Annotated in this window: 65 protein-coding genes (1 of these 65 running past the window's edge); 12 read left to right on the top strand and 53 right to left on the bottom strand. The window is 44.9% G+C overall.

Translation table 11 applies throughout. The features are described 5' to 3' along the window. Positions 1–431, bottom strand: partial view of a universal stress protein gene (locus tag ICN35_RS05180; RefSeq protein WP_215295537.1) — the 5' portion only. It extends 10 nt beyond the left edge of the window; 431 of the gene's 441 nt are visible here — the first part of the coding sequence; it begins with the start codon at positions 429–431; its stop codon lies beyond the left edge, outside the window. An 86-nt stretch (positions 432–517) separates the two neighbouring features. On the opposite strand from ICN35_RS05180, the gene ICN35_RS05175 reads away from it, so the two are divergent. Both ICN35_RS05175 and ICN35_RS05170 read left to right on the top strand, forming a co-directional pair. Next, the gene (locus tag ICN35_RS05175; protein ID WP_215295539.1) at positions 518–919 is read left to right on the top strand and encodes a DUF2177 family protein; all 402 of its coding nucleotides are present in this window, start codon (positions 518–520) and stop codon (positions 917–919) included. Positions 920–926: 7 nt separating this feature from the next. Continuing rightward, a complete protein-coding gene (locus ICN35_RS05170) occupies positions 927–2555 on the top strand; it encodes a SulP family inorganic anion transporter (RefSeq protein WP_216124872.1) in 1629 nt (542 codons plus the stop codon). Here the strand turns inward: ICN35_RS05170 and ICN35_RS05165 are convergent. After that, positions 2552–3271, bottom strand: coding sequence for a sulfite exporter TauE/SafE family protein (locus ICN35_RS05165; RefSeq protein ID WP_216124870.1), 720 nt, complete (start codon positions 3269–3271; stop codon positions 2552–2554). The two genes, ICN35_RS05170 and ICN35_RS05165, sit on opposite strands and share 4 nt — an antisense overlap. Positions 3272–3344: 73 nt before the next feature. On the opposite strand from ICN35_RS05165, the gene ICN35_RS05160 reads away from it, so the two are divergent. Beyond that, the gene (locus ICN35_RS05160; RefSeq protein ID WP_216124868.1) at positions 3345–4121 is read left to right on the top strand and encodes a helix-turn-helix domain-containing protein; all 777 of its coding nucleotides are present in this window, start codon (positions 3345–3347) and stop codon (positions 4119–4121) included. On the opposite strand, the gene ICN35_RS05155 is transcribed toward ICN35_RS05160, so the two are convergent. From ICN35_RS05155 to ICN35_RS05110, 10 genes are all read right to left on the bottom strand, one after another. After that, positions 4118–4378, bottom strand: coding sequence for a hypothetical protein (locus tag ICN35_RS05155; protein ID WP_216124866.1), 261 nt, complete (start codon positions 4376–4378; stop codon positions 4118–4120). The genes ICN35_RS05160 and ICN35_RS05155 overlap by 4 nt on opposite strands. After that, the gene (locus ICN35_RS05150) at positions 4375–4578 is read right to left on the bottom strand and encodes a FixH family protein (RefSeq protein ID WP_255535721.1); all 204 of its coding nucleotides are present in this window, start codon (positions 4576–4578) and stop codon (positions 4375–4377) included. The genes ICN35_RS05155 and ICN35_RS05150 overlap by 4 nt, the downstream gene beginning before the upstream one ends. A gap of 30 nt (positions 4579–4608) precedes the next feature. Then, positions 4609–6066, bottom strand: coding sequence for a cytochrome c oxidase accessory protein CcoG (ccoG, locus tag ICN35_RS05145; RefSeq protein ID WP_216124862.1), 1458 nt, complete (start codon positions 6064–6066; stop codon positions 4609–4611). A gap of 3 nt (positions 6067–6069) precedes the next feature. Continuing rightward, complete coding sequence (gene ccoP, locus ICN35_RS05140; protein WP_216124860.1) at positions 6070–6996, bottom strand: cytochrome-c oxidase, cbb3-type subunit III; 927 nt, start codon at positions 6994–6996, stop codon at positions 6070–6072. Further along, positions 6993–7160: a CcoQ/FixQ family Cbb3-type cytochrome c oxidase assembly chaperone gene (locus ICN35_RS05135; protein WP_216124859.1), complete on the bottom strand. Its 168-nt coding sequence runs from the start codon at positions 7158–7160 to the stop codon at positions 6993–6995. The genes ccoP and ICN35_RS05135 overlap by 4 nt, the downstream gene beginning before the upstream one ends. 20 nt (positions 7161–7180) lie before the next feature. Continuing rightward, complete coding sequence (gene ccoO, locus ICN35_RS05130) at positions 7181–7831, bottom strand: cytochrome-c oxidase, cbb3-type subunit II (protein ID WP_216124857.1); 651 nt, start codon at positions 7829–7831, stop codon at positions 7181–7183. Positions 7832–7841: 10 nt separating this feature from the next. Further along, positions 7842–9284, bottom strand: coding sequence for a cytochrome-c oxidase, cbb3-type subunit I (gene ccoN / locus ICN35_RS05125; protein ID WP_216124850.1), 1443 nt, complete (start codon positions 9282–9284; stop codon positions 7842–7844). Between the two features lie 167 nt (positions 9285–9451). After that, positions 9452–9631: a cbb3-type cytochrome oxidase assembly protein CcoS gene (ccoS, locus tag ICN35_RS05120; protein WP_216124847.1), complete on the bottom strand. Its 180-nt coding sequence runs from the start codon at positions 9629–9631 to the stop codon at positions 9452–9454. 9 nt (positions 9632–9640) lie between these two features. Further along, entirely contained in the window at positions 9641–12073 is a 2433-nt protein-coding gene (locus ICN35_RS05115) for a heavy metal translocating P-type ATPase (RefSeq protein ID WP_216124846.1), read from the bottom strand. A gap of 3 nt (positions 12074–12076) precedes the next feature. Beyond that, positions 12077–13273, bottom strand: a complete 1197-nt coding sequence (locus ICN35_RS05110) for a nitrate/nitrite transporter (protein ID WP_255535720.1) — start codon at positions 13271–13273, stop codon at positions 12077–12079. Between the two features lie 123 nt (positions 13274–13396). Between ICN35_RS05110 and ICN35_RS05105 the strand changes: the two genes are divergently transcribed. Continuing rightward, a complete protein-coding gene (locus ICN35_RS05105; RefSeq protein WP_216124844.1) occupies positions 13397–14368 on the top strand; it encodes a tripartite tricarboxylate transporter substrate binding protein in 972 nt (323 codons plus the stop codon). A gap of 1 nt (position 14369) precedes the next feature. Here ICN35_RS05105 and ICN35_RS05100 read toward each other — a convergent pair whose 3' ends face one another. From ICN35_RS05100 to ICN35_RS05020, 17 genes are all read right to left on the bottom strand, one after another. Further along, positions 14370–15125 carry a 2OG-Fe dioxygenase family protein gene (locus ICN35_RS05100; RefSeq protein ID WP_216124842.1) on the bottom strand — a complete coding sequence of 252 codons (756 nt, stop codon included), beginning with the start codon at positions 15123–15125 and terminating at the stop codon, positions 14370–14372. Positions 15126–15157: 32 nt separating this feature from the next. Further along, a complete protein-coding gene (locus ICN35_RS05095) occupies positions 15158–16126 on the bottom strand; it encodes a tripartite tricarboxylate transporter substrate binding protein (protein WP_216124840.1) in 969 nt (322 codons plus the stop codon). Between the two features lie 10 nt (positions 16127–16136). Then, positions 16137–17441 carry a TAXI family TRAP transporter solute-binding subunit gene (locus tag ICN35_RS05090; RefSeq protein WP_216124838.1) on the bottom strand — a complete coding sequence of 435 codons (1305 nt, stop codon included), beginning with the start codon at positions 17439–17441 and terminating at the stop codon, positions 16137–16139. A 47-nt stretch (positions 17442–17488) separates the two neighbouring features. After that, entirely contained in the window at positions 17489–18697 is a 1209-nt protein-coding gene (gene ccmI / locus ICN35_RS05085; RefSeq protein WP_255535737.1) for a c-type cytochrome biogenesis protein CcmI, read from the bottom strand. After that, positions 18672–19157: a cytochrome c-type biogenesis protein gene (locus tag ICN35_RS05080; RefSeq protein ID WP_216124836.1), complete on the bottom strand. Its 486-nt coding sequence runs from the start codon at positions 19155–19157 to the stop codon at positions 18672–18674. Before ICN35_RS05080 ends, ccmI begins: the two co-directional genes overlap by 26 nt. Beyond that, on the bottom strand, positions 19154–19684 hold the full coding sequence (locus ICN35_RS05075; protein ID WP_216124834.1) for a DsbE family thiol:disulfide interchange protein: 531 nt from the start codon (positions 19682–19684) through the stop codon (positions 19154–19156). Before ICN35_RS05075 ends, ICN35_RS05080 begins: the two co-directional genes overlap by 4 nt. Continuing rightward, positions 19681–21600, bottom strand: a complete 1920-nt coding sequence (locus tag ICN35_RS05070; RefSeq protein ID WP_216124832.1) for a heme lyase CcmF/NrfE family subunit — start codon at positions 21598–21600, stop codon at positions 19681–19683. The genes ICN35_RS05075 and ICN35_RS05070 overlap by 4 nt, the downstream gene beginning before the upstream one ends. Further along, positions 21597–22031 (bottom strand): cytochrome c maturation protein CcmE, encoded by a 435-nt coding sequence (ccmE, locus tag ICN35_RS05065; RefSeq protein WP_216124830.1) that lies wholly within the window; start codon positions 22029–22031, stop codon positions 21597–21599. The genes ICN35_RS05070 and ccmE overlap by 4 nt, the downstream gene beginning before the upstream one ends. Beyond that, positions 22028–22216, bottom strand: a complete 189-nt coding sequence (ccmD, locus tag ICN35_RS05060; RefSeq protein ID WP_215318637.1) for a heme exporter protein CcmD — start codon at positions 22214–22216, stop codon at positions 22028–22030. The genes ccmE and ccmD overlap by 4 nt, the downstream gene beginning before the upstream one ends. Continuing rightward, positions 22216–22986: a heme ABC transporter permease CcmC gene (gene ccmC / locus ICN35_RS05055; protein ID WP_216124828.1), complete on the bottom strand. Its 771-nt coding sequence runs from the start codon at positions 22984–22986 to the stop codon at positions 22216–22218. Before ccmC ends, ccmD begins: the two co-directional genes overlap by 1 nt. Then, on the bottom strand, positions 22983–23648 hold the full coding sequence (gene ccmB / locus ICN35_RS05050) for a heme exporter protein CcmB (RefSeq protein ID WP_216124826.1): 666 nt from the start codon (positions 23646–23648) through the stop codon (positions 22983–22985). Before ccmB ends, ccmC begins: the two co-directional genes overlap by 4 nt. Next, positions 23645–24334: a cytochrome c biogenesis heme-transporting ATPase CcmA gene (gene ccmA / locus ICN35_RS05045; RefSeq protein WP_255535717.1), complete on the bottom strand. Its 690-nt coding sequence runs from the start codon at positions 24332–24334 to the stop codon at positions 23645–23647. The genes ccmB and ccmA overlap by 4 nt, the downstream gene beginning before the upstream one ends. 118 nt (positions 24335–24452) lie before the next feature. Next, positions 24453–25382 carry a tripartite tricarboxylate transporter substrate binding protein gene (locus ICN35_RS05040; protein WP_255535716.1) on the bottom strand — a complete coding sequence of 310 codons (930 nt, stop codon included), beginning with the start codon at positions 25380–25382 and terminating at the stop codon, positions 24453–24455. Positions 25383–25434: 52 nt separating this feature from the next. Continuing rightward, positions 25435–26178 (bottom strand): transporter substrate-binding domain-containing protein, encoded by a 744-nt coding sequence (locus tag ICN35_RS05035; protein WP_216124824.1) that lies wholly within the window; start codon positions 26176–26178, stop codon positions 25435–25437. Positions 26179–26205: 27 nt separating this feature from the next. Then, complete coding sequence (locus tag ICN35_RS05030) at positions 26206–27063, bottom strand: metal-dependent hydrolase (RefSeq protein WP_216124822.1); 858 nt, start codon at positions 27061–27063, stop codon at positions 26206–26208. 198 nt (positions 27064–27261) lie between these two features. After that, positions 27262–28242, bottom strand: coding sequence for a zinc-binding dehydrogenase (locus ICN35_RS05025; RefSeq protein WP_216124820.1), 981 nt, complete (start codon positions 28240–28242; stop codon positions 27262–27264). 35 nt (positions 28243–28277) lie between these two features. Beyond that, positions 28278–28712 (bottom strand): DUF2452 domain-containing protein, encoded by a 435-nt coding sequence (locus tag ICN35_RS05020; protein WP_215318649.1) that lies wholly within the window; start codon positions 28710–28712, stop codon positions 28278–28280. A gap of 149 nt (positions 28713–28861) precedes the next feature. Between ICN35_RS05020 and ICN35_RS05015 the strand changes: the two genes are divergently transcribed. Both ICN35_RS05015 and ICN35_RS05010 read left to right on the top strand, forming a co-directional pair. Beyond that, entirely contained in the window at positions 28862–29236 is a 375-nt protein-coding gene (locus tag ICN35_RS05015) for a DUF2237 family protein (protein WP_216124818.1), read from the top strand. Between the two features lie 20 nt (positions 29237–29256). After that, the gene (locus ICN35_RS05010; protein ID WP_216124815.1) at positions 29257–30156 is read left to right on the top strand and encodes a histone deacetylase; all 900 of its coding nucleotides are present in this window, start codon (positions 29257–29259) and stop codon (positions 30154–30156) included. 26 nt (positions 30157–30182) lie between these two features. Here ICN35_RS05010 and ICN35_RS05005 read toward each other — a convergent pair whose 3' ends face one another. From ICN35_RS05005 to ICN35_RS11370, 3 genes are all read right to left on the bottom strand, one after another. After that, entirely contained in the window at positions 30183–30707 is a 525-nt protein-coding gene (locus ICN35_RS05005) for a phasin family protein (protein WP_216124812.1), read from the bottom strand. 110 nt (positions 30708–30817) lie between these two features. Next, positions 30818–31297, bottom strand: a complete 480-nt coding sequence (locus ICN35_RS05000; protein WP_255535715.1) for a hypothetical protein — start codon at positions 31295–31297, stop codon at positions 30818–30820. A 15-nt stretch (positions 31298–31312) separates the two neighbouring features. Continuing rightward, entirely contained in the window at positions 31313–31468 is a 156-nt protein-coding gene (locus tag ICN35_RS11370; RefSeq protein WP_255535714.1) for a hypothetical protein, read from the bottom strand. 219 nt (positions 31469–31687) lie between these two features. On the opposite strand from ICN35_RS11370, the gene ahpC reads away from it, so the two are divergent. Beyond that, positions 31688–32251, top strand: a complete 564-nt coding sequence (gene ahpC / locus ICN35_RS04995) for an alkyl hydroperoxide reductase subunit C (protein ID WP_215295565.1) — start codon at positions 31688–31690, stop codon at positions 32249–32251. 103 nt (positions 32252–32354) lie between these two features. Further along, a complete protein-coding gene (ahpF, locus tag ICN35_RS04990) occupies positions 32355–33935 on the top strand; it encodes an alkyl hydroperoxide reductase subunit F (RefSeq protein WP_216124810.1) in 1581 nt (526 codons plus the stop codon). Between the two features lie 90 nt (positions 33936–34025). Here ahpF and ICN35_RS04985 read toward each other — a convergent pair whose 3' ends face one another. The 4 genes from ICN35_RS04985 to ICN35_RS04970 form a co-directional block, all read right to left on the bottom strand. Beyond that, positions 34026–34514 (bottom strand): cupin domain-containing protein, encoded by a 489-nt coding sequence (locus ICN35_RS04985; RefSeq protein WP_216124809.1) that lies wholly within the window; start codon positions 34512–34514, stop codon positions 34026–34028. An 87-nt stretch (positions 34515–34601) separates the two neighbouring features. Beyond that, positions 34602–35150, bottom strand: a complete 549-nt coding sequence (locus ICN35_RS04980; protein ID WP_215295568.1) for a DUF3833 domain-containing protein — start codon at positions 35148–35150, stop codon at positions 34602–34604. Continuing rightward, complete coding sequence (locus ICN35_RS04975; RefSeq protein ID WP_216124807.1) at positions 35150–35704, bottom strand: chalcone isomerase family protein; 555 nt, start codon at positions 35702–35704, stop codon at positions 35150–35152. The genes ICN35_RS04980 and ICN35_RS04975 overlap by 1 nt, the downstream gene beginning before the upstream one ends. Beyond that, the gene (locus ICN35_RS04970) at positions 35701–36126 is read right to left on the bottom strand and encodes a thiol-disulfide oxidoreductase DCC family protein (RefSeq protein WP_216124805.1); all 426 of its coding nucleotides are present in this window, start codon (positions 36124–36126) and stop codon (positions 35701–35703) included. The genes ICN35_RS04975 and ICN35_RS04970 overlap by 4 nt, the downstream gene beginning before the upstream one ends. 19 nt (positions 36127–36145) lie before the next feature. Here ICN35_RS04970 and ICN35_RS04965 point away from each other — a divergent pair, with 19 nt between their 5' ends. Further along, a complete protein-coding gene (locus ICN35_RS04965) occupies positions 36146–36883 on the top strand; it encodes an SDR family NAD(P)-dependent oxidoreductase (protein WP_255535713.1) in 738 nt (245 codons plus the stop codon). Positions 36884–36942: 59 nt separating this feature from the next. On the opposite strand, the gene ICN35_RS04960 is transcribed toward ICN35_RS04965, so the two are convergent. From ICN35_RS04960 to ICN35_RS04950, 3 genes are read right to left on the bottom strand one after another with little or no spacing between them, the layout of a single operon-like run. Next, the gene (locus ICN35_RS04960) at positions 36943–37107 is read right to left on the bottom strand and encodes a DUF2256 domain-containing protein (protein ID WP_216124803.1); all 165 of its coding nucleotides are present in this window, start codon (positions 37105–37107) and stop codon (positions 36943–36945) included. Positions 37108–37115: 8 nt separating this feature from the next. Then, positions 37116–38651 (bottom strand): cryptochrome/photolyase family protein, encoded by a 1536-nt coding sequence (locus tag ICN35_RS04955; RefSeq protein WP_216124801.1) that lies wholly within the window; start codon positions 38649–38651, stop codon positions 37116–37118. Continuing rightward, positions 38648–38917 carry a TIGR03643 family protein gene (locus ICN35_RS04950; RefSeq protein ID WP_215318671.1) on the bottom strand — a complete coding sequence of 90 codons (270 nt, stop codon included), beginning with the start codon at positions 38915–38917 and terminating at the stop codon, positions 38648–38650. Before ICN35_RS04950 ends, ICN35_RS04955 begins: the two co-directional genes overlap by 4 nt. 58 nt (positions 38918–38975) lie before the next feature. On the opposite strand from ICN35_RS04950, the gene ICN35_RS04945 reads away from it, so the two are divergent. After that, positions 38976–39323, top strand: coding sequence for an HNH endonuclease (locus ICN35_RS04945; RefSeq protein ID WP_216124799.1), 348 nt, complete (start codon positions 38976–38978; stop codon positions 39321–39323). 17 nt (positions 39324–39340) lie between these two features. Here the strand turns inward: ICN35_RS04945 and ICN35_RS04940 are convergent, their stop codons facing one another. The 3 genes from ICN35_RS04940 to ICN35_RS04930 are packed head-to-tail and all read right to left on the bottom strand — an operon-like array spanning position 39341 to position 42710. Further along, the gene (locus ICN35_RS04940) at positions 39341–40618 is read right to left on the bottom strand and encodes an alpha-hydroxy acid oxidase (RefSeq protein WP_216124797.1); all 1278 of its coding nucleotides are present in this window, start codon (positions 40616–40618) and stop codon (positions 39341–39343) included. Between the two features lie 52 nt (positions 40619–40670). Beyond that, a complete protein-coding gene (locus ICN35_RS04935; RefSeq protein WP_216124794.1) occupies positions 40671–41741 on the bottom strand; it encodes an isocitrate/isopropylmalate dehydrogenase family protein in 1071 nt (356 codons plus the stop codon). A 3-nt stretch (positions 41742–41744) separates the two neighbouring features. Further along, positions 41745–42710, bottom strand: a complete 966-nt coding sequence (locus ICN35_RS04930; RefSeq protein ID WP_216124792.1) for a tripartite tricarboxylate transporter substrate binding protein — start codon at positions 42708–42710, stop codon at positions 41745–41747. 85 nt (positions 42711–42795) lie between these two features. On the opposite strand from ICN35_RS04930, the gene ICN35_RS04925 reads away from it, so the two are divergent. Beyond that, positions 42796–43800 (top strand): 2-hydroxyacid dehydrogenase, encoded by a 1005-nt coding sequence (locus tag ICN35_RS04925; protein ID WP_216124790.1) that lies wholly within the window; start codon positions 42796–42798, stop codon positions 43798–43800. A gap of 27 nt (positions 43801–43827) precedes the next feature. On the opposite strand, the gene ICN35_RS04920 is transcribed toward ICN35_RS04925, so the two are convergent. From ICN35_RS04920 to ICN35_RS04870, 11 genes are all read right to left on the bottom strand, one after another. Next, positions 43828–44586 (bottom strand): class II aldolase/adducin family protein, encoded by a 759-nt coding sequence (locus tag ICN35_RS04920; RefSeq protein ID WP_216124782.1) that lies wholly within the window; start codon positions 44584–44586, stop codon positions 43828–43830. A gap of 4 nt (positions 44587–44590) precedes the next feature. Further along, on the bottom strand, positions 44591–45571 hold the full coding sequence (locus ICN35_RS04915) for a tripartite tricarboxylate transporter substrate binding protein (RefSeq protein WP_216124781.1): 981 nt from the start codon (positions 45569–45571) through the stop codon (positions 44591–44593). A 30-nt stretch (positions 45572–45601) separates the two neighbouring features. Next, a complete protein-coding gene (locus ICN35_RS04910; protein WP_216124780.1) occupies positions 45602–46645 on the bottom strand; it encodes an alpha/beta hydrolase in 1044 nt (347 codons plus the stop codon). A 270-nt stretch (positions 46646–46915) separates the two neighbouring features. Further along, a complete protein-coding gene (locus ICN35_RS04905; protein WP_216124779.1) occupies positions 46916–47785 on the bottom strand; it encodes a tripartite tricarboxylate transporter substrate binding protein in 870 nt (289 codons plus the stop codon). 104 nt (positions 47786–47889) lie between these two features. After that, positions 47890–48780: a TauD/TfdA family dioxygenase gene (locus ICN35_RS04900; protein WP_216124778.1), complete on the bottom strand. Its 891-nt coding sequence runs from the start codon at positions 48778–48780 to the stop codon at positions 47890–47892. Positions 48781–48839: 59 nt separating this feature from the next. Continuing rightward, positions 48840–49997, bottom strand: a complete 1158-nt coding sequence (locus tag ICN35_RS04895) for a mandelate racemase/muconate lactonizing enzyme family protein (protein ID WP_255535712.1) — start codon at positions 49995–49997, stop codon at positions 48840–48842. Next, positions 49994–50965, bottom strand: coding sequence for an NAD(P)-dependent oxidoreductase (locus tag ICN35_RS04890; protein WP_216124777.1), 972 nt, complete (start codon positions 50963–50965; stop codon positions 49994–49996). The genes ICN35_RS04895 and ICN35_RS04890 overlap by 4 nt, the downstream gene beginning before the upstream one ends. Continuing rightward, entirely contained in the window at positions 50958–51869 is a 912-nt protein-coding gene (locus ICN35_RS04885) for a fumarylacetoacetate hydrolase family protein (RefSeq protein WP_255535711.1), read from the bottom strand. The genes ICN35_RS04890 and ICN35_RS04885 overlap by 8 nt, the downstream gene beginning before the upstream one ends. A gap of 9 nt (positions 51870–51878) precedes the next feature. Further along, on the bottom strand, positions 51879–53021 hold the full coding sequence (locus tag ICN35_RS04880) for a mandelate racemase/muconate lactonizing enzyme family protein (protein ID WP_216124776.1): 1143 nt from the start codon (positions 53019–53021) through the stop codon (positions 51879–51881). Positions 53022–53045: 24 nt separating this feature from the next. After that, positions 53046–54026, bottom strand: a complete 981-nt coding sequence (locus tag ICN35_RS04875) for a tripartite tricarboxylate transporter substrate binding protein (RefSeq protein ID WP_255535710.1) — start codon at positions 54024–54026, stop codon at positions 53046–53048. A 91-nt stretch (positions 54027–54117) separates the two neighbouring features. Beyond that, on the bottom strand, positions 54118–54798 hold the full coding sequence (locus ICN35_RS04870) for a GntR family transcriptional regulator (protein WP_216124767.1): 681 nt from the start codon (positions 54796–54798) through the stop codon (positions 54118–54120). 188 nt (positions 54799–54986) lie between these two features. Between ICN35_RS04870 and ICN35_RS04865 the strand changes: the two genes are divergently transcribed. Beyond that, a complete protein-coding gene (locus ICN35_RS04865) occupies positions 54987–56141 on the top strand; it encodes a beta-propeller fold lactonase family protein (RefSeq protein WP_216124765.1) in 1155 nt (384 codons plus the stop codon). Positions 56142–56471: the final 330 nt, after the last annotated feature.

Raw genomic sequence — 56471 nt, 5'->3', positions numbered from 1 at the left:
ACGAGCACAGGTAACTTAGAGTGCACAATGACTTCGTGGGTTTCGCTACCTAATAAAACACCTTTGATACCGGTGCGTTTATGAGAAGCCATCACAATCACATCTGCTTTTGCTTTTTTGGCGCCATCTAAAATACCTTCAGCAAGATTTGTATTAGAGATATGCAAGGACTTAGCCTTGATACTTGCGCCGAGGCTGGTAGCTGCCTTTTTGAAAACATCTTTTGCATAGGCTTCACAAACTTTTTGATGCTCTTTTGCAGAGACTCCGTAGCCCATCGAGCTGTCGGAATACACCAAAGGAGGTAATGGATCAGATACGTATACCAAGGTTACGGCAGCGCCATCTGCCTTAGCAAGTTCTGCAACCTTTTTTAAAGACTTTTTGCTGACCTCTGAACCGTCAACCGGTACTAATAAATGCTTAAACATATCTACCCCCTTAAATTGAACTAATAACGTTCTCTTTCTATGATAATACTTATTATTAATCTATAAAAGATCAAAGGGGAACTTAATTGCTCAAGTATCTAGGAATCTACTTTACTTTTTTAATCACCCTCCTTGCGGTGGATTTAACGTGGCTTTTAGGAATCGCAAAGAACCTCTATCGCGAGGAAATGGGCGATCTCATGGCTAGCGAACCCAAACTCATTGCCGGCTTAGCGTTTTACCTTCTCTATGCTTTAGGCGTCTGTATTTTTGTTATTGCACCTGCACTCTCAAAACAGTCTCTGATCTATGCACTGCAATATGGTGCCCTCTTTGGATTTTTTTGCTACATGACCTACGACCTGACAAATCTAGCGGTCATTCGAGACTTCCCTACCAAATTAGCATTCGTTGATATTGCCTGGGGATCTGTAGTAACAGGTCTCTCTGCAGGATTGGCGTATTGGGTAGGCGATCGACTGTCTTAAAACAAAGATGTTTTTTCATCCCAGAATTCTAGACTCATTTAAGGGCTATAACAGCACCTTATTAACCAAGGATGTTTTAGCAGGCTTAACAGTAGGTGTCGTAGCGCTGCCTTTGGCTATGGCTTTTGCGATTGCCAGCGGGCTTAAACCCGAAGCGGGAATTTTTACCGCCATTATTGCTGGCGGTCTCATTTCACTATTGGGAGGAAGTCGCGTTCAAATCGGTGGACCAGCCGGTGCATTCATTGTGGTTGTATACGGCATTGTTGAACGCTATGGCATCCCTAATTTATTGCTAGCTACAGCAATGTCTGGGGTGTTCCTTTTATTAATGGGAATATTCAGACTGGGTACTCTGGTGCGATTTATTCCGATTGCTGTCATCATTGGCTTTACAAATGGCATTGCCTGCTTAATCGGTCTATCGCAAATCAAAGATTTCTTTGGTTTAAAGATTGAGAAAATGCCTGCTCAATTTTTTCAGTCGATTCACGCTTTATACAACGCAGCAGATACGGTCAACCCCACTGCACTAAGTTTGGCCTGCGGAAGTCTAGCCATCATTATTGGCTGGAAAAAAATTCAGAAGCATTTAGGCTGGCTCTGCCATCTTCCAGGCACAGTCGTAGCAATGTTTCTAGCTACTCTCATTACCGCTCTCTTTAACTTGCCAGCCGATACGATTGGTAGTCGATTTGGTGGCATCCCTTCGAGTCTCCCCCATTTTGAATGGATCTCAATTGGTTGGGGCACAGCACAATTTATGGTGGTCCCTGCTTTAACACTAGCGCTACTCGGCGCTATTGAGTCTCTACTCTGTGCACGCATTGCCGACAGCTTAATACATGATCGTCACGAATCCAATCAAGAGCTGATGGCACAAGGTATTGCTAATTTAGTGACCCCATTTTTTGGCGGAATGCCCGCAACTGGCACTATTGCCCGGACTGTCACCAACATCGAAAGTGGTGGCAGATCACCGCTAGCAGGCGTTGTTCATGCGCTTACTTTATTGCTTGTGGTGCTGTTTGCTGCTCCTCTGGCAAAAAATATTCCTTTGGCTAGCTTGGCTGCAATCCTAATGTATGTCGCTTGGAATATGGGTGAATGGAAAAAGTTTGTGGACTTAAAACAATTCCGACTACCTTATCAACTCACTATTGTGAGTGTATTTTTGCTCACAGTGATTTTAGATCTTACTGTCGCAGTACAGGTAGGTCTACTCTTTGCCTTTATCACTTTTATCTATCGCATCTCAAGCCTATCACGTTGCGAGCTAGCGAATGCTAGCAACTTCAGTCAACTCGAAAATCAACAGGGTCGTATTGATGCCTATCGAATTTACGGTGCTATCTTTTTTGGAGCAGTCAAATTACTACAAAAGATTGAAGAAAAATTACCTTCTCAAGTTTTATTAATTGATCTGAAGAATGTAATCTATGTAGATACTTCTGGGATGGAAACTATTACTGAATTAGCGCATCTTTGCAAAATACGTAATATCAAACTGATCATCTGCGGTTTAGAGCATCAGCCTTATGAGATGGCACAGCGTAGTGGTTTCTTACAAACCTTGCCATTAGATTGTCTGTACCCAGATTTACTCTCAGGGATTGCTGCTGCAACACAGCACTAAGCGATACAGAAGCCGCCTTTCAGCAAGGCGTCAGGTAAAACCCAGGCACGATATAAACCAAATCCACCGGCAGTAAACAGCAGTAACACTGCTATGTAACGCACCCATACATAATGACCAAACTGGGTCAATACTGCCGAGAATTTAGAAATCAATAATAGATTGGGTAAGGTGCCAAAACCGAATGCCAGCATGATAGCCGCCCCAGTCAAAACATCGCCCGATAAAAAAGCTAAAGGCAGCACGCTATAAACTAAACCGCAAGGCACTAAACCCCAAAGCATGCCACTGAACCAACGAGATGGTCCACTAGCAAAACGACCCAAGTACTTAGCCCAGTAACTTGCGATCTGAGTGCTCAACCAGCGTCCACCAATCCGCCCCTCTGCCTTGCCAAAGCCTAGTAAACGAACGCCCATCAAAATCAGCAGCAAAGAAGTCAAAATAAAGAGCGATCTTTGGATTGGCAACAAACTCTGCTGCCAAACCACCACGCCGATCCAAGCCGCTAAGGCCCCTAGGAGACCATAAGTCGTGACACGTCCTAAATGCATGATGAGTTGGAGGTAAAAAAGCTCAGATTTAGTTCTTAAAGGGGTCTCTGAGGCTCTAGGACGTTCTATAGCAGTAGCAATGCCACCACACATCAAAGCGCAATGCCAGCCACTCACAAGAGCGCCCAAGAAAACGGCCAATATCAGCCCAGTGGTCAACATTTTGCTAGAAGAATAAAGAGATAAATTGGGTGTTCACTCTAGTAGAATAAACTGTCAGCATCATTATCCCAATATGAATTACAAGCCAACCGATACACCAAGCAGTAAATGCTCAGTCTGCGTGCTGGGTCAGTTTTGTCTTCCAGTTGGTCTGAGTAGTAGTGATGTATCAAAAGTAGATGCCTTAATTAAAGAGCGCGTGCATTTACAAAAAGGTGAAAGCCTCTACCGTCACGGCGACCCCTTAAGCTCAGTCTACAGCGTTCGCTTTGGTACCCTCAAAACAGAATACTGCCTTCAAGATGGCCGTCAACAGGTCATTGGTTTTCATCTTCCCGGCGAAATCTTGGGGCTCGATGGTATTGGCGAAGGTCACTATCAATCGGATGCGATTGCTTTAGAAGAAAGCGAAGTCTGCATCATCCGATATGATGCATTTGAAGATCTCGCACGCCAGATTCCGGTACTGCAAAATCAGTTTCATAAAATCATGAGTCGCGAGCTCACTCAAGATCAACGACATCTGCTTTCTTTGGGAACTATGCGCGCAGAAGAAAGATTGGCCGCTTTCTTACTCGGCCTCTCACAACGCTTAGCAGCACGCGGTTATCTCAATAATGAATTTGATTTAAGGATGAGTCGTGTAGAGATTGGTAGCTATCTCGGCATTCAAATTGAAACGGTAAGTCGCATGCTCTCACGCTTTGCTGAATTAGGTTTGGTCCAAATTAAGCAACGCCATATCAAATTGATTGACATGGATGGCTTATATGAACTGGCAGGCACCCCTAACCCTGATAGAACTATCTGCGTCAGTACCGACATCCCAGTTAAACACGCTGCAATCTAAATCAGGCCGCGATCGATCTCTTTGCTATCGGGGGACGCAATGCCCGGCAGAATATAGGCAGTTAAAGCGCTAGAAACGGCACAGAAGATCCAGATCGTAAAAAATCCAATGGTGTAAATACCTTCATCAGAGATTTCTGGGTGATACCCAAAAAATAAGAGCTCCTGTGGATGCACCACACTAAATAGCAGGCCTTCTGCCATAGCAGCCACCAAGAATGAAGGCCACAAGATCCAGATCAGTAAACGGTATTTCATTTTTTGACCTGCATCTCTTTGAGTTGCTCTACTTTTAAGCCCTGCTTCATGATGCCGTCACGCAAGGGCTGGTCAACATGCATAGTCAATGCTAACCAGATAGTAATGATGCAGCCAATCATAGCAACTGCTGGACCACTAATGAGTAGCCAAGGCCATAACTGCTTCCACCAAGGTTTGATAGTTTGCTGTTCAGTCATCTGCATCCTCTCCATCTTTTGGTCACTTACTTAACGGGGAATAATAAAAGTCGATTTCTCATCACGCTTTCTGGTGATCATTTCACTTCCAGAAAGTTCTTGAGCAATCACATCAAAATGAATAGGATAATTCCCGGGCTCATTAATACCAATTGCAGTGCTGACTTTAATTGGTATTAACAAGTTGCTCGCAGGGCCTACCTCAATATCAGAAATCACTTGGCCTTGAGAGTTCAAAACTTTCAACTCTTCTAAACCACTAGCTGTAACTTGAACCTGCATCTTATTTTCAGAAGCATTCATGATCTGAATACGATAAATATTCTCAATCCTTATGCCCTCAACCTCTCGCGCTAAGGCTCCTCGATCACGCATCACGTCGACGCGCAATGGGTTTCGAGTAGCCAAGGACACCAAGAAGGCAGACGCCAATAGGGTAATGAAGGCGGTATAAATTAATACTCGAGGACGCAAGATATAGCGAATGGCACTTTGATTGGATTTGCGATCCTCAACCGCACGTTCAGTGGTGTACCGAATCAAGCCTTTGGGATAATCTATTTTCTCCATCACCTGATCACAAGCATCAATACAGGCGCCACAACCAATACACATGTATTGCATACCATCGCGGATATCAATGCCCGTCGGACATACCTGCACGCAAATGCTGCAATCAACGCAATCACCCAAGCCTAACGAACTATGATCAGAAGACTTGCTGCGACTACCTCTTGGCTCGCCACGCACTTTGTCATAGGTCACCAAGAATGTATCCTTATCTACCATCACACTCTGGAAACGAGCATAAGGACACATGTACTTGCAAACTTGCTCACGCATAAATCCTGCATTACCCCAGGTAGCAAAACTATAAAAACAGAGCCAGAAGGTTTGCAATGGCCCCAGAGAAAGGTGAATGAGGGCTGAGCCTAAAGTCGTAATGGGCGTGAAATATCCAATAAAGGTGAAGCCCGTCCAAAAAGCAATTAACAACCAAAGGAAATGTTTACTGATCTTGAGACGCCATTTGCGAATACCCCATGGCCACTCTTCACCATCTAAACGAATCCGCGCAAAACGATCGCCCTCAACCTTACGCTCGATCCACATAAAAATTTCGGTATAGACCGTTTGCGGACAGGCATAACCACAAAATAATCGGCCCGCTACAGCGGTAAATAAAAACAAAGCTAAGGCAGACAGAATTAACAGAAGCGTGAGGTAAATCACATCTTGTGGCCAAAGCACGAGACCAAAGATATAAAACTTACGCTGAATTAAATCAAAGAGAACGGCTTGACGACCGTTCCAACTCACCCATGGCAAGCCATAAAACAATAGCTGGGTTGCAAATACGAGAATGAAGCGCCAGCGGGCAAAGAGTCCTGAAACTGAGCGCGGGTAAATCTTTCGCCGGACCTCGTAAAGAGATTCCTCAATTACTTCTATCGGAATAATCTTGCCGCCCGGCGAATAACTTGGCACTGCTTACTTAGCGGCTGCTGGCTGTTTATTGTTAGACAAGCCCCAAACATAGGCGGTTAACAACTGAATCTTCTCAGGACTTAACACCTTGTCTTGGGCAGGCATCATCGCCATGCGACCTTTGGTCACCGTCTCGATGATGGTTGCTTCAGAGCCACCATATAACCATGTTTTATCAGTCAAGTTAGGTGCGCCAAGAGCAATATTACCCTTGCCGTCTGCACCATGGCATGCAGTACAGTTGGACTTAAATACCTCTGCGCCACGAGCTACTTTCAGATCATCCACTGGCAAGCCAGATAGGCTGCGTATATAATTAGCAACATCAACAATTTGCTTGCTATCCAATTGCGGAAATGGAGGCATCACACCACCGCGACCATTAATAATCGTTGTCTTGATATTCTCCGGTGAACCGCCATAAAGCCAATCGCCATCCGTTAAGTTCGGAAAGCCTTTAGCGCCACCTGCATCAGAGCCATGGCATTGCGCGCATGAGTTCAAAAACAAACGTTGTCCCATTTCCCGTGCTTTTGGATCAGCAGCTACTTGCTCAATATCCATCTTTACGTATTGAGCGTAAACCGGCTTCAATTCATCGTTGGCGGTAGCCATGGATTTTATCAAAGCACCGTCAGTGCTGTAACCTAAGATGCCTGGATAAGACCCAAGTCCTGGGTAAAGAACTAAATAGACCAAAGCAAAGATACAAGAAATCAGGAACATCCACATCCACCAACGCGGCAATGGATTATTCAACTCACGAAGATCATCGTCCCATACATGACCAGTGTCAGCCACTTCACCGTCTGGCTTGAGTTTTACCTTGACTTTTAATTGGGAAAATAATAACCAGATGCACCAAACAATACCAACTAAAGTTACTAAGGCGATATAGACACTCCAACCGGCACCAAGAAAGTCACTCATGATTTATCCTTACTGAATTCATCGGGAAGATCGAACGGAAGTTCGGCGGACTCTTGATTGGCTGGCTGTCTTTTTGCAGACCAAGCCCACCAAATGATTCCTAAAAAAACTACCAAGCCAAGTACGGTAGAAATTGCTGAGAGATAAGGTGCGATATTTTGCATAGTTTTCTAGTTGCTAAGTGTTACTTAGCAACCACCTCGTCAACAATGATGTATCTACGGTTAACACCTAGACCTTGAAGGTATGCAACCAAGGCATCTAACTCCGTCTTACCTTCCAATTCTTTGGGTGCATTGGCAATTTCTTCATCTGTATAGGGAATACCTAAACGACGCATCGCAAGCATGTGAGATTGAATTGAGTCCGCATCAGCAGCATTCCTAGCCAAATAGGGGTATGCGGGCATATTTGATTCAGGAACGACGTCGCGTGGATTGTTCAAATGTATTTGATGCCATGCATCTGAATAGCGGCCCCCTACACGAGCCAAATCTGGACCAGTACGTTTGCTTCCCCAGAGAAATGGATGGTCATAAACAGACTCGCCAGCCAATGAGTAAGGGCCATAACGCTCTACTTCTGAACGTAGCGTACGAATCTGTTGTGAATGACAACCTAAGCAACCCTCGCGTTGATAGATATCGCGACCAGCCAAACGTAAAGCAGAGTAAGGCACTACACCAGGACTTGGCTCAGTTGTAGAGTGTTGGAAAAACAAAGGTACGATCTGCACCAAACCGGCAACCGAGATTGCCGCAATGGTAGCAATGATCAACCAACCAACATTACGCTCAAGTGTTTCGTGGGAGAAAAATCGACGTTGTTCTGACATGTTCTTTTCCTTAGTGAGCAGTAATGGACGCTTGTGGAATTGGAGCGTCTATGAATTTTTTATCAATCACTGTCTTATAGACGTTATAGGCCATGATCAGCATGCCGCCTAAGTAGCAGAGACCGCCAACCAAGCGAATAGCATAGAAAGGATAGGTAGCTTTTACAGACTCAACGAAGCTATATGTCAAGGTACCATCTGGCTCGAAGGCTCTCCACATCAAACCTTGCATTACCCCAGCAATCCACATGGCAGCGATATAAATTACTACACCGATGGTTGCTATCCAGAAATGCAATTCAATTAACTTGGTACTGTACATATCTCGTTGGCCCACTAAACGTGGTATGAGGTAGTACAAAGAACCGATCGTAATCATCGCAACCCAACCCAAGGCACCGGAGTGAACGTGCCCAATAGTCCAGTCTGTATAGTGAGATAGGCTATTCACAGTCTTGATAGACATCATGGAGCCTTCGAAAGTAGACATGCCATAGAAGGACAACGCTACAACCAAGAATTTCAGGATTGGATCGCGCCGCAATTTATGCCATGCGCCAGATAAAGTCATAATGCCGTTGATCATGCCACCCCATGATGGCGCCAATAAGATCAATGAAAAAACCATACCTAAGGACTGGGTCCAATCAGGCAATGAGGTATGTTGTAAATGGTGTGGCCCCGCCCACATATAGGTGAAGTTCAAAGCCCAAAAGTGAACAATTGATAAACGATAGGAATAGATTGGACGCTCAGCTTGCTTTGGAATGAAGTAGTACATCATGCCCAAGAAGCTAGTAGTTAAGAAGAAGCCCACCGCATTATGTCCATACCACCACTGAATCATGGCATCTTGTGCGCCAGCATATGCCGAGTAAGACTTAAAGAGGCTGGCCGGCATTTCGATATTATTCACAATATGCAAAACAGCAATGGTCAAAATATAGGCGCCGAAGAACCAGTTCGAAACGTAGATATGTTTAGTCTTACGCTTGATCACAGTACCGAAGAAAACAATCGCATAAGCAACCCAAACAACCGTAATCAATAAATCAATTGGCCACTCTAACTCTGCGTACTCTTTAGAAGTGGTAATTCCCAATGGCAAAGTAATGGCAGCAGAAACAATCACTGCTTGCCAACCCCAAAAAGTAAATGCCGCTAACTTGTCACAGAAGAGGCGTACCTGGCAGGTTCTTTGCACAATGTAGTAGGAGGTTGCAAACAGCGCCGAACCGCCAAAGGCAAAAATCACTGCATTGGTATGCAATGGACGCAAGCGACCATAGCTAAGCCAGGGAATATTAAAAGTGATTTCGGGCCAAATTAGCTGCGCTGCGAGAATAACCCCGACGAGCATGCCAACGATGCCCCAGAGTACGGTAACGATGGCAAATTGGCTGATAACCTTGTAATTGAAGGTATCTTGATTACCCCCCACGGTGAGTCCCATGGTTTCTCCTTTTTTGTGACCAAGCAACGACATAATCCAAATAGACTGGATTGATTATCAAATCAAGGCTTTAGGGAGGTTTTGATCTATATCAAAAAGGGTGGATCAAAATGAATACCCACATAGAAGATAAACCCTAGCATTAAGCTGGGTCTTTAGATATATGACTATTTGTGAGAGTGTTCGCTGACTTTTTGTATTGATGGAGCATCATCATCCATCAAAATGGACTCACCTGGACCATTCAGGTCATCGAACTGACCACTTTTCACGGACCAATGCAAAATCCATGCCAAAAGCCCGACTAAAAGCAGTGATAGCGGAATCAAGATAAAGAGACTTTCCATCTTTATAGTCTAAGCTTTTCGTAAGCGCCAAGCATTTAAAGTCACGGCAAGTGAGGAGAGTGACATACCGATACCGGCGATCCAAGGATTGACTAAACCCAACATTGCCGCGGGAATTGCCAGCAAGTTATAAACCAGCGCCCACCATAAATTTTCTTTAATAATGGCTTGCGTCTTGTCTGCCAACGTTAAAGTCTGCGCTAATGGCTCCAATGAAACTGCTGTCAGAATTGCATCTGCGCCTGCAACTGCTAGTGGAGCGCCAGCGCCTACTGCAATCGAGATAACAGCACGAGCCAGTAAAGGCGCATCATTAACGCCATCACCAATCGCCCAAACAAAACGTTTTGCTTTTTGTAAGCGTTCTATGTAGTCATACTTATCTTCAGGTGTGCAGCCACCTAAGTAACCTTCAATCCCCACATGATTCGCCCACCATGCAACGGTTACTGGATCATCGCCCGATACTAAATGCACAGCAATGTTTCGAGACCGCGCAGTTTGTAACAGGTTCTTTAAACCTGGTCTTGGCGTATCTAAGAACATAAAACTAGCAATGAGCCCCTGATCATCCGCGAGATGCACTTGACCATACTGACCCTCTTGAGTACTCTGTTGTATACCCAACCAAACAGCACTTCCTAGACGATAAAAGCCGGAGCTTAGGCCCTTACCAAGTTGATTAGTAACAGGATGATTTAATGTGGCAGGAGATAAATTTTCTAATTGTGCGGCGCGTAATAGGGAGAGCGCTAAAGGATGCCTTTGGCCAGCCTCCAAGGCTGCCGCAAGCGCTAATGCATCTTCACGGCGATAACCAGCGCGCAGATGAATGATCTCCCGAAGCTCCGGCTGACCCATCGTTAATGTGCCAGTTTTATCTAAGACGAGATCCGTTGCTTTGACTAATCCCTCTAAGACATGTCCACGCACAATCAGCAAGCCTAATTTTGTGACAGCACCTTGCGCAGCAGCCATTGCGGTTGGCACAGCAAGCGATAAAGCACAAGGGCAACTAGCAACCAATACTGAAACTAATACCGTCCATGCTTGGCTTGGATCAAAGTACCACCAAATAGCTGAAGATATAAATGCACTGAGCAATAGGAAGGCAACAAAATAGGTTGCCCACTTTTCTGCAAGACTCACCATGATCGGTTTAGCTAGTAGCGCTTGATCCAATAAAGAAGCAATGCCAGCAATCCGAGTGGATTGCCCTACTGCATCAATTCTCATGATGAGTGGGTTCATAATATTATGCGTACCCGCATAGACACGATCACCAACCTTCTTCTCAACGGGTTTTGATTCACCCGTAAGTAAAGATTCATCGAGCTCACTGGCGTTCTCAATCAAAATGCCATCCGCTGGCACTACCTCACCTGGTGATACACGCAATACCTCTCCGGGATTGCAATTGACGACTGGCACTACCCGCACTTCTTGAGACTCAGGATAATTCACAATACGTTCACAAGTGGCTGGTAACTGCTTTACCAAGGCCTCAGCTCCACCTTGTGCATCCTGCCTTGCTAATAACTCAACATAACGTGCAGCTAAGATAAATGCTACAAACATGGTGATGGAATCAAAGTAACTTTGGCCAGCACCTGTAATGAGATTGATCGTGCCGGCGATAAACGCTAGAGCCAGTGCCAGAGCAATCGGCACATCCATACCCAGCATATGTGTTTGCCGCACGGATTGAGCGCTGCGCCATGCAGCCTGAAAGATAGGTCCCGCTGAATACACTATCACCGGCACTGTCAGCGCCCAACTAGTCCAACCCAATAAAACTTCGAACTCTGGCGTGATGTCGGCACCTACATAGGTCGGCCAGGCATACATCATGACTTGCATCATGCCCAGCATTGCTACACCGAGACGTGTAAGTAGTTGTCGTTTTTCTTTTCTTGCTCTATCTAAAGAAAGCGAAGGCTCAAATGGCCAGGCCTCATAACCAATTCGTTCGATTTCAAAGAGTAATCTTGCTAAGCTTGTTTTATCTGGAGAAAAGTACACCATGACTTTTTGTGTCACATAATTAATTTGCACGTCTTTCACGCCGACAATGCGACGCAAATGTTGCTCGCATAACCAAACACAAGCTGCACAACGAATTTTCTCAAGGCGCAAGGTAGTTTCTAAATCACCTTCACCCCCATACGCTCTAGTAAAACGACCTAGCAAAGAGGGATCATCGTAAGGCTTGAGTTTTTCAGGGATGTCATTGCTTACTAGATAAGCTGCAGGCTTCTCACTCATCTGCGCACGACGCGTATAGAAGACTTCTAATCCTTCACCATGAATGGTTTGGGCAATCGCCATACATCCTGGGCAACAGAATTGGTGCTGCACGCCACCGAGTTCCGCCTCGATGAGTTCACTGGGCAGGATACTGCTTGCGCAGTGATAACAAATCGCTTTAATACTGTTTGTCATTACTCATGAACTTGGTTTATCTATCCAGCCATTGCGACGCTCATAAATTACAAAAAGAACTCCCCACATCACAACGGCAACATAAGCCCATACCCAAGCAATTTGAGAAGAACGCGAACCAGAAATATCCAACACAAAACCAAAAATGGCGGGGCCCATTAAGCCACCACCAAATCCCATGAGCGAATGCAATCCCATGGCAGCACCCTTAATATTTTCTTGAGCGCTAATGACTAAGCCGGCGGTTAAGGTAGCAGAGTCCGCCATGATAAAAATGGCATGCCCAATTGCTAAAGCCACAATTAACCACCAGGAGTGGCCTGTGGAGGAAGCAAGCGCAATACCCAGCACTGCACTTGTCAGCATCACAATACAAACCCACTTTTGACGCCCCACTCGCAGAGCAATCTCATTACCCAAAATCGAGGAAGGTACCCCAAAGAAATTGATGACTCCAGCTAGGGTAGTGGCAGCTAGAAAAAAGGATTCCCCAGATGCCGCTGTACAAAATGCAAAGAAAGCCACAAGCCAACTTCGAGAGGCAAATAATTCAAGGGAGTGAGCGGTGTAACCAAAGATAAATCCAGAGGCCTTTTTGTTTTGCAGCACTAACTTCCACTTATCCACTGGAAAGATGTCGCGCAAACGGATTTGGATAGGCCCTTTCCATTGCTCATGCGCAAGTGGCGGTATGAATATCAAGACAATCAGAAATGCAGTAAACGGCCCTAGAGCAATGATGCCAAATACATAGTGCCACCCTAGTGCACTCAATATCCAGCCAGAGCATAAATAAGAAAAGCCAGTACCAATTCCAAAGAAGGCCGTATAGAAAGCAATGTGACGTGTCAACTCACCAGACTGAATTCGGTCAGACAAAATTTTAAGGCCTGGCATATAGGTCCCCGCAAGACCTGCACCATTGATTGCCATAAAGAACATCGCTGTCCAAAAATTACTGGCAAAGAGACTCATTCCCAATAATCCAGAGGTCGCAGAAAGACCACCAACCAGATATACCTTACGAGCATCTATGCGATCGGTTAATGCTGTAGCCAGAGGTACGGCGAGCATATAACCAAAGAAGAAAGCACTAGCAATCAAGCCTGATTGGAGATTACTTAAATGCCATTCCTCTTGCAAAGGGGTGAGGACAACGGCATAACAGGCGAAACCCAATAAAGCACAGGTTTGCGCCATAAGCATAAGAGGGGTATAGCCAGCCGATCGAAAGCGCATAAAGTATCAGTAAAAACGTGAACCTATTCTACTCGCCCAAGCCCTCCAAGACCCGCTACACTAATGAAAGAAGATGGAGACAAGATGAAAAAAATACGGATTCTGAGCTGCTACATTGGTCTTATCCTTAGCTTTACCAGCACTCTAGTATTGGCTGATAACTACCCCTCAAAACCCATTAAGGCTATTGTTCCATTTGCACCCGGTAGTGCTACCGATCAAATTGGACGAGCATTCGCAGCCAAAATGGCCGAGTCTCTCGGTCAAGCTGTTGTCATCGAAAATCGCCCTGGCGCAAACGGCATGATTGGGGCAGACGTAGTGGCCAAATCTCCTGCCGATGGATATACCCTTTTATTTGGCACGAATAGCACTAATGCAGCGCTCAAAAGTTTGGTCAAAAATTTACCGTACAACCAAGACACTGCATTTACGCCAATTGGTTACTTTGGTTCAGTGCCACTCATCGTCGCAGTCAATAATGATCTTCCGGTGAAATCTCTCAATGGTTTTATCTCCCTAGCAAAAGCGGATCCTGGAAAAATCACCTTTGCTTATGCCAGTACATCACAACGGGTTTCATCAGAAATGTTAGCCAATGCTACTGGCATCAAAATGACTGGCGTATCTTATAAGGGTGGCCCCAATGCCATGACCGATTTAATTGGTGGTCAAGTCAATATGTTTACTGCTGACTTTGCAGTAACCTTGCCTCAAGTGCAAGCAGGAAAAATTCGTGGTCTAGCAGTGACCTCACTCAAGCGCTCGCCTGCTATTCCAGAGTTACCTACCGTGAACGAAGCATTAGGAATCAAGAACTATGAATTGATTGCTTTCTTTGCAGCCTTTGGTCCTGCTGGCATGCCCAAAGATGCGGTGATGAAGCTCAATAAGGCTATCAATGATGCTGCTAAATCTAAAGATTTAACTGAACGATTTGCTTCGATAGGTTTTGAATCTCAACCTGGAACACCTGAGGCACTCGGTCAAAAAATTAAGTTTGAAACTGCCAAATGGGCGCAAGCTATTAAAGCAGCTGGCATGGAAGCAGAGTAATTTACTGCTGACTACGATGCGGTGAGTCTTGAAAACCGTTTGATCTATAAGTGAGGACTAAGGTATCGCGATAGCCATAGTCTGCCAGTGGCTGAATTGGCGTGGATTCATGGATCATGCGCTCATCATTCATGAGGAGTAATGACCAGGGTTGCGTCAAAGTAAAGCGTAAACCGGCAGAGCCTTTAGCATCGAATATCCTGGTCTCACCACCTTTGATACCAACCCGATCTAGTAAAAATACAGCGACAAAATCTACGCCATCACGGTGCGCCCCCTCTGGCGTTGGGCGCCCAATTCCATCGGTGGTATCAATCCGAAATTGATGGGCTTCCACAAACCAAGTAGTGACGGGCTTTATGCTACTGAATACATTTGCCAAACCAAGCAGTACAGCCTGCCATGCTGAATCATCAAGGACGTTTGCCTGAATAGGTTCAAACCAACGCTCAAGGCCGCCATGTAATGCGTTGTAGTCAAGCGATTGCCAATGCGCACGATGAGGCACTAAAGTCAGTGCATTATTTTTAATCTCGTAACTGGCGTGACGACGAAAACGATAACGACCGCCATCCTTGAGATAAGGGTCACGTGGTAAGCCTTCCCAATACTGAGTGAGATTCTGTAAATTAACTAAAGGGGCTTTACTAAGCTCTGCAACCGTTTCAGCAGATACTACTGCAAAGCCATCATTCTGCAGAGCCTGCGGGATGTCTTGAGCTGGAGTTAATGCAGGAGATAAATGGGCTGAAGTCATCGTTTCATTTTAGGGCAATCAGCCACCAGAGATTAATCCAGCTGCGCACCTGATGCCTTCACGATTTTTGCCCATTTAGCCAACTCCTCCTTGAGCAGGCTACTGAGCTTTGCTGGTGGTACGGGACTTAAATCTAAACCTTGCGCAATCAACTTCTCACGCACATCTGGCTTAGCCATCATCTTATCCATTGCCACCTGAATCTTCTTCACCGCGTCTGCTGGCGCACCAATCGGTGCAAATAAAGCGACCCACACTTCGCCTACGCAATCAGGATAGGTTTCTACAATGGTTGGAATTTCTGGGGCAGCACTAGAACGTTTAGCCGAACTAATTGCAATAGCTTGCAGCTTGCCCGCCTTGATGTAATTTAAGGCAGATGGCAGGCTAGCAAATGCCAGTGGTACCTGACCTCCCAAAACGTCATTAATTGCCGGTGCTACACCTTTATAAGGAATGTGCTGCATATCCACACCTGCGCTGGTATTGAGCATCGCGCCCAAGAGATGGCTGATAGTTCCATTGCCAGCAGATGCATATGAAAGTTCACCGGGTTTCTTCTTAGCAGCAGAAATCACATCAGCGAGTGTTTTGTAAGGAGAGCCAGGTGGTGACACTAAAACGTAAGGCGTAGCCCCAATATAGTAGAGAGGAACAAAATCATTGATCGGATCAAAGCCAGGGTTTTTGTAGAGGGCAGGATTAATCGCTTGTGCACTATTAATCGTGAGCAACAAGGTATAACCGTCTTTTGCTCCACGCGCCACACTTTGCGTACCAATATTACCGCCAGCACCAGGTCTATTTTCAACGACTACTGAAGAGCCAATAGCGTCTCCAAAGGCCGGTGCAATTAAGCGAGCAACAATATCATTCGTGCCGCCAGCCGCCTGTGGCACAACCAATGAGATTGGCTTATTAGGGTAAGGCTGGGCAATCGCCAATGAAGATAGTAAGAGCCCGATGAGTAGGCCTGCTAAAGCAGTGTATTTTTTATACATATTGTCTCCGTTAAGCATATAGCTGTTTTAAGCGAGCTCTGACATCACCAACATGTCCCTTGAGGTCATACAGCTCTTTTGAATCCATCATAGATACTTTGATGTTACCTACCCGCCTTTCAATAGCCTCAAGATCTTTCATGTTTTTATCTTTGAGATCTGGGTTAAAGGCGTTTTTCTCAAGCTCTCGTAGCTCTGCGTAGACTTGGGCGAGCTTCAGTCGTAGTAAAAAGTTTTTAGCTGACGGAATATAAGTAAATAAGGGAATAAAAATCACCAGTAGCGGGATCACAATCTTGACGAAGCGCCCGACCCATACTGCTGTCCAAAATGGGAGATGGCGGTGCAAGAAAGATGGTCCATCTTTTAAGTAAATTTCAGCATCTACATGTAGTGGAAAGTCCATGCCAATACTAGAAGGAAACTCTCCTGGCTTTTGTAAACGTGAATAAGACTTCAAAATATCGTAAGAGGCGCTGAGCAATAGGGAGATCATTGCGGGACTCACATTGTCATGCGCTACTAAAGTGGCTGTCGGCGCAATCACCTGAATCTCCTGGCGAGGGAGATCGTATTCAATACTAAGCAGACCGCGTGGAACACTGACTTTAGACAAATAAGTTAAGTTACGAGTGTACGCATCTGCTTGATCAAAGCTCATTAAACGAATACCTGGGATTTTGTAAAACTTTTCCAAAATCGGAGCTTCAGCAGCGGCCACAATAAATGCTGCGTCTAGTTCCCCACTATTGAGTTTTGCTAAAGCCTCATCTGGCTTTAATTTTTGCGCAGAAAATTCATTTTCAGAAATGCCACTAATTTTTAAGAGGGCTGTACTAAGCGCTAGTGTTCCACTACCCTCATTACCAATGGCAACACGCTTACCCTTTAACTGCCCCAAGACCTGCAGTCTTCCGCCATCATTTTTAAATCCTGGCTCCCGGTACCAAACCCAAACAGGTTCATAGAACATTCCTGCGACAGAAACTAAATTGGGATATTTACTAACATCCGCAACACCACCTTGAACCATCGCAAAGTTCACGCCAGACTTGGGGTCACTGAGTAAGGCTAAATTATCGATCGTTCCACCAGTAGTTTTGACTTCCAAATTCACACCGTCGACTGCAAGCTCCTTCTTTAAGCGCTCACCAAACTGGTAATACAAACCCGTTGGAAAACCGGTAGCCATTTCAATTGCTTTGGGTGGCGGCGGCACCAGAATCCACAAGACAGCAAAAATAGAAATCAGCAACACGCAAAAGCCAATGGCAATTGCTACAGGATTGTAAATTTTTTGTTTTAGAGAATTCATAAGGCCTCTATGGTGTATTGCTTGCGGCTAACTGCCACGCTATCAATTTATTGGCGAACTTGATCGACTAATAGCCTAACTTGATTTGATCCGACTTTAACGGTTTGAACTGCAGAGATCAAATCTCCTGCCTCAGCCCTAGCCATACCCGTTTTAGAAATTCTCACTTCAATAGAAACTTCGGATAACTTTGAGATAGGCGCGCTTGGATTCATGGCCAAGGCATCAGTTAAAGAAAAACTCATCGGAAATTCAGTCACAGGCGCTTTCAGAACGGCAACTGGCATCCGTTCGCCTAATGGGCGTGCGATTACCAGCACTATATCGCCAGGATTCACTTTAGATTTAAGGCCAGCAACGATCTCAATCTTTCCACTAATACCCTTACTACTAACAACCGCAGTATTGGCGCCCACTAAACCACCTTTAGAGCGTGCCTCACTAATAGAACTTTCAATCGCCCGCGCCTCTTCAGAGCCTGGCGGTAATTGTTGAGCTAGCTTTTCCCAAGTTTGCACTGCCACCTTGTAATTGCCACTAGTAAAGGAGGCTGTTCCCGAAAGCCAAAGTGCCAATAAATTCTTGGGGTCGAGTTTTAAAGCTTGATTGATCAGTTGCAATGGCTTTCCTGAGAAGTTGCCGTTTGCATTGGCCACCAAGGTATCTGCATACTCTGCCAGAAGCTTTGGATCATTGTTGATAAAGCTGCCTGCGCGACCATATGCCTTTGCGGCATCCTCATTGCGCCCCAAGATTCGATAAGAACGCCCTAACATTGCCCAACCCTGTAGGTTATCTGGATCTTTTTCCATCTTGAGGGCAAAATCAGCAACCATTTTTTCAACGCCAACCTGGCTCATGGGTTTTTGATCGCCCTGTTGAGCAATACGAACAACATCGCCCAAGGAAAAATACAAGCCAGAAGATAGCAGCACAATAAAGGCGCAAACACCGATGACTACTTTTTTAGTAGAGCCCATGACCGCCTTGTCATCTTCTTCATTAGTATCTTGAAAAAGACGCTGACGCATTTCTGCATGGCTCATCTCGTACTCTTGCGCATTAATCGTTCCAGCAGCTTGCTCAGCCGCTAATTTATCAAGCTCTTCACGATAAATCGCAGCATTCATCTGGCGGCGAGAGGTGCCCTCATTTTTTCCTGAGAAGATAAATGGTCGCAGCAATAAAAACAATACTAGTGCAAGCAATAAAAAGGCAGGGATGAAGAAACTAGCCATGGATTCCATCCCGATCATTTTTGCCAAGTGTGTTTAGTAAGGCATCGATTTTTTGATTGTCTGCTTCAGATAGCACCTTAGTCGCAGCCATCGTATTTCGACGACGCAAGTAAAACATTAAGAAGGCGATGCCAATGGCTAAGATCACAAATGGTCCAATCCACAGCAGCCAAGTAATGGGCTTTACCGGTGGGCGATATAAAACAAAATCACCATAGCGCTCAACCATAAAAGCACGAATTTGCTCATCGCTCTTACCCTCTTTAATGAGGGTGCGGATTTCTCTGCGAAGATCATTTGCCAAATCCGAACGGGAGCCAGCTAAAGATTCATTTTGACAAACCAGACAACGCATTTCTTCAGAGATACTAATAAGACGTTGTTCCGTTACCGGATCATCAGCCAATGGAGCGGCATTATTTGCATAAGCGGCATGCAAATACAACACTGACGCGAGCACTAAAAAAATAGATTTCATGATTTTTTTAGCTCGGCCAATAAAGGGTAAACCTTGTTGTTCAAAATAAGCGGGGTTAGCGGGCCAATATGCTTGAAGCGAATTACGCCCGCTTGATCAATCACGTAAGTTTCAGGAACACCATACACACCATAATCAATACCCACTCGGCCGTTGGCATCGAATGCAGAAAGCATATAGGGATTGCCCTGTCTTTCTAACATCACTAGAGCGTCTTCACGTTTATCTTTGTAATCAAGACCAATCAAGGGTGCCTGTCCAGACTTTGCTAGTTCAACCAAGACAGGATGTTCTTCTCTACAGGCTACACACCAAGAAGCCCAAACATTCAAGATCCAAACTTGACCCTTCATGCTTGCTGGTGAAAATGTTTTATTCGCTTGCGCTAACTGAGCAATGTCAAAAGCGGGCGCAGGCTTATTAATCAAAGGGGAAGGAACTTCATGCGGATCACGATTAAGACCAATAGCCAAAAAGATCACGAGCACAACAAACAGCAATAAAGGTATTAAAAATTTAGCCTTCATGGTGTCGCTCTTTTTAAGCTCATTCGATAGCGCTTATCGGAGATGGCGAGAATGCCGCCTAAGGCCATGAACAAACAACCACCCCAGATCCAATCTACGAACGGCTTGTAATAGACCCGCACAGCCCAAGCTTGATCGTCTATAGCCTCGCCCAAGGAAACATAAATATCTCTGGTTAAACCCACATCAATAGCAGCCTCGGTCATCGGCATCGTAGAGGAAAAATAGCTCCGCTTTTCTGGATAGAGGGTTGCTTCAGTGCTACCGTTCTTAGTTAATAAGAATGTGCCACGCATGGCTTGATAATTCGGGCCGGGCGCGTTATTAACACCAACGAGCTGAATCTGATAACCGCCCACACTGACAGTATCGCCAGCCAACATGCGCACATCTTTTTCTTCCTGATAGGCGCCAACCATCGTGACCCCAATCACAAAGATCGCGATACCCAAGTGAGCAACTTGCATTCCGATAAATGAACGGGTTGGTTTACCCAGCTTTGCTTGTCGAGCGATTTGCATGCACCCAGAAGCAATCACCCAAAAAGCCAATAAGAAACCAAGCCCAGCGAGCCAAGTAAATTCACCCATCATCAAAGGAATACCTACACCAGCTAGAACTGCAACCAAGCCAGCAAGCCATAAACGCTTAATCACTGTCAAAAGATCAGTATTTTTCCAGTGGGTCCACGGGCCAATACCCATAAGTACTAGCAGTGGAATCATGATCGGCACAAATACACTATTGAAATAAGGAGGGCCTACTGAAATCTTTCCCAAGTGGAGAGCATCAATTAATAAAGGATAGAGAGTGCCCAACAATACTGATCCTGCTGAAACCACCAAGAATACATTGCCTAATAAAATAAAGGTTTCTCGAGAACTCAAACTAAATTTGCCGCCCAAGGTATTTTTAGGAGCGCGCCATGCATACAAAGCCAACGAAGAGCCAACGACAAGTGATAAGAAAATCAAAATAAAGATACCGCGCCTTGGATCAGTCGCAAATGCATGAACTGAAGTCAACACGCCTGAGCGCACCAAGAATGTTCCCAACAAGGAGAGTGAGAAAGCAGTAATAGCGAGCAGCACTGTCCAACTCTTAAAGCCACCGCGCTTTTCAGTTACCGCCAAAGAATGCAATAAAGCAGTGCCAACCAGCCATGGAATAAATGAAGCATTTTCCACAGGATCCCAGAACCACCAACCGCCCCAACCTAGTTCGTAATAAGCCCACCAGGAACCCAATGCAATACCAAGCGTCAGAAATACCCATGCAGCAGTTGTCCAAGGGCGTGACCACCGTGCCCATGCGGCATCTAATCTACCGGACAGCAAAGAGGCTATGGCAAAGGCAAACGCTACCGAGAAACCAACATAACCCATATACAACATCGGTGGATGAAACACCAAACCCGGATCTTGTAATAAGGGATTGAGCGAGCGACCGTCTTGAGCTGCAGGCAATAAGCGCTCAAATGGATTAGAGGTAGTTAATACGAACAATAACAATCCACTGGTTACTAAACCCAATACGCCAATCACTCTAGCAACCATGAACTCGTCTAAGGCTTTAGAGAGTTGAGCTACCAAAATGGTCCAGGTACTTAATAAGAAGATCCAGAGCAATAAAGAGCCTTCATGACCACCCCATACCGCACCTAAGCGATAGATGACCGGCATTTGCGAATTGGAATGCTCAGCAACATACAGTACTGAAAAGTCATTCGCATAAAAGCTCCATGCCAAAATGACGAAGGCAGTTGCCAAGAGCATGAAGACTGTTTGGGCAGCAGGTCTAGCGAGAACTAAGAATTCTCGGCGACCATAATGAGCGCCTACAAGCGGCAAGACCCCTTGAATGAGGGCGACACATAAAGCCAAAATGAGCGCGTAATGCCCAAACTCAGGAATCATTTATTGCTTCCATTTTTTTGCGCTTGCTCTAGGGCATGCTTTGCTTCGGGAGGCATATAGTTTTCATCATGCTTTGCTAGCACTTCACTAGCAACAAATTCACCATTGGGATTAAGACGACCTTGGATAACTGCGCCCTTACCCTCTTTAAATAAATCTGGCAGGATTCCGGTATAGGAAACGGGAATATCTTTCACAAGATCAGTAATCACAAAGTGAACTGTCAAGCCATCGCGCTTTACAGAGCCATCCTTAACCATACCACCAATGCGAAAGGCTTGGCCTTGTGGCGCCTTACCAGCAGCCACTTCGCTTGGGGTGATATAAAGTGCAATATTGCTATTGAGCGCATTCAAAATCAACATTGCAGCGATGCCAATAACCACTAAGGCAGCAACAATCATGAGTGCACGTTTATATCTAGGCTTCACTGACTACTTTCTTGATCAAACTGTTCTGCTAAACGCTCTTGCTGAAGTCTGCGAATAATTGCTTTTTTGCGGACCCGAATACTCATAGGCTCCCACAATAAAACCGCTGCACAAACACCAAAACTACTCCATACATAGAGTGCGTAGCCACCCATTGCAAAAAACTCTGCTGGACTATTCCACATTAGCTTTTCACCTCTTCTAATTGTCTCACCCAATCCGTATGGGCTTCACGCTCCAGGATAATGGTGCGGGCGCGCATTAAGCCTACTGCAATGGAGTACATCCAGAAGCACAGAGTCATTAATAACATTCCTAGCAACATGGTCTGTGCCATAGCTGGAGCCTTAGTCAAAGACACTGAGGCGCCTTGATGGAGGGTATTCCACCATTTCACTGAAAAATAAATAATGGGCACATTGACCACACCGACCAAAGCCAAAATCGCGCCCGCTTTATCTGCTCTGCGCGGATTATCGATTGAAGCCTGTAAGGCAATGAAACCTAAATAGAGGAATAACAAAATCAGCTCTGAAGTGAGGCGTGCATCCCATACCCACCAAGCACCCCACATGGGCTTACCCCAGAATGCACCTGTCCACAAGGATAGAAAAGCCATCCAAGCACCAATGGGTGCTAGCGCTTGTGCCATCATGGCTGATAGGCGAGTATTAAAAATCAGTCCCAAACCTGCCCATGCTGCCATCACTACGTAGATGAACATCGACATCCAAGAAACTGGCACATGAACAAAGATAATTCGATAGCCCTGGCCTTGAACAGCATCCACTGGTGCCACAAAGAAACTGACCCAAAGACCGGCTACCCCAAAGATAGTAGTCAACGCCCAAAAGAGTGGAATCAGCTTTCCCGCTAACGGATAAAAGGTACTGGGGCTTGATAACTTAAACCAGTTCATCAGACGGTTATTAGAAAAATTATTTGTATCAGTCATTCAATCGCAATCTTTACAGCGGTAGCACTAACCCAAGGGACAAATGCTAAAGCCAAAATCAATAAAGCGCCCAATAAGGAAAAATGTCCAGAAGTCTCTAGTCCCACACTACTGGCATATACTGCCCCAGCGCCAAAAATCAGCACGGGAATATAGAGGGGCAGGATCAACAAACTCATCAATACGCTCCCACCCCGGACGCCCAGAGTTAAGGCTGCGCCAATAGAGCCCAATAGTGAGAGTACTGGGGTGCCCAGTAACAAAGTTCCCATTAATACATACAGGGAGCTTGGATCAAGATCAAACTGAACTCCAATCACTGGCGCCAAAATGACCAATGGCAAGCCACAAACAAGCCAGTGTGCAATGATTTTCCCAGCAATCAATAAAACCATCGGCTGCGGTGAGAGAGCGATTTGCTCTAAAGCGCCATCAGCGTAATCGGCTGCAAACATCCGATACAAGCCCAGTAAAGTGGCCAACAAAGCAGCAACCCAAATTACGCCTGGAGCGATTTTGCGAAGGAGCGCAGCATCCGCGCCAATGCCCAAAGGAAACAAACTTGTCACCACGACAAAGAAAAATAATGCCGTCAGCACCTCACTCTTGCGACGCATTACCAAGAGCAAATCTCGTTGAATCATGGCAAATAAGGCGCTCATAAGTCCAGCACCTTCACATGAGAGAGGTTTATAGCCTGGTGGCTTGTCAGCACTAGCAAACCACCATTAGCAAGATGCTCGGCAATCAGGTTCTCTAGTTCAGTAACGGCATTGTTATCTAAGGCATTAAATGGCTCATCCAAAATCCATAGACGCGCTTGACGCGTCAACATCCGCGCCATGACGACTCTGCGCTTTTGTCCTGCTGATAAATAATGCACTGGTAAATTTTCACGGCCACGCAAACCAAAACGCCATAAAGCAGCCAATGCCTGATCAAGAGAAAGCTTGACATCATCGAGTACCGCATACATTTGCAAATTTTCGAGAGCGCTTAACTCCTCTTTGAGCGCATCACGATGACCTAAAAATAATAATTCGCGATGATAGTGAGCTGGCTCAGAAAAGATGGATTGTGTATTCCACAACACTTCACCAGACTCAGGCTTAGATAAGCCAGTCAAGAGACGCAATAGACTCGTTTTACCAACCCCGTTTTCACCACGAACATGCAGGCAGTCACCAGCAACAAGCCGAAAACTCAGACCAGAAAATAAGCTTCTGTCGCCACGCACACAGGCCAAAGCGCGTGCTTCAAGCGCTTGACTAGATTGACTGGAAGTTGGGGAAAGATGGGCTGTCATGAGTGTTTTGGCATGAATCAAACCGCCAAACGCATTGTCCAAGAGCCCCTACAGGCTGTCAAACGTACAGAAAGGGATTTTTGAGAATAATCTCTTTTAATTCAATTGCTTACGAGATTATAAGCGGAGTTTAACGGCAAGTCTCTAAATGCCTAAATCGCTATTCTGGCTTGATACCCGCGCTTTTAATAATTTTCCCCCAGCGGGCTGACTCTTTCTTTTGGAAGGCCCCAAATGCTTCAGGTGTCATAGCGTAATACTTGGCACCCTCAGACTCCAACTTTTTTTGCACCGCTGGCTGCTGCATAATTTTGCTCACATCATCATGCAGTTTTTTGACGATAGCGGGTGGCGTTCCTACTGGCGCAAATAGACCAATCCAATTTTTAACATCAAAACCGGGAAGGGTTTCGCTAATGCTCGGTAAATCGGGCATCGATGGATCTCTGGTGGCACCAGTCACTGCCAAGCCCCGCAACTTATCACTCTTCACATATGGAAGAATGGTGGGCATGGTTGCAAACATGACTTGAGTTTGCCCACCGATTAAATCGGTAATCGCCAAGGCATTTCCTTTGTACGGAATATGTGTCATGTCTACCTTAGCAGTCATTACAAAAAGCTCTCCTGCTAAATGACTAGCAGTTCCAATACCCCCTGAACCATAAGATACTTTTCCTGGGTTCGTTTTTAAATAGGCAATCAGCTCACTCACATTTTTCACCGGAAGACTTGGGTTAACAGCCAACAAACCTTCAGCATCGAGAACAAAAACTACTGGAACAAAATCTTTCAGCGGGTCGTACGGCATATTTTTTACGAGATAAGGATTAACTGCATGCGTACCGATACTTCCCATAATTAAGGTGTAGCCGTCAGCTGGAGACTTAGCAACAAAGTCAGCGCCAATATTGCCACCGCCACCCGTCTTGTTCTCAACAATTACTGATTGACCATAAGACTCGCTTAATGCTTGCGCGATGATGCGTGAGAAACCATCAGCGATTCCACCAGTAGCAAAGGGTGAAATAATTTTAATTTGACGATTGGGGTAATTTGCTCCTTGCGCACAAGCAAGTTGAGCGCTCAAAAACGTTAATCCCAGAACACAGGCTAGTGCAATTTTTTTCACGTTCAATTTCTTAAGAAGATTTATTCAGGGGTGCGGGTGCCAAACCCTGTACTTGATATTTCTGAATCAGATCAGCTACCAAACCCGTACTAATAAATTCCTCTACACAGGCAGTTAAAAATTGAACTGCCTCATGATTGGCATTCTGGGTTGCAATCGCTTGTTGGATTCCAGTAAATTGGCCATCGAGAACCCGTGATCCAGGAATTTTCTGAGCGGCAGTTATGAGGCCTGTTTTCAAGCCTGCTAATGCATCGAGCTTTTCATTCACAAATAAATCATTGCTTGCTTGAATGCTGTCAGCATGAACCAAGGTGGCATGTTGCAGATTACGCTGCAGCCAAAGATCGTAGGCGCTCTTAAAAAAAGAAGCGATGCGGATCCCTGGCCGGTCTACTTGTGACACATTGTGAATAGGCGAATTGTCCAATACCAGATAGGTTGCCTCTAACTCAACGTAGGCAGGCGTGAAGGTCACTTTTTTAGCGCGCGCAGGATCTGAGCCCAACAATACAATTCCACACTTTCCACTGGCAGCAGATTCAACCACCTCATCCTGAGTTTCATGGCCAATGAGTTTGAGCTCAACATCTAAGCGTTTGGCAATCTCACGACAGATATCAGGGGCGATGCCAGTAGGCTCACCCGAAGATGAGCGCCCAGTCACAAGCAAAAAGTTTCCAAGATAGACTGCGGCCGAGAGAACGCCGTGAGGAGCAAGTTGACTCCTCACTTCAGGTGAGATGAAATTCAAGAAAATCCTATCTGCTATGAATGCGATTTAAAACTGGACTGTTTCACCTTCTGTCATCGGAACAATCTTGATATTGCTTCCCTTCATCGCCGCCTGGAATTCAGCAAGCGTTCCTTTTGTCATCGGATTGGAGTTGTAGTGCATTGGAATCACCATCTTAGGTTTGATCCAAGTTTTTAATGCATAAGCCGCATCGTCCGGTGCCATAGTGAAGTTGCCACCAATCGGAATCAACACTAAATCTGGTTTGTAGTGTTCGCTGATGAACTTCATATCACTAAATAAACCGGTATCGCCCATATGCCAAATCTTGAAACCATTTTCAAGCTCAATGATGTAGCCCATTGCTTCGCCTGCAGGATGTGATTCCATCTTTTCAGTAGCGGGATTTTTCCAGACCAACAAAGAGGAGTGCTCAGCCTGAACTGCAGTTACCTTCACTCCCGGCAAAGGAGTTACGCGACCAGTTTTATTAAAACGCCAGCCGAGATCAGCAGGCAAGATCCCCAATGTAATTAATGGTGTCACCATATCAGCAGGGCCGTACAACTTAGTGTTATTTGCTTTAGCTACTGCAGGTGCATCACCAATATGGTCTACGTGCGCATGAGTTACCAATACCAAATCAATTGGGCCAATTGCAGCCAAATCATTTTTGTACTGTGGGGGAGTTTTTGGTCCGCCAGTAATCCACGGATCAATCAAAATCATCTTGCCCTGAGGAGACTTAATCCGAAAACCGGCCTGACCGAACCATAAAAGCTCTGTCTTGCCTTGTGCGCCTGCGCTTGTAGCAGTTTGAGCCAAAGCAAAGCTGCTGCCAGCCAAAAATATTGGCAGCAATAAAGTATTTGCAATCGTTTTCTTAAATGAAGCGCTTCCCATGGTTTTGTCTCCTAAGATCTTTTATGTGAATAAGAAAACTATATCCGAAATTGGGTATCAGGGCTGAGCAAGCCTCTTATACGGCACTGCACCAATTCTTAAGGCTAAATACTTTGCATTGTTTGTGACAAGCGTGCTTTGATACAAATGAAAAGCCCCGTAAGAACGGGGCTTGTGCTAATCAACTTCTACTTCTGCCTAAGGAATCATTACAATGGCGCCAGATACTTTTCTGCCTTCAGCGGCACGATGTGCATCAGCCACCTGCTCTAGTGGGAACTTCGCACCAATCTGCACTTTGACATAACCCTTAGCAATGGCATCGAATACCGCTTTAGCGTTCTCTTGCAACAACGCATGAGTCGCGTTATGAGGAAACACTGATGGTCTTGTTAAAAATAGGCAACCTTTTTTATTAAGAATCTCTGGCTGAATTTCAGGGGCAGGACCGGAAGCGGCACCAAAGAGTGCAAGCGTACCAAAAGGGGCTACGCAATCTAAAGAACCTAAGAAGGTATCTTTAGCCACAGAGTCATAAACCACATTGGCTTTTTTGCCACCCGTCGCCTTCAATACTTCCTCCACCCAATTGGCATTAGAGTAATCGACAACAGCATCGCATCCCGCTGCCTTAGCTGCAGTAACTTTTGTTTGAGAACCAACAGTGCCGACCACAAAAGCACCCAAACCTTTTGCCCAGCCAGCCAAAATTTGGCCAACACCACCAGCAGCAGCATGTACTAATACGATGTCACCGGCTTTCACTTTGTAAGTCTTTTGCACAAGGTATTGAGCAGTCATGGCTTTAAAGAAGACTGCAGCAGCAACTTCATCTGAAACATTTTCGGGCACTGGGACTAATTTATCAGCAGCGACATTGCGTGCACTAGCGTATGCACCAATACCTGCATTCATATACATGACACGGTCGCCTACTTTTAAACCAGTGACACCCTCACCCAAAGACTCAACTACACCAACAGCCTCATGACCAAGACCCGTAGGTAATTCAAGCGGGTAAAAACCAGAGCGCTGATAAATGTCGATGAAATTAAATCCAATCGCTGTCTGACGAATCTGCACTTCGCCCTTTGCTGGTGGAGGTAATTCTTTATCAATCACTTGAATGACATCTGCGCCACCCAGTTTATCCAGACTCACTACTCTTACTTTTGTCACATGTCACCTATTTGTATTTGTTATGAGAAAAAACATCATACAACAAGGGCGTTTTCTTCTATCACCGCCCAAGTACTGTCTCCCAACTTCTTCACTGCCATGGCATATGTCCAACCATCCGGAATGCCACAGCTCCACTCTTTAGGTCCATTCTGTATCAAAACGTTAGTTGAATTTCTGCTGTCGTAATACAGGTGGTAAATTTTTCCATGAATGGGATTGAAGCTAAATTTTGCACTGTGCACCATCTCTGTTGCATCGAGCCTTGCCTGCAAGGCCCTCGCCTGCTTCATCAACACCTCAGCCTGCTCCATGATGCGCTCGTACTCTTGCTTGGCATTTTGACGTGCCACATTTACTGCTTTATCTTTTTCTTCGACAACTTTGATAGGGGCGAAAACAGGGGCGCCAACCTCCATTGGGTATTCGATACCCGCGTGTCTTGCTGGGTCGGTGTCTTCGATTCTCATTGCTTGCCCGTGAAATCTGGTTTTACTGCAAAATTGGTTTTAGTCAGCGATATTGACCGAGAAAGTGTGACACAAAAAGGGAAATTTTGCCGAGAGGTAAAGCAAGCTATTGAATACAGCAGCTACAAACACTAATAAGGAAAGAATTAATGAGTAATGATGTCGCCCTTAACGTTTTAGGGCAGCCCTTGGTTCCCTGTTCTTTTGATCCTCTAACCGGATTCTTTAGGGATGGATCTTGCAAAACCAATGCAGAGGATGTGGGTAGTCATCTAGTCTGCGCAATTGTGAATGATGACTTTTTGCAATTTAGCCTCAGCCGTGGCAACGATCTCATTACACCCATGCCTGCATATCGCTTTCCTGGTCTTGTTGCAGGAGACCAATGGTGTCTATGCATCAACCGCTGGCTCGAAGCAGTAGAGGCTCATTGCGCACCGTTAATTAAATTAGAGAGCACCAACATCAAAGCCTTAGAAAAAGTATCCCTAGATTTTCTAGATCAATACTCCAGCGATATTTAGAGAGTTCTCAGAAAGCGTCTTTGAAAGCTTATTACTCAGACCATTTTGTATTACCACTGCCATCGGGACATCGCTTTCCAATGGAGAAGTATTCCCGCTTGCGGGATTTAGTCGGCTCGCTTGCTAAGCTGGAGTTACTTGAGGCACCTGCCGCAAGCGATACACAACTTCTCTATGCACATGACCCGAGCTATCTTCTGAAAGTCATCGAGGGCAAACTGAGTCCTGAAGAGCAAAGAGAGATTGGCTTTCCTTGGAGCGAAAAAATGGTGGAACGCTCACGACGTTCCGCAGGGGCCACTATCGCTGCAGCTAAGACTGCTATAGGTGAAGGCATATCTGGGAATCTTGCTGGAGGCACACACCACGCCTACCGTAATCTTGGCAGCGGGTTTTGCGTATTTAATGACTCCGCAGTTGCCGCTCGCACACTCCAAAAAGAAATCAGCCCGCACCTCAAGATCGCTATTATTGATTTAGATGTTCATCAGGGTAATGGCACCGCATCTATTCATCAGCACGATGCCTCTATCTTTACTCTCTCGATACATGGTGAAAATAATTTTCCCTTTAAAAAGGAAAGTAGCGATCTTGATCTGGGTCTTGCCGATGGATGCGATGATCAAATTTATCTTCAATCCCTCAATCAATGCCTCGACAAATTAGACTCTCGCTTTAAAGCAGACTTTGTTATTTACCTTGCAGGAGCTGATCCTCATGAAGGAGATCGCTTAGGCAGACTCAAACTCAGCAAAACAGGTATGCGTCTCAGAGATGAAACGATCTTTCAATACGCCCTAGATAAACAAATACCCCTGGCATTCTCGATGGCTGGTGGTTATGGCAAGGAAATTGACTCTACTGTCGAGATTCATTTTCAAACCATCCAAACCGCCCTCCACTTCCAACAGCAATACTAGCGTCAGGACTGTTTTGAATACCTCTTCTAAGGCTTCTTCTTGGGAGCACCTTGAGCAGTCGTCAAACTAGTCATACTCTCGATGCTTTTTTCAAAATGACTAAATGAATCTGCCATAGCAGCACGGACTAATTCGAAGTTTTGCAGAGCATTATTAAACGAGGTTTTAAATACCGAAACATACGCTTCACTACCAGCGGGTGCATTGTTAGTTGCATCATTCACAAAATGAATGAGGTCCGTCTTGGAATCCTGAATCATCACTTCCGCGATATCTGCCATTTCTTTATTACCACTTCTCAATACATCGAGTAGCTGTTGGTGATAATGAGCCACCTCTTTTGCAGCATCTTGCAATACTTCAGCATGAACAAAGTCAAAAGCTGTTTTAGGATCCTGAGCTTTCATTAACTCAGCAACCCGTTTCTGAATAAGCTCTGCAAACTCTTCAGTAGCCTTTTGATTGATTTGTGCAATCGCTTGCGCACTCTCCATGGCTACGCGACCGACAACCCTGCTTGTATCAATAGCCTTTTGTGGACTTTTGCTCATAACAACCCCTTTCAGTGAGAGAGACGCGATGGATATTGACACCAATCTACTCTCGTTTTGGGGTCTTGCTATAGAGAAATACCAGTAGATCCCAGCATAGGCTTTCGTGCTTATTTTGCTGCGGGGACCTTACTCGTCAGACTCTTGAGCGTAGCGGCGTCATTCAACTGCTGATCCACTAGATATAAGGTGCCACCATAGTTAGCCTGTAAGTCATAGCCGGAGAGACCTACTGTATAAAAGGTGATAGCTGGGTTGAAAGAGCGAATCGTTCCACCAGAGCCTGCTGAAAAATTAGCATCCACATCGATACCGCCCTTTTGCCCGTCAATCGATGTTAATAAAAATTGGTCAATTGCTGCAGTCGTTTTAAAAACCACAATTTGATATTGATCTTGATAGCCTGCACCCAATCCTTCACCTGTTTTTAAAGCCTGCATAAATACTGGCTCTTTGCGACGTTTGTCATACAAGACGCCCTCACCCCGCGCCACTACGATCAAGACAACATTCACATTGGTAGTGCTAAAGACGGCATAGCCCGGTGCCTTTTCAATATCTTCTTTTACTTTAGGGTTTTGCTTGATCAAAGCATCCAGACCCGTTTAAGCCATCTGGAGAGTTGCCTGTCGTTTCTGAAGAATTTCAGCTTGAGTCAGCGGCTTGCCATCCTTACCGGTCGATTGGCAGCCTGTTAGCAGCAATAAGCCACAGGCAATTACTGAAATAAACCGGATGAAAGCCGTAAGTTGAATTGGCATGTCGAGAAAGATCTTTCAAAAGACGTTGAAATAGGCATTTAGGCGCTCAGGATGCCATTATCTGCGGATTGCATTATGACGATGTTTTATTATCAATAAAATCGATTATTTATATCTAAATTATTCATTATACAAATATACAGATAGCCCCTAGAATGGACTCCGTTGTCAAAACATTAGCAGTTTGATTAACCCAATTTATTCAACAAGAGGAGCACTATGTCTATTATCAACACCACCGTAGCACCATTTAAAACCGAAGCTTTCCACAACGGTAAGTTTGTCACTATTACTGATGAATCTCTCAAAGGTAAGTGGTCAGTTTTGATTTTCATGCCAGCAGCATTCACATTCAACTGCCCAACAGAAATTGAAGATGCGGCTAATAACTATGCTGAATTCCAAAAATTAGGCGCTGAAGTGTATATCGTTACAACAGATACTCATTTCTCACACAAAGTTTGGCACGAAACTTCTCCAGCAGTTGGTAAAGCCAAGTTCCCCTTGGTTGGTGACCCAACTCACACATTGACCAATGCATTTGGCGTACACATTCCTGAAGCAGGCTTGGCATTGCGCGGCACATTCGTTATCAACCCAGAAGGCGTGATCAAGACTGCTGAAATTCATTCCAATGAAATCGCACGTGATGTCTCTGAAACATTGCGCAAGCTCAAAGCTGCTCAATACACAGCAGCGCACCCAGGCGAAGTTTGCCCAGCGAAATGGAAAGAAGGCGCAGCGACTTTGACTCCATCTTTAGACCTCGTAGGCAAGATCTAAATAGATCTCACTCTAAAACCAATCAGACTCTCTCCGGAGAGTCTATTGGAGAGGATCAGATCCTGCCCAATAGACTCACTGAAATTGAAATAAAGGATGCACCATGTTAGATGACAATATCAAAACCCAATTAAAAGCATACTTCGAAAAAATCGTTGCTCCAATTACGCTCACAGCCAGCTTAGATGAAAGCCCTGCGGCCGTCCAAATGCTAGAACTTTTAAATGAAGTGGCTGAGCAATCAGAAAAAATTACTGTCAAGACGGATGGTAAAGCGGCAAACGTGCCTAGCTTTACTGTCAGTAAGACTGGTGAAGATGCACGCATTACTTTTGCGGGCATCCCAATGGGTCATGAAATGACCTCGTTTATCTTGGCAATTTTGCAAGCCAGTGGCTACCCACCTAAAGTCGAAGAGGACATTATTGCGCGTGTACGCAAACTAGATGGAAAGTTCCGCTTCCAGACTTTTATTTCTTTGTCATGCCATAACTGCCCCGACGTAGTTCAGGCCTTGAACTTAATGTCAGCCCTCAACCCTCATGTTGAGCATGAAATGATTGATGGCGCTATCTATCAGAATTTGGTAGATCAATACCAAATCATGGCTGTCCCCACTGTCATCCTCAATGGCGAAGTATTTGGTCAAGGGCGTATGGGCGTAGAAGAGATTATTGCCAAACTCGATACTGGTAGTGCCGAAGAGGATGCAGCCAAACTCAATGCTAAGGATAACTTTGATGTGCTAGTCATCGGTGGCGGCCCAGCTGGTGCTGCTGCTGCAATCTATGCGGCGCGTAAGGGCATCCGCACTGGCATTCTTGCCGAACGATTTGGTGGTCAAGTCATGGATACCTTGGGTATTGAGAACTTTATCTCTGTATCTCATACCGAGGGACCAAAGCTCGTGCAAGCATTAGAGCAGCACGTGAAAGACTATGAAGTGGATATCATGAACTTACAACGTGCTAGCGCTTTGCGTAAGACAGGCGATGGCATTGAAGTAGAGATCGCTAATGGCGCGGTATTGAAAAGCAAATCTGTCATCATCAGCACCGGTGCACGTTGGAGAGAAATGAATGTTCCAGGCGAACAAGAATATCGCAACAAAGGTGTCGCCTACTGCCCACATTGTGATGGCCCTCTATTTAAAGGCAAACGTGTAGCAGTGATTGGCGGTGGCAACTCGGGTGTTGAAGCCGCGATTGACTTAGCTGGTGTTGTAAGTCACGTTACCCTGATTGAGTTTGATAACCAATTGCGGGCTGATGCCGTGTTGCAAAAGAAATTATTTAGCCTGCCTAACGTCTCCGTCATTAAAAGTGCTTTGACAAAAGAAGTGTTGGGTGATGGCAGCAAGGTGAATGGCCTACGTTATCAGGATCGCATTAGCAATGCTGAGCAAACTCTTGCGTTGGAAGGCATCTTTGTTCAAATCGGCTTGTTGCCAAATAGTGAATGGCTCAAAGGCACAGTCGATCTTTCGCCTCGTGGTGAGATCATCGTGGATGCAAGAGGAGAAACATCAGTACCTGGCGTATTTGCTGCGGGAGATTGCACTACCGTTCCTTATAAGCAAATCATTATCGCCATGGGTGAAGGTGCCAAAGCGTCACTGGGAGCCTTTGACTATCTGATTCGGCACTCCGTTAGTGAAGAGGTACCCAGCAAAATTGCTGCTTAGGTAAATGTAAAGTTCTGAGTCGGCCCGAGCTCAGCAAATAAAAACCCCAGAGCAATTTCTGGGGTTTTGTCTTTCCGGGTGATGAAAAACTTAATTTAGCTTACGAGGCATTCCAAAACGGGGTGCATCTTTATATACAGGAGTTGTGCTCACTGGGCCCATACCCATGATTTGGATCTCTGTAGCTCCCTTCATAGCACCATCAAAATGCACTACACCTGCAGGATGAAACATCATACTGCCTGCTGGCAAGCCAACCGTAGTCGCTGGATCCCAACTAGCATCAGTACCTGCATACCAAGTTCCCTTGATGACTGTAACAAAACGATCTTCAGAATGAGAATGGGGTGAACTCATAATGCCCTCAGGAAAGATATTACGAACAACATACATTCCAGGCTTACTAGGATCACCGAATAACACTGCAGTCTTCACGCCTGTAGGCAAATCGCCCCACATCACTTGATCGGGTTTGACAATCACAAAATTCTTAGCAGCGGCTTGTGCGGAGACATGCAGAGATGCAAAGCTCAGAACCGCCATAGCGAAGATTTGTATTGCTAAAGAAAGTCTTTTCATCTATATCTCCAAAATAATTTTTATGTGATGTGAATTACGAGGATTAATCTAGCATGGGCTTATACAGAAGGCTCTAAGGGATTACGCCTAACGTTTATAAAAACTCAGTGTGACTTCGCCTAGATTGATACCAAACTTGCTCATTTGGGCTTTATTAATCATGACTTTTGGTGTTACGAGATACATCCAGTCATCAAACTGAACATGGTAAATGGTGCCATCAACTGGCAAAGCTAAGGTGTATGCCCAGTTGAGAGCATTCCCAGCAGATGAGCCATTGGCCTCACCTACTACGTCATCTGCCTTACCAGTATATTTTCCAGGAGCAACTTCGGTTAGCTTCCAAATGCGTTTCTGCTTTGTGCCATCAGAGTATTCAAAGCTTTCATCTAGAGTACCTACTTTCTTACCATCGACGACCTGCCAGTTCGCTTGAATCAAGACCGTAAAACGTTTGACCACTACTCCGCTGCGATCGGTGAAGATGCCGTAGGCATCAATCGTGCCTGAGAAATACTCACTCAAATCCAATACGGGCTTTTCATTAGCGTATTGAGATACTTTTGGGCCAGCGCAACCCAGCAAGAAGCTGGCACAAAGGATAGCTATACTGAATTTGCTAAAGAATGATTTCATTATGGACAAGCCTCTTGGAAAAGGGGTGGTGGGCAATTCTGCCCAAGTAGTTGCTCACGTAGTTTAGGAGCACTCGTTTTAGGATCTAACCAAATACCAAAAAAAGCTTTAGAAAAATCCGCTCCCGGAATCTGCGCAAGGGGTTTTCCTTCGAAATAAAAAGTAGTTCCCTGGTTGGGTGCGTAAATTGCAGTGAGATTTTGACCTGACTCCACGTTTGGCATAAAGGTGGCCAATTGTTTCTCCCAAGCCTTTGCCTGTGTATCTGGTACACCAAGCTTTTTCATCTCATCTGCTGAGCTCTTAGCGATTGCCACACCAGTGAATGATTTTTGATACCGCAAGTCCAGTGCAAATGCTGAAGCATTAGCACTTGCACCTCGATAAAAATTGGCATCATAAATATGAAAGCCCCACCAAGTTAATTTGCCGCTGCCCTGAAATTTGGCAGGAGTCAAGGCTTCATTAATATAGGTCAACTCTCGGGCATTACTATTGGCACTGAATAAACAGGCAAGAGCACACAGTTGGATGAATAGGGTTTGGACTTTCATGAGGCGCCTGATACATTCTTACTTTTAGATGTGGCATTGACTAGTCGCAATGCACCTGGACCTAATATTCGTGAAATCGCATGGCGATGCTTAGCAAAAAATTGATAACCTAGGCGCAAGGGAGGTTGCACGATCTTTCTGGAAAACAACCAGGCCAGAAAAGGAAGATTAGCTCTGCGATATGCCTCTGGAAAAACAACCGCGCCACTAATTAATGAGCCGTCAGCATATTGACCATACATAGCAGCTAGTGCTTGTTCACATGACACGCCGAGGGCTGATGGGTCATAGCGATCTGAATTGATGTCGACAAAGCCAAGTAAACCAGCTTGGTTACGCCCATTAAGAAACAATATCTCCGCCTGACACAAAGGGCACGCGCCATCATAAAACAGAGTGAGTTTTTGTAAATCATGAGCCATGAAGCAAGTGTAAGACTTATTGACTAAACTAGCTTACAGCACAGTCGTCATTAAAACCCCTTTGAAAATACTCCCTAATCCCTTTCGCGCTCTGGTCATTGGCTCATCTGGCACGATTGGGTCAGCTTTTGTAGAGCTCTTCAAAAATAACCCCTCATGCTCAGGGGTTGTGGGTATTCACCGTCATTCAGAGCATCCGCTTGATTATCAAAATCCGGTATCTATCGAAGCTTCCGCTAATGCGCTAGCAGCAGCAGGACCCTTTCAACTGATCATCAATACCATTGGTGTATTGCACAGCAAAGACTGGATGCCGGAGAAAAAAATAGATGACCTCAATGCCGAACAATTCATTGAGCTCTTCAAAATCAATACAATTGGTCCCGCCTTAAGCATTCGATATTTCTCCAAACTATTGGATCCAAAAAATTCTATTCTGGTTACCTTATCTGCCAAGGTTGGTAGCATTGAAGATAATCGTCTCGGTGGCTGGTATAGCTATCGAGCCTCTAAAGCAGCCTTGAATATGCTGATTAAAACGGCGTCCATTGAGCTTGCTCGCACCAAACCCAATGCTGCACTCATTGCTATGCATCCAGGCACTGTCAATTCCAGCCTTTCAAAGCCTTTTCGGGGTGAGCAAATTGGGAGACCCGCAGAAGATGCGGTGTCCGATATGTTTACAGTGATGCAAAATCTTGAAAAAGAGGATTCTGGCAGTTTTATTTCTTATTCAGGTGAAAAGCTGCCTTGGTAAAAGTCAAAGGTGATCAGGCTCGACTACATCTGACTACTACGCCTGAGTACTGCGCCTGACTACCACACCTGACTTTTAGTTCCCTTTTTTCTACAGGCATCAGAGCAGTATTTCACTGACTCCCAATTTTTTGCCCATGACTTTCTCCAGGTCATTTCCTTTTTGCAAACAACACAGATCTTGCTCGGCAAATAGCTCTTATTTCCTTTAAAGGAAGTGCTCATATCAAACCCTAGAGATCATTCAAGTGATTTAACAACTGCTTTGCGTGCTTTGTAATCGAGCTTTGATCTTCATCGCTGATTCTTTTCAGATTTGCTGTCATCAAACGCGTTCGTGGGCTTGCCTCAAACTGAGCGCGATGCTTGATTAAGAAATTCCAGTACAGGGTCGTGACTGGGCAAGCATTATCTCCAAAGCGAACATCTGGCTTGTATTGACAGGAGCCGCAGTAATTGCTCATGCGTTTGATGTAGGCTCCACTAGCAATATAAGGCTTACTCGTAAAGCGTCCACCGTTAGCAAACAAGGCCATGCCAGCGGTGTTCGGTAACTCTACCCATTCAATAGCATCAACATAAATTGCCAAATACCAGTCACAGACTTGTGAGGGTAGGATCTCAGCCAACAGAGCAAAGTTACCGGTCACCATCAGGCGCTGAATATGATGAGCATATCCATACCTCAAAGTCTGACCAATGGCATCTTTCATGCAGGCCATATTGGTTTGGCCGGACCAATACCACTTAGGCAAAGACCTCTGATGCTGGTAATAATTATCCTGAGCCATCTTTGGCATATCCAAGTAATACATCCCTCGAACAAATTCTCTCCACCCCAAAATTTGGCGAATAAAGCCCTCGACCGTAGATAAATCTAGGGAGTACTTTTTCCAAGCATTAATAACAGCAGAAATGACCTCGCGGGGATTAAGGAGCTTGAGATTCAGGGAGCTCGAGAGCATAGAATGCCAACCATATGGCGTATCAGTCCACATAGCATCCTGGTAGACGCCAAAGTTTCGCAAACGGTAATCTACAAAATAATTCAGCGCTTCTAAAGCTTGCTCTCGAGTTACCGGCCAACGAAATGCCTCTAGTGAGCCAGGATGCTTCGGATAGGTTTTCTTGACGAATGCAATCACCTCTTGAGTGATGGTGTCTGGCTCAAACAGAATGGGTTCCTCAATGATGCCGGGCCCTTTTTTGGGATAGGGCTTACGATTGTCTTGATCAAAGTTCCATTGACCACCCTCTGGATTACCATCAGCATCCACCAGAATTTGATGGGTCTTCCGCATCAAGCGATAAAAGTACTCGAGCCTCAATTCTTTTTTACCAGCTGCCCAATCTGTAAATTCTTGATGGGAGCAGAAGAAATGCTCATCCTCACGCATCTCCAATTGCAATCCAAGCTTATTGGCTAATGCTTCAATCTCCTGCTTTAAGCGCCATTCGCCTGGCTCGACGCAAATGAGATGGGTAATTTTCTCTTGCTGTATTTTCTCTTTTAAGGCATCAACAATAGATAAAGGGGTGCTTCTGATGTAGCTGATTGGGTAATGCAAGCTTTTCAAAGTCTGGGCAAAGTGCCGCATAGCCGATAGAAATAAAGCAATTTTGGCCTGATGCGACCAAACATATTGAGCCTCATGCATAGACTCCACCATGAATATCTCATCGGTTTCATGATGAAAGTTGTGAAGTGCTGCACTCTTTAAATCCAGCTGATCCCCCAGAATCAAGACCAGCCTTTTAGGGGATGTCATTTATTTTTATATTGGGTTGGGCAATAGGCACGATCTACTAGCTTACTTCGCAGTGCGACATGTTTCGTTGATCGACCTGTCACGCGCTTACGCCATAGCTCAAATGAACCTCTCTTGAGCTCGTGTCGCATTAATTGAATCACTTGAGATTCAGAGAGGCCAAATGACTGCTCAATCGCATCAAACGGAGTACGGTCCTCCCAAGCCATCTCAATGAGACGGGAGATATCAGGAGCAGAGAGTGTTTTTGGAGAGAATCTTGCCACCGTGCAAGTTTAAGACTTATTTAATAAACTGGCATGACCCCACCAAACCCAAATACTCATGCTTGGAAAAATTCGTCAGAAACTCATTTCTTTGAAGCCCAAGCCACTCCAAAAGGTACTGGAAACTGTCTGCCCTATTTGTGACCGCCCTATCCCGGAATCACAAAAAGATGCTCATCATCTAGTACCCAAATCGAAGGGCGGCAAGACTACGGAATATCTGCATCGCATTTGTCATCGGCAGATTCATGCTTTATTTACTGAAACTGAGCTAGCCATACAATTCAATACTGCTAGTAATCTACAAGAGCATCCTGAAATGCAGCGATTTATTCGTTGGGTCAAATCCAAGCCCAACCACTTTTATGAGAAAACCCGCAAAAGTGCGCGCATTAAAACCTCATAAGAAAGGCTTCAACTAAATTAGCTTTCTTTCATCACCATAGATGATTGAATAGCGGCAATATTAGCGGCACCCATCTGCTGCATGGTTGATTTAAATTCAGTTTGCAAAATTTCCATGACGCGCTCTACGCCGGGTTGTCCAAAAGCACCCAAACCCCAGAGATAAGGACGACCCACACAAACTGCATTCGCTCCTAATGCCATTGCTTTAAATACATCGCTACCTCGACGTACACCACTATCAAATAGAATGGGTACCTTACCTTTTGCCACTTTGACAACTTCAGGCAAACACTCAATCGAACCGCGCCCACCATCTTCACTTCTGCCGCCATGGTTTGATACATGAATTCCATCAACACCATATTTGAGGCAAAGTTGCGCATCCTCTTCAGTCAAAATTCCCTTGATGATGATTTTCATTTTGGTGGTGTCGCGCACCTGCTTAATAAAGTCCCAAGTCATATTAGAAGAGGTCATCCTGACGCCAGTCATATCAATACCATCATAGTTTGGTCTTTCTTGCGCACTGCCAAAGCCATGCACATGGCAGCCCGCACAATTTCGCGGATCCAATTTCTTAAGACGGGCAAAAGTTTCTTGATTTCTTCCGCCATTACGATCAACAGTAATTTCTAAAACAGGTGCCCCAGCTTTTTCAACCCGTCGAATAACTTGCTTAGCAACTGCAGGGCTAGAAGTTGCATATAACTGAAACCAAACCTCACCTTGACGAGCAGCGATAACGTCTTCAATTGTGGAGGCTCCAGCATTTGACAGGATATTTAAGAAACCACCCACTCTCGCCGCTCTCGCAACCGCTACCTCTCCCTCTGGGTCATATGCCTTATTGCCACCAGTTGGGGCAATAATGATGGGAGAGTTCCACTTAGTTCCAAAAAGCGTAATAGAGGTGTCAATTTGACTCACATCGCGTAAACGACGAGGACGTAATTGGTACTTTAGAAATGAAGTGCGATTTGCTCTTAATGTCACCTCATCATCAATGCCTGATGCCATGTAAGCAAAGTGTGCTGGAGGTACTTTCGTAAATGCTACTGGCTCAAAATCAAAAACATTGATTGCTTCCTTTGGATTGGATATCAGATCCAAGGGAGTATTTGGCGCCCAAATCATGGGGTCTGGTCGCTTCGTGAAATTTCTGATTAACTCTCTCGGATCTTTTGCTTCTTGAGCAAACAAATCTTGATTAGCGCTAAGGGCAAACAAGGGGCTGGCTGCAAGCCATGTTAAGAGCTGTCTACGTTGTTCATTTCGGTCCTTGCGATTGCTCATGTCTCCTCCATCCTATTTTTTGAGCTACAGGTATTTCAACCACTGTATTACATTACCTCAAAGCCTCTAATACTGCTTTTGCCATAGATGCAGTATTTCCTTTGCCATTGATATCCCCGGTTCTAGCATTTGGATTAGCAAGCGCTACTGAAGTTGCCTCTGACATCGATCTTGCCATCGCCACAGCCTCTGGGATATTCCGGCTATAGCCAAGCCAATCAAACATCATACGAGTTGATTCAATCATGGAGTATGGATTGGCAATGCCTTTGCCTGCGATATCCGGAGCTGATCCATGAGTGGCCTGTGCCATCACCACATCACCATCACCGATACATAAACCTGGCGCCATTCCCAAACCGCCAACCAGACCTGCAGCTTCGTCTGACAAAATATCGCCAAACATATTCGTAGTCACAATCACATCAAAGTTTTGGGGGTCACGCACTAAGCGCATTGCCATAGTGTCAACGATCACATCATCAACGAGGACATCTGGATATTCTGGTGCTAGTTTTTTACACTCCTCAACAAACATACCGCAACCTAGTTTAAAGACTGTATCTTTATGGACGTAGGTCAAATGCTTCTTGCGTTGACGCGCTAATTCATAAGCTGCTTGGGCAACGCGACGGCTACCAGTTCTGGTAATCACGCGCATAGACAGAGTCATTTCATCGCTTGGACGAAACTCTGCATTACCTACCAACATATTCCGATCTGGCTGAAAGCCCTCGTTGTTTTCACGAACAATAATTAAATCAATATCATCACGAAGACACCCAATATCTGGGTAAGAACGTGTTGGTCTCACGTTTGCAAACAAATTAAATTGCTTACGCAAAATTGGGTGGGGATTGATGGCGTTAGCCTGCTTTGGATAAGCACGATGACCAATCGGACCCAAGATCCATCCATCCAGAGTATGGAGAGTTTCTAAAGTTTCAGGTGGCAGAGTATGGCCATGAGTATCGAGCGCGCGACGCCCAATGGGTAAAGGTACCCACTCGATATTCACTTGATGCAGTTTTGCAGCTGCTTTGGCAACCTCTACTGCAATCGGCACAATCTCATGACCAATGTCATCGCCTTCTAAAATTCCAACTCTTAATTTCTTCGACATGACCTACTCTTCCAATTGAATATTGCGAGCTTTTGCCAAGGCAGTCCATCGCTTAGTTTCATTTTTAATAAATTGACCGAATTGTTCAGGAGACATCGGCATAGGCTCAACTGCTTCAATCAATAACTTCTCCCGCATCTCCGGTAACTTCAGTGTAGCAATTTGCGTTTCATTTAAACGCTTCACAATATCCGATGGAATTCCAGCAGGGCCTACCGTGCCATACCATTGCATTGCGTCAAAACCCTTAAAACCGAGCTCTTCCATAGTGGGGACGTCTTTTAAGACTGAGCTGCGTTTTGATCCCGTAACCGCTAATGCACGGACCCTGCCTGTTTGTATATATTGCAAAGCCGCAGCTAGGCCTGGGAACATAGTCTGCGTTTGACCGCCTAATAGATCGTTAATCGCTGGGGCAATGCCACGATATGGGATATGCAGAATGTAAAGATCAGTTTCCTGCTTAAATAATTCCATGGTCATATGTGTCAAAGATCCCTGACCAGCAGTACCGTAACTTAACTTCCCTGGGTTCTTGCGCGCATAGTCGATAAATTCTTTCATGCTCTTGACTGGAACCTGACTATTCACAATCAAGACGTTTGGGGTCGCACCAATCATCCCAATCGGCGTGAAATCCTTAATAGGGTCATAAGGAACTTTTCTTGTCGCAGGCTTTGTACCATGAGTGGCCACATAACCCTGCATCAAGGTATATCCATCAGGCGGCGCTCTCATGGTGGCCTGAGAGGCAATGACTCCGCCCCCACCACTTTGATTCTCCACTACAAAAGTTTGGCCCAAAACTCGCCCCCAGCGCTCAGTAACGACCCGTGCAATCATATCGTTACCACCACCTGCCGCAACAGGAACGATATAACGAATGGGTTTTGAGGGGTATGCCTGTGCCCTCACAGAAAATGGCAGAGACAGAGCTAGCGAAAAACCTAAAAAATTGCGGCGCTTCATATGTGCACTCGTATCTTGATAGAAAATTAGGATAACTGAATTTAGGGCTTGCTGTATATTTAAGTCATCCATTAAGTAAAAAAATATGAGCAAAAATATTCTGGTTGTTGGAGAGTACGGCAAGATCTTCATTGATCCACTTAGTGCAGTACTTGGAGATCAGTGGGCAATACAACATTGGACTATTGAACAGCCCAAAGCTGAGCTATTTGACTTAGCATCTAAAGCCAGCATTCTGGTAGTAACAGCAGAGCTGACCTATTCAAAAGATAAACAACTGATTGAAGATCTCATTAGGGCTGGCAAGCAATTACAGTTAATTCAGGTACCATTTTCTGGAATGGAATGGCTTCATCCAGATTGGCTACCAGCGGGCTGCAAGGTCTGCAACACCAACCAACACTCTGAGCCAATCGCTGAATATGTCATGCTCGGCATCTTAGAGTTTGCCGTCAATATGCGCTTAATGGATCGCGAGCTACGTCAAGGTCGCTGGACTTACGGCGGATCGATTGTGCGAGGTAAGAAGCATAGTGAAATTCAGCATAAAACCATTGGTTTTATAGGCTTCGGCCACATCGCAAAGCGTGTTACTGAATTAGCCACTCCCTTTGGTATGAAGTTTCTGGCCATTAGTCGTAACCCTAAGCAAGACTCAAGACTGGCATGGTGGAAAGACAGTTCGCATCTTGATGAATTACTTTCTGAGAGCGACTATATCCTCATCACCTCTCCTCTCAGTGACAGTACGAGAGACCTGATTAATGAACGTACGCTAAAAAAGATGAAGCCAACAGGTGTCATCATTAATGTGGCTAGAGGTCCCATTATTAATGAAGAGGCTATTTATCAAGCCCTGAAGCATCGTCAGATTGGTGGCGCCCTACTCGATGTTTGGTATCAATATGCCAACACTGAAAACTTAGAGATGCAGCCATCGGCCTTTCCGTTTCATGAACTCGACAATGTCATCATGACGCCACACACTGCCAGCTGGACGGATGATCTCGATGCGAGACGTATCGAATCGGTCACGCAGAATATCCAAAACTTCATCAATCAAAAACCACTAGTAGAGGTTGTGTTCTAGCGGTTTTGAGCTTACTGAGGTACTGGATTAATTTTTGTAGCCAGGATCTAGTTTTTCAACAATACGTAACATGGCAGGCCATTCCATTTCACCAAAAGGCCTTCTGACGTTTGGCTGATAGAGATGATGCGTCTTCTCTATCACCTCTTTTGAGGGCATGGTGAGCTTCACTCCTGAAGAGAGTGCGTCCACCTGAGCTTTGCAGGCCATCTCCAACCAATATAAGGTATTAAATGCTTGCGCTACGCTAGGCCCTACTGCTAGCAAACCATGATTCCGCAAGATCATGGCGGTTTGATCGCTCAAGTCCGCCACCAAACGGGTTTGCTCATCAAGATCTATCGCAACACTTTCGTAGTCGTGATAACTAATGCCATGAAAGCGCATGGATGTTTGCGTAATTGGTAAAAGACCGCACTCCATAGCGGAGACCGCCATACCAGCCCGTGTATGCGTGTGAATGACACAGCTGACATTTTCTCTTGCACGGTGCACCGCACTATGAATTATATATCCTGCTTGATTAATACCAAAATCAGGATTGGGGTTATAAATTACCTCGCCATCTAAATTAATCGTGACTAAATTAGAGGCGGTGACTTCGTTGTACATCAATCCATAAGGATTAATCAAAATATGATCGTCTTTACTATCTGGAATTCTGGAAGTGATGTGGTTATAAATCAGATCACTCATTCCAAAATGGGCAACCAGTCTGTAACAAGCGGCTAAATCAACGCGTGCCTGGCGTTCTGCAGCTGAGACAACATAATTACTCTTAGTCATTACTTCATTGCTCCATTGGTTTGATATTGAAATCACGGATCAGCTTACCGGTATTTTCATTATCATTTTTTATGAATAGAGCAAACTCACCCGAGTTAGATGACATCCTTACCTCTGCGCCACTCTTAGCTAACTTGGCACGGGTTTCAGGTTCCTGCAAGATTGCGTTGATTTCATTGAGCAAGGTTTTTTGAATCGCAGGCGGCAAGCCTAGCGAACCAAAGAGGCCGAGCCAAGCACCAATTTCAAAGCCTGGAAAGCCCTGCTCTACTACTGTCGGTATTTCCGGAGCAAGTTCTGTCCTCTTCAGAGTCGCTACAGCAAGAGGCTTTAACTTACCAGCCCTCACCATTGCAATGCTAGAAGAAAGCGTATCAAAGGTCACAGGTAATTGGCCACCAATCACATCTGCTTGCGCTTGGCTACTTCCTTTATAAGGAATCTGAGTCATTTCAACGCCAGCTCGTTTAGCTAAAACTGACATCACTAAATTACTAGTTGCGCCATTACCAGTTGAGCCATAACTCACTGGAGTTGCACTCTTTTGCGCATTTGCCAAAAATTGCTGCAAGGTATTGGCAGGATCATTGGGGTTGACCACCATGAGATACGGCAACCATACCAACATGCCAATCGGTGTGAAATCAGTCAGCGGGTTATAAGTCAGATTCTTATAGATATGCGGATTAATTGACATGGGTGCAGATGCACTCACCAACAGGGTGTAGCCGTCTGGTTTCGCTTTCGCTGCAATGCCCGCACCAATACTGCCAGCAACACCTACTTTGTTATCTACTAAAAACTGCTGACCCATACGCTGAGAGAGTCGATCAGCCATGATGCGAGTCACAGTGTCTGTCCCTGTGCCCGGCGGAAAGCCAATGATGATCGTGACGGGTCTATCAGGATAGGCAGCTAAGGCTACTATGGCATTGCTAGCTAAAAAGACAAGTCCAAAAAACTTTATTAAGCAATTCAATTTCACGATGCCCCCAAATAGTTTCTATATTGATATTTATTTTTCTGGCTTAAATGTACTATCCAAAAACTCCTGGACACCAGTAAACATCAACATGCGATTCTTTTCCATAATGATGGTGTGAGTACCTTCGCTGATTTGCAACATGATTTTGTATGGTGCATTTTCTAGCTTAGTAAAGTACTCATACATCATGTAGCTTGGTAGGTCTGCATCCCACTCTGCGTGAACCAGCATGACTGGCACACGAATATCTTTAGGCTCATAAACCGGTATACCTGCTGTCCAGAACTCACGTGCATCCTGAACGGTACCATTGGGTGCACGCAGTTTTTTAGGACTCTGTGTTTTTCCCCAAGGATCGGTTTCAAAGGTGGCTGCAGCCCACTTCTCAAACCAGCCATCGGGAATCAATGTGGCTTTGGCACTCTCTGGCACACCAGTCAACCAACGATTCTTGGCATCGGCAACCGAAGCGACACGATATGCGCCTAAAGGACCGCCTTTGTCTGTTAATGGCGCACCGCCTTGACGTAACCATTGCGGTGCATACAGCACTAACTTGTTAACCTTTTGATTATTTTCAGCTGTGTACTTACCCATGATGGTGGTACCCCATGACCATCCAAGTAAATTCAACTTATTAATGTTGCGCTTCTTCAAGATGTAATCTACGGCACTGGATACATCACTTACGGCAACATTGGTACGGACTATCGGTGGATTTTGCTCAGCAGGTTGATCCATCTCTGGTGGACGGGTCGATTTGCCATAGCCACGCAAATCAACTAGCCAAACGTCATACCCCCTAGCAGCGATGTATTCCATCCATGATATGCCACCTAAAGATAAGTCAAACGCTGTCTCTGCGGGATAAGTTGAGCCATGTACATAAAGCAATGTTTTTTCAGGGGAAAACTTTTTCATTCCCGCTAAATGCTTATTGCGGACATACAGAGAAATACCGGGAGTATCACTCTGAATCATGTATTCATTCATCTCGATTTTGCCAGCAGCAAAAGCCTGAGAAAAACCCAAAAAAGCGAGTAGACCAAGGAATAACTGTTTACTTGATTTCATTACGTCTCCTGATACTTTTTATTGATATGTTTTATACGATGCCATGACCCTCGGCTTCTGACAAGCAGGGCTTTCACCATATTTTGACTATACCTTAGCTTAGGATAGTGGACTCAGAGTCCATGAGCACCACCTATACCGACAAGTGGGTGCAACGTAGTAGATATTTGGTGGAGTAGATTGGCAATAAAAAACCCGCCGAAGCGGGTTCTTGCTTAGGGAAACATCGTAATTAGTTAACTTACCTGTTATTCAGCAAGGATGATTTGATTATTCAGCGCTTATTTTCGCCGAACGTACAACTACACCCCATTTTTTAATTTCTGATTTTAGAAACCGGTCGGCATCGTCTGGTGAATTGCCAATCACCTCCGATCCGCCATCGATCAAGCGCTGACGAACCTCCGGCGTATTTAAGATTTTTACAATCTCAATATTTAATTTATTAACAATATCTTTAGGCGTCCCTGGTGGGGCAACAATGCCAAACCACGCAACAGCCTCAAACCCTTTTACCCCAGCCTCAGACAGGGTTGGAACATCTGGTAACTGTGGGTGGCGCTTGGATGTAGTAACAGCAATAGGAATCAATTTTCCACTTTTAAAATGCGGCATCAGTGCGACTAAATTATCAAACATAGCCTGAATTTGTCCACCCATAAGATCTAGATGCGCTGGTCCAGAGCCTTTGTAGGGGACGTGAACCATATTAATGCCGGCATCTAATTTCAACTTCTCAGCAGTGACGTGATGAGAGGTGCCCATACCTAGTGACCCAAAGTTTATTTTTCCTGGATTAGCTTTTGCATACTCAATAAACTCGCGCGCATTTTTTGCAGGAAAGTCTGGGTTTACTGCCAGGGCTAGAGCGGAGTTTGTAAAAACGGTAATTGAAGTAAAGGCTGCCGTGTCATATTTCAAATTAGGATATGCACTGGCGCCAATTGGTAATGCTGCTGTAGAGATCAGGAGGGTATAACCATCGGGAGCGGCCTTAGCTACATAATCATTAGCGATAGTACTTCCAGCCCCAGCACGATTTTCAACTAGGAACGGCTGCCCCATAGCAAGCGTTAATTTATCAGCAACACTTCGAGCTACCGTATCCGAAGCGGATCCAGGAGCAAATGGAACAATCATCTTTACGGGTCTAGATGGATATACATCCGCAAAAGATGAATGTGAATAAATGAAAGTAATTACAAGAAGTGTCTTCAATATAGTTGACATAGAGATCGGACTTTTCATGATTCAGCAGTCGCAGTCATTAATTCTCGCTCCAGAGTTGTCGTTCTTCTTAAATCTCTTCGAATGGATAAATCATAGCGAGTACCGCGGTGAAGAGTAGCCCTGTTATCCCAAATTACATAATCTCCAGGACGCCAGTCATGCGCATAGACATACTTCGCTTGAGTTGCATGCTCAATCAATTCCGCTACCAATAATCTACCTTCAGGAACAGACATACCACTCACCTCGGATATATGAACACTAGGAAAGAGAACTTTTCTACCAGAACCAGGATGAGTAAAAACCAAGGGGCGCTCAACTGGTGGAAATTTAGAAAGTTGCTCTGGGGTGTAATCCTTATCACCCAAGAGAATTCGTGAATGAAAAGCAGAATGCCATCCCGTTCTTTTTTCTATATGTCGCTTGGTTGATTCGGGCAAATCATCCCAAGCAGCCCTGAGGTCTGCCCACTGCGTTTGCCCTCCCTCATCAGGAACGACTACGGCTGATAGCATTGAATATTTCACTGGCAGGTCTTGAAATGAACTATCGCTATGCCATAGCTGGTTTGCAAGAACGCCAATGAGTTTTTTATTATCTTTATCAGCAACAGAACCATCCATTGCAACATTGCCGATATCAATGAGCTGATCATACTTAAAGCGCGTTGGCGCTCCAGTAGCCTTGCGCAGTCCTGAGTCAAGAGGCCCAAACTGGATCGAGAAATCAATCTGCTCATCTTGTGTTAGCGGTTGATCTCTAAAAACCAATACTGCATATTGATTCATACCATCATCAATAGCTTTGATAGTTTGCTCATCCAAAGGGCGTCTCAAATCTATTCCACTGACCACACCAACAAAATTTGGATTTGTAGGATTTTGGGGATTAATCACCAGGCTCATTTCGTCTCCATTTTTACCGCTTCATGAGTAAAGAATAGTTAATTATTAAATTCTCAAGATCAAATGTAGCAAGGCCCATCAATTAATGGGTGATCTTTTACAAAATCTAGGTTTATCTTCATCCCGATTCCTATGCCCTCATATGGTTTCACATATCCCTCTGAATCAAGCTCATAGGCAGCTTTATCCATCATCTCATCTCTAAAGGGGTTTAGTGAAGTGACGTCTCCCTCAAAATATCCAGGATTATCAATAGCGGATAGAAAATGAATGGTCGTCCCCATATTGATTGCGGTAGCAGAAGTATGGGGATTAATGGTTAATTTGTTAGCACTCGCCATAGCGGCAATTCTCATGGACTCAGTCACACCGCCCGTTTTTGATAAATCCGGTTGAATAAACTGCACGTCGCCATCGTCCAATAGCGTTGAGAAATCGTAGCGGGTGTAGTGATTTTCTCCAGCCGCAAATGGGACTCGACCTAAACTACGCGCCATGCGATATGCTTTTCTGTCCTGCGGCGGAAATGGCTCCTCCAACCAACTCACTCCAGCCTCATCAAATGCAGGCATCACTCTGCGTACATCTGCCAATGTGTAATTAGTATTAGCATCAACCAGTAAATCAATATCACTGCCTACCGCTTTACGAACAGCCATGACTCTTGCAATATCTTTCTCTGCGGTATCTCCCACTCGCAACTTCAATGCGCGGTATCCTGTCGCCACATGCTCTTGCGCCTCCTTAGCCAAGGATGCTGGCTCTTGCCAGCCCAATGCAATGCCACCTGCATAGGCTTTAATCTTTTTAGAGGCGCCGCCTAACATCCGATACAAAGGTTGTTGCATGATTTGAGCGCGTATATCCCAGAGTGCAATATCAATACCACTCAAAGCCAATACCGCAGCTGCGCCCATCCCATGGCTAGAGATTTGCATTTTATAAACTCGGGCCCAGATGCCATTAATATCCATCGCATCACTATTGAGAACCAACTCCCGCATCGTTGTATCAATCAGCTTTGCAATTGCACCTGGAGCACGTCCATGATGCGCCTCACCCCAGCCAATATGACCATCTTCAGTTTCGATGCGAACAATTACTGAGTCACGTTTTACACATTTACCAATACCGAGTCGTACAGACTTATTTTCGGGGACAGGAAAAGAAATAGGTACAGCCTCTAACTTAACAATACGCATTGGATTACTTGTCATGATTTTCTCAATGAAGGAAATACTTCTGGGTTAACAATATTATCGGGACGATGTCCATTCAGAATAGCAAGAATTGTCTTAACAGAGCCCTCGCTCATGCCGCGCATGCTACTAGCAGTAATTGAAGCTATATGGGGAGTGAGCAATAAATTTGGACAATCAAAGACAGCCTCCTCTCCAGACAGGGGCTGCTGATCATGTACATCCATCGCCGCACCCGCAATTGCATTCGTTCTGAGTGCATTGATGATCGCCTGCGTATCCACCACTGGACCACGAGCAATGTTAATTAGGATAGCATTAGACTTCATCATAGAAATTGAAGTTTGATCCACCAGTCCACGCGTTTCTTCATTTAAGGGGCAGCAGACTACTATCACGTCCGATTGAGAAAATAGCTCCGCTTTTGTAGCTGAGCGAACTTCACTTGGTAGCGCCTCTGGTCGTCTAGTAAGTGCAATGGTTTTCATTTGTAAACTAGTTGCTGCATTTGCTAATTTGCTACCTATAGCCCCAAAGCCAATAATTCCTAAGGTTGTATTCGCTATCTCGGTTGAAGGATCTGCTAGCGGACGCGCTTTTGCCCATCCCTGACTACGTAACTGGGAATCAATGAAATCTAGGCGACGACGGAAATGAAAAATGACGGCCAGGCAATACTCAACAACCGCATTTGTATTGGAACCTGGCAAGTTGGCAACCAGTATTCCTTTCTTAGTGGCGGCATCAACTGGAATGAAATCTAATCCTACGCCATGGCGCACTACTACTTTTAGTTGCTGCGCATGATCAAAAATATCTTGAGGTAACTGACAACGAACAATTAAGCCATCACACTCCAATATCAGCCCTTTTAATGTCTCGGGCTTTGCGTCTGGAGCCACGACTACATCACATTCTTGGATGAGCGACTGATGGCACTCAGGATGTATTGGGTTGGTTAAAAGAACCTTAAATCTTTTACTCAAGAAATGGCACTCCCTTTTTAATTGGATTATTCAGTACTCCTAAGCCCTCAAGCTCTATATGGACAGTTTGCCCAGGTTCAAGCCATGCAGTTGGCTGATGCACCATCGCCAATCCTGCTGGAGTTCCTGTTGCGATGATATCCCCAGGCTCTAGTGGCATTTGCTTAGAAATATAAGAAATTAATTCTGCGATTTTGAAAAGCATCGTGCCGGTTGTTCCATTCTGTAACAACCTACCATCCACATCCAATTTAATTTGAATACCATAAGGATTTGTTACCTCATCAGCCGTAACTAGAAAGGGTCCAAAAGGAGCAGAAGCGGGCATATTCTTACCCCTAACAAAGTTACCGTTATCTTGCTTGATCATGCCACTACCGCTGATATCGTTATGCACTGTATAACCCACCACACAAGCCATCGCATCTTTTGGCTCTATGAACAAAGCCCGTTTACCAATAATGACGGCCAACTCCGCTTCGTAACCTACGTTACCAACATCCGGCGGAATCAAGATGGGATCATTGGGTCCTATAACGGTATTTCCAGAGCGAATGAAAATAACAGGCTCAGTTGGATAAGGCATTGAACGCTCATCTAATGCATCGGTAAAGTTATATGCGGCACCAACAATCTTTTCTGGGTTAGGAATTGGAGAGCATATCGAAATGGAATCCATATTCACCACGGCATCCTGGTCATACCGACCACTCTCAATTTTGTTGGTGATTTTCTTGGTGATCGATGGCAAGCCTGCCTTGACCATCTCGAGCAAACTAAGGCTGACTCCCCCCACAATGTCACTGCAACTTGCATGTGAAAGATCAAGAACACGCAAAGAGTCGTTCAGCAGGACACCTACTTTCGGCGCTTGACCATTTGTTATAAATGTTAAGTAACGCATAACAGGGGACTAGGCTACTCGATATTGATCAAGAATATGACGATTGATTTCAATACCAAGACCTGGGCCTTTTGGTACGCTTATCTTGCCATTACGCTGCACAATAGGATCAACTGATAATAGATCGCGGAATGGATTTTCACATTGCTCAAACTCGAATAATGGCGGGTTGCCTTTAAAGCTAGGGGGCTGATCTGGAAGCGCTGCCAAGAAATGTAAAGTGGCAGCCACCCCAATCACCGATCCCCAGGCATGCGGAACGCACTCCACTCCATGCGCACTCGCAAGGGTTGCAATCTTGCGACACTCACTGATACCGCCGGCAGCACAAACATCTGGCTGCACAATATCCATCGCCTTGCGTACAACAATATCTCTAAATCCCCAACGGGTAAATTCATTTTCACCCCCCGCTACAGCCATATCAAGGGCACGAGTAACTTCGACATAACCATCTAAATCCTCAGGAGAGATGGGCTCCTCAAACCATTCAATATCTAACTTCTCAAGCTCTCGACCAATCTTGATGGCTTGGGGTACGGTAAAACAGTGATTAGCGTCAACCATGAGTCGCATATCATCTCCTACTGCTTTTCGAACCGCCTCTACTCGTCTGATATCTAGCTTTAAGTCACCTAAACCAATTTTCATCTTGATAGCAGTAAAGCCATTGTGCTTAAATTCAATCGCCTCTTCCACTGCCTCTTCGATCAAGCGATCCATATCAATAAAATATAGACCTGTAGCATAAGGTGTTACCTCATCACGATAAGAGCCGCCAATTAACTTATGAATTGGCTTTCCGCAAGACTTGCCAATAATGTCCCATAGGGCAATATCAATTCCGCTAATAGCCGAAATTGCCATACCGGTAGTGCCGTAATCTTTAATGCGGTTATAGAGATCTTCCCAGATCACTTCGACGTCAAAAGGATCTCTGCCGATAATGCGAGGACCAAACTGAGTATCAATAAATGCTTTTGATACAGCGGACGGCCCATAACACTCTCCCCAGCCCACTATGCCATCGCTTGTTTCAATCTCAACAATGCACGATCCCCTGGTTTTATAAATCCAACCTCTAGAGGAGGTAAAGGGCTTTTCTACTGGAGCGGAAACAACATGACAGCTTACTTTTTTAATTTGATTCATCAAGCTTCTTTCAATTTCAGATCATTATTTTTTTTCAGAAAATACTTTTTTTCCAACTTCAGCCAAAGTATTTGTCACGGCAGTAATTTCAGCGCCCAAAGCTTTCCCAGTAAGGCTGTCGACTCGCGCACCACCATCTTCAGATGCCGCCTTAAAACGGGGATCCTGAATCGCCTTATTAAAAATAGCAATTAATTTTTCTTGAATTTCTGGTGGAGTCTTTGCAGGAGCTACAAGATATGCCATTTGCACTAATGGTCCATATGGAAAAACGTTATAACCCCTCTCCTTAAAGGTAGGAACATTGGGCATTGATTTAATTCGCTCATTTGCAAATACACCTAAAGGCATCACCATATTGGAGTCAATCTGCGCTTTACTTTCAGACGGTTTTAATACTGCTGCATCTAGTTGTTTGCCAGCTAAATCAATAATGACTTTAGCGCCACCGGTATAGGGAACGGTAATAATTTCTGAGTTGACAACATTTCCCGTCATCACTGCAAATATATGATTTAAATTATTACTACCAGGTGTGCCAATCGATATCTTCCCCGGTTTCTTTTTAACCATTGCCTCAAAACTATTCAAGTCTTTAGTTGGGCTATCTTTAGGAACAAGCAGTAGCAATTGATCTGTGGTCACTCGCGCTATTGGTGAAAATTGCTCGTTTTTCAGCGGCGTTAAGCCCTGCGCAATCATTGCCATCGTAGAGCTAGTGCCCATGCCGATGGTGTAGCCATCAGGTTCTGCATTAGCAACTTTAGTCATGCCGATAGTGCCAGTTGCACCGGCAACGTTGTCCACGACTACTGTGATTCCCTCATCAGCCATAATTTTTGAAATCAGTCGGGCAGAAATATCGTTTGAACCCCCAACATTCCAGGGCACTACTAACTTTATCTCCCTAGCCGGGAAATCAGCAGCCATGGCAGATCCAAAAGCTGCAAAAACACCCAAAGTAGATGCCACCATTGCACTGAAAACGGTTTTAAATACCTTCATATTCACTTCTTTCGCTTCGCAATATGTCAATGTTATAACAAATAACATTCATGAGGGGAAAACACTATTAACCCTTATTTAAACAACGGAACTAATCTAGCAAATTACAGATATCCAGTCGAGCACTATCAATATCAGCACGAATAGCTTGGGCAACCCCAATACCATCACCCTTTTTTAGCGCATTTAGAGCAGCCAAATGATGTTTGTGTCTTTTTTGACCGGGCTTATACTCCGGTAGCGCAAGATTTAAGGTAGGCCCACAGCGCAGCCAAGCGCCTTCGATTGCCTGCAAAAGGATAGATTGCTTGGCTAACTTATAAATCCCAAAATGAAACTTGTAGTGAGCATCCAAATAAGAGGCTAGATTTCCGGTTTCAGCCAAATCTCTCATTTGAGTCAATAGTTTTGAAATTTCAGCAATTTCAGCTTTGCTTGCATTTTTTGCAGCTGCTTCAGCTGCCAAGGGCTCTAAGCTACTGCGTATCGACATCAGTTGATCAAACTCATTGGCATTCAAGAGGGGTACTGATGCACCCCCACCTTGGCCAACCCCACCTCTTTCAAGTACATTTTCAGCAGCCAAGCGATTCACGGCATCACGAACAGGCGTAAGACTAATACCGAGATCCTGAGCCACCTTTCTCAAAATGATGCGCTCTCCAGGAACAAACTTACCAGCTAACAATGCACTTCGTAAAGACAAATAAGCCTTATCCCAAAGAGTATCTTTGTTGATTAATTTAAGGCCGCCCTTTGAGTCACTTGGCATGAGGTGTTTTTTCGAAGAAATAGAGGTAAGGGTTAATATAAATCAAAATCTCAACGTTATTTAAAGTAATCCACTAAAAACATCCAAAAGGGTTAGCATAAACCCAGAACTAAAACAGGGAAGATACCAATACAAAATACTGCTACAACATCTAATATCAAATAGCTAAAAAATAAATGGGAGACAACATGAATAAAAAAACAATCTTCAGAAATCTGGCGCTTGCAACAACAAGTTTAGTAGTGACAACCAGCGCTTATTGCGCAACTTATGTTTACATTTCCAATATTGAGGATGCTGACATCACAGCATATGAACTCACGGCTGGGGTAAGTCCCCACTTAACTTCAGTTGGTCGTTTCCCCGCTGGAAAATTTGTGATGCCAATGGCGGTGACACCAGATAATAAAAATTTGTATGCCTCTGTGCGCTCCAAGCCCTTTTCTTTATACATGTATCAAATTGATCAAGCCAATGGACAGCTGAAATGGACTGGTGCAATCCCATTGCCCGACAGCATGGTTAGCGTCTCGACTGATAAAACCGGCAAATGGTTATTGGCTACCTCTTTTGGAGGCCACAACAATAGCGTTAACCAAATTCAAGCAAATGGTTACGTCAATCCCGTTCCAGCTGAGGCCTTCCCAAGTGGTGGAAAGAATCCGCATGCGATCGTATTTGATCAGTCCAATAAGTTTGTTTATGTTCCACAACTAGGTACCGATGAGATCAAAATTCATACCTTTAATGCCTCTCAAGCAAAGCCCTTATCAGAGACAGCCAGCTCAGTAGCACTTCAAAAACAACAGGGGCCAAGACATATCGTCATTTCGGCGGATAATAAATTCGCTTATGTCATTACTGAGATGACTGGTGAAGTAATTGTTTTCTCTAGAGATATCAAGACAGGAGCCTTAACTCAAATTCAGGCTGTATCCAGCCTGCCAAGTGATAGCAAGTTAGTGCCAGGTAGACCAAGACCTCCTACCGGATCCCCAGAAGCCACTGCTTTTGATGACTCTAATATGATCTTCTGTGCCGAAATTAAACTGACGCCTAACGGCAAATTTCTTTACACATCAGAAAGAACAAAAAGCACTTTAAGCGGCTTTGAAGTGGACACCCAAACTGGCAAAGTAAAGTATCTATTTACCACTCAGACAGAGGAAATGCCTAGAGGATTTAATGTTGATCCGAGCGGGCAATTTTTGGTTGCTACAGGCCAGAAATCTGACAAGGTTTCCCTTTACTCTATTAACCAATCTTCAGGCGAGCTCGCTCTAATCGAGAGAGTTCCTGGAGGTAAAGGGGCGAACTGGGTCACTTTTGTAAAAACGAAATAAGCTTCAGAATTCTTTTCTTGATTAAGACTAAATACCGCCTGCGGGCGGTATTTTCATCAGACTAAAGGTGACATCATGAAAGTGATAAACAATAGAAAACGTCAATTTTTACAATATGGGGCTAGCCTGATAGGCGCCTCTGCTGTGAGTAGTATTAGCCAACCCGCGTACTCTCAAGGGGCAAAATGGATAGGCTCGCAGTACTGACCTGTCTGGTTTTATCGGACCAATCTCATCTAGAAACTCTGGCTCCCGTTATTAATTCTTTTTGCCATCCAGCGACAAACTCTGTTGGGGTTTGATAATCCAAACTTGAGTGTGGTCTGACTA

This window comes from Polynucleobacter sp. es-GGE-1 (assembly GCF_018882005.1).
Lineage (GTDB): Bacteria > Pseudomonadota > Gammaproteobacteria > Burkholderiales > Burkholderiaceae > Polynucleobacter.
The sequence above is the reverse complement of the archived record's forward strand: the minus strand, read 5'-3'. Positions and strand labels throughout refer to the sequence as shown.

Excerpts from the sequence above, each read along its gene's own strand:
- ICN35_RS04945 (WP_216124799.1), top strand. The coding sequence starts at position 38,976 with ATGCTTGGAAAAATTCGTCAGAAACTCATTTCTTTGAAGCCCAAGCCA.
- ICN35_RS05030 (WP_216124822.1), bottom strand. The coding sequence starts at position 27,063 with ATGGGAAGCGCTTCATTTAAGAAAACGATTGCAAATACTTTATTGCTG.
- ICN35_RS05170 (WP_216124872.1), top strand. The coding sequence starts at position 927 with ATGTTTTTTCATCCCAGAATTCTAGACTCATTTAAGGGCTATAACAGC.
- ICN35_RS05095 (WP_216124840.1), bottom strand. The coding sequence starts at position 16,126 with ATGTATAAAAAATACACTGCTTTAGCAGGCCTACTCATCGGGCTCTTA.
- ICN35_RS04900 (WP_216124778.1), bottom strand. The coding sequence starts at position 48,780 with ATGAGCCTGGTGATTAATCCCCAAAATCCTACAAATCCAAATTTTGTT.
- ICN35_RS04930 (WP_216124792.1), bottom strand. The coding sequence starts at position 42,710 with ATGAAGCGCCGCAATTTTTTAGGTTTTTCGCTAGCTCTGTCTCTGCCA.
- ahpF (WP_216124810.1), top strand. The coding sequence starts at position 32,355 with ATGTTAGATGACAATATCAAAACCCAATTAAAAGCATACTTCGAAAAA.
- ICN35_RS05105 (WP_216124844.1), top strand. The coding sequence starts at position 13,397 with ATGAAAAAAATACGGATTCTGAGCTGCTACATTGGTCTTATCCTTAGC.
- ICN35_RS04975 (WP_216124807.1), bottom strand. The coding sequence starts at position 35,704 with ATGAAAGTCCAAACCCTATTCATCCAACTGTGTGCTCTTGCCTGTTTA.
- ICN35_RS04920 (WP_216124782.1), bottom strand. The coding sequence starts at position 44,586 with ATGACTAAGAGTAATTATGTTGTCTCAGCTGCAGAACGCCAGGCACGC.
- ICN35_RS05160 (WP_216124868.1), top strand. The coding sequence starts at position 3,345 with ATGAATTACAAGCCAACCGATACACCAAGCAGTAAATGCTCAGTCTGC.
- ICN35_RS04970 (WP_216124805.1), bottom strand. The coding sequence starts at position 36,126 with ATGGCTCATGATTTACAAAAACTCACTCTGTTTTATGATGGCGCGTGC.
- ICN35_RS05115 (WP_216124846.1), bottom strand. The coding sequence starts at position 12,073 with ATGACAAACAGTATTAAAGCGATTTGTTATCACTGCGCAAGCAGTATC.
- ICN35_RS05020 (WP_215318649.1), bottom strand. The coding sequence starts at position 28,712 with ATGAGAATCGAAGACACCGACCCAGCAAGACACGCGGGTATCGAATAC.
- ICN35_RS04980 (WP_215295568.1), bottom strand. The coding sequence starts at position 35,150 with ATGAAATCATTCTTTAGCAAATTCAGTATAGCTATCCTTTGTGCCAGC.
- ccmI (WP_255535737.1), bottom strand. The coding sequence starts at position 18,697 with ATGATCGGGATGGAATCCATGGCTAGTTTCTTCATCCCTGCCTTTTTA.
- ICN35_RS05070 (WP_216124832.1), bottom strand. The coding sequence starts at position 21,600 with ATGATTCCTGAGTTTGGGCATTACGCGCTCATTTTGGCTTTATGTGTC.
- ccoO (WP_216124857.1), bottom strand. The coding sequence starts at position 7,831 with ATGTCAGAACAACGTCGATTTTTCTCCCACGAAACACTTGAGCGTAAT.
- ICN35_RS04960 (WP_216124803.1), bottom strand. The coding sequence starts at position 37,107 with ATGAGCACTTCCTTTAAAGGAAATAAGAGCTATTTGCCGAGCAAGATC.
- ICN35_RS04885 (WP_255535711.1), bottom strand. The coding sequence starts at position 51,869 with ATGCGTTACTTAACATTTATAACAAATGGTCAAGCGCCGAAAGTAGGT.
- ICN35_RS05015 (WP_216124818.1), top strand. The coding sequence starts at position 28,862 with ATGAGTAATGATGTCGCCCTTAACGTTTTAGGGCAGCCCTTGGTTCCC.
- ICN35_RS04905 (WP_216124779.1), bottom strand. The coding sequence starts at position 47,785 with ATGATTGTTCCATTTGCTCCTGGATCCGCTTCGGATACGGTAGCTCGA.
- ICN35_RS05150 (WP_255535721.1), bottom strand. The coding sequence starts at position 4,578 with ATGACTGAACAGCAAACTATCAAACCTTGGTGGAAGCAGTTATGGCCT.
- ahpC (WP_215295565.1), top strand. The coding sequence starts at position 31,688 with ATGTCTATTATCAACACCACCGTAGCACCATTTAAAACCGAAGCTTTC.
- ICN35_RS04865 (WP_216124765.1), top strand. The coding sequence starts at position 54,987 with ATGAATAAAAAAACAATCTTCAGAAATCTGGCGCTTGCAACAACAAGT.
- ICN35_RS04940 (WP_216124797.1), bottom strand. The coding sequence starts at position 40,618 with ATGAGCAATCGCAAGGACCGAAATGAACAACGTAGACAGCTCTTAACA.
- ICN35_RS04910 (WP_216124780.1), bottom strand. The coding sequence starts at position 46,645 with ATGAAATCAAGTAAACAGTTATTCCTTGGTCTACTCGCTTTTTTGGGT.
- ICN35_RS04925 (WP_216124790.1), top strand. The coding sequence starts at position 42,796 with ATGAGCAAAAATATTCTGGTTGTTGGAGAGTACGGCAAGATCTTCATT.
- ICN35_RS05135 (WP_216124859.1), bottom strand. The coding sequence starts at position 7,160 with ATGCAAAATATCGCACCTTATCTCTCAGCAATTTCTACCGTACTTGGC.
- ICN35_RS05090 (WP_216124838.1), bottom strand. The coding sequence starts at position 17,441 with ATGAATTCTCTAAAACAAAAAATTTACAATCCTGTAGCAATTGCCATT.
- ICN35_RS05075 (WP_216124834.1), bottom strand. The coding sequence starts at position 19,684 with ATGAAGGCTAAATTTTTAATACCTTTATTGCTGTTTGTTGTGCTCGTG.
- ccmB (WP_216124826.1), bottom strand. The coding sequence starts at position 23,648 with ATGAGCGCCTTATTTGCCATGATTCAACGAGATTTGCTCTTGGTAATG.
- ICN35_RS04895 (WP_255535712.1), bottom strand. The coding sequence starts at position 49,997 with ATGACAAGTAATCCAATGCGTATTGTTAAGTTAGAGGCTGTACCTATT.
- ccmD (WP_215318637.1), bottom strand. The coding sequence starts at position 22,216 with ATGTGGAATAGTCCAGCAGAGTTTTTTGCAATGGGTGGCTACGCACTC.
- ICN35_RS05165 (WP_216124870.1), bottom strand. The coding sequence starts at position 3,271 with ATGTTGACCACTGGGCTGATATTGGCCGTTTTCTTGGGCGCTCTTGTG.
- ICN35_RS04955 (WP_216124801.1), bottom strand. The coding sequence starts at position 38,651 with ATGACATCCCCTAAAAGGCTGGTCTTGATTCTGGGGGATCAGCTGGAT.
- ICN35_RS05155 (WP_216124866.1), bottom strand. The coding sequence starts at position 4,378 with ATGAAATACCGTTTACTGATCTGGATCTTGTGGCCTTCATTCTTGGTG.
- ICN35_RS04935 (WP_216124794.1), bottom strand. The coding sequence starts at position 41,741 with ATGTCGAAGAAATTAAGAGTTGGAATTTTAGAAGGCGATGACATTGGT.
- ICN35_RS04875 (WP_255535710.1), bottom strand. The coding sequence starts at position 54,026 with ATGAAGGTATTTAAAACCGTTTTCAGTGCAATGGTGGCATCTACTTTG.
- ICN35_RS04870 (WP_216124767.1), bottom strand. The coding sequence starts at position 54,798 with ATGCCAAGTGACTCAAAGGGCGGCCTTAAATTAATCAACAAAGATACT.
- ccoS (WP_216124847.1), bottom strand. The coding sequence starts at position 9,631 with ATGGAAAGTCTCTTTATCTTGATTCCGCTATCACTGCTTTTAGTCGGG.
- ICN35_RS05080 (WP_216124836.1), bottom strand. The coding sequence starts at position 19,157 with ATGAAATCTATTTTTTTAGTGCTCGCGTCAGTGTTGTATTTGCATGCC.
- ICN35_RS04880 (WP_216124776.1), bottom strand. The coding sequence starts at position 53,021 with ATGAATCAAATTAAAAAAGTAAGCTGTCATGTTGTTTCCGCTCCAGTA.
- ICN35_RS05110 (WP_255535720.1), bottom strand. The coding sequence starts at position 13,273 with ATGGCGCAAACCTGTGCTTTATTGGGTTTCGCCTGTTATGCCGTTGTC.
- ccmC (WP_216124828.1), bottom strand. The coding sequence starts at position 22,986 with ATGACTGATACAAATAATTTTTCTAATAACCGTCTGATGAACTGGTTT.
- ccoP (WP_216124860.1), bottom strand. The coding sequence starts at position 6,996 with ATGAGTGACTTTCTTGGTGCCGGTTGGAGTGTCTATATCGCCTTAGTA.
- ICN35_RS05100 (WP_216124842.1), bottom strand. The coding sequence starts at position 15,125 with ATGACTTCAGCCCATTTATCTCCTGCATTAACTCCAGCTCAAGACATC.
- ccoN (WP_216124850.1), bottom strand. The coding sequence starts at position 9,284 with ATGGGACTCACCGTGGGGGGTAATCAAGATACCTTCAATTACAAGGTT.
- ICN35_RS04985 (WP_216124809.1), bottom strand. The coding sequence starts at position 34,514 with ATGAAAAGACTTTCTTTAGCAATACAAATCTTCGCTATGGCGGTTCTG.
- ICN35_RS05005 (WP_216124812.1), bottom strand. The coding sequence starts at position 30,707 with ATGAGCAAAAGTCCACAAAAGGCTATTGATACAAGCAGGGTTGTCGGT.
- ICN35_RS11370 (WP_255535714.1), bottom strand. The coding sequence starts at position 31,468 with ATGCCAATTCAACTTACGGCTTTCATCCGGTTTATTTCAGTAATTGCC.